The organism is uncultured Rikenella sp. (genome assembly GCF_948810725.1).
Taxonomy (GTDB): domain Bacteria; phylum Bacteroidota; class Bacteroidia; order Bacteroidales; family Rikenellaceae; genus Rikenella.
In genome coordinates, this window is the sequence record NZ_CAQIVA010000013.1 from 1 (window position 1) to 40,459 (window position 40,459).

The window sequence follows — 40,459 nt, forward strand, 5'->3', positions numbered from 1 at the left end:
GGAAATGGCTGTTCGCGCTCGATCTCTCGGCGCATCAGCACTGGGTGGAGAGTGCGGACAAAAATATCGTCACGCAGGAGGGGGAGCGGGCGACGGTGGGGTACGACCGGGCAAGGATCGAGCTGGCGGGGGTGGCGGCGGTCAAGTGGCGGCCGACGAAGCGGTTCGGGATGGGGGCGACGCTGAGGGGGGAGATGTGCGGAACGGAGTGGGCGCCGCCGATTCCGGCGTTGTTCGTGGAGGGGGTGGTGTCGGAACGGGGGGAGGTGACGGCGAAGGCGTCGGTGTCGAGGAATTTCAGGTTCCCGACGCTCAACGACCTCTATTTCATGCCGGGGGGAAATCCGGAGCTGCGCAAGGAGAAGGGGTGGACGTATGATGCGGGGCTGAGGTTCGGGGTGGGACGGGAGGAGGGATGGAGGTTCGCGGGGTCGGCGACGTGGTTCGATTCGAGGATCGAGGACTGGATCATCTGGCTGCCGACGGTCAAGGGGTTCTTCTCGCCGAGGAACATCCGCCGGGTGCATGCCTACGGGGTGGAGGCGGAGGGGGAGCTCAGGGGATGGCTGGCGAGGGGTTGGAAACTGGAGCTCAGGGGGTCGTTCGCGTGGACGCCGTCGATCAACCAAGGGGAGCCGATGGGGCCGGGAGATCGGTCGGTGGGAAAACAGCTCCCATACGTGCCGGAGTTCGCGGCGAATGCGACGGGGGAAATATCCTGGCGGGGGTGGTCGATGGCGTACCAGTGGTGCTGGTACAGCGAACGGTTCACGATGTCGAGCAATGAGTTGACGCTCACGGGGAGGCTCCCGGCGTACTACATGAACAATGTGACGCTGGGAAAGGGGATCTCGCTCCGGTGGGCGGAGCTGGAGCTGAAGGGGACGATACGGAATCTCTTCGACGAGGAGTATCTATCGGTGCTGGCAAGGCCGATGCCGGGGATCAATTTCGAAATCTTCATCGGCATCAAACCCAAATGGGGAGCAAAAAATTAATTTCTCGTATGCTATTCTTTGTGCCTTCTTTGATCCGCATGGAACTGCCGCTTTCTTGTAAGAAAGCGGCGCAAAGAACTTTCGTGATAGCTACGCTACTCCTTAGGCTCCGCAGTCCTCAGTCTTCGTGAATCTGTCGGGCTGGGTTTTCTCGGCGGGGCGCATATAATGCGAGTATTACCCTAATGCGCCCGCGCCGGAAAACCACAGCCCAACGAACAAACCGAGATTTGGGCGACCGGCAGCTTGAGGATGCGTCAGCATCCGTCTAAAGTTTTTTTGGTTCTTTTTGTTCACAACCGACGCTGCCAGCGAGAGCAATGCAAACGCAATTTGCAAATTGCCGAGCGGCGAGGAGGAAAACGAGCGCAGCGAAGTGAAAAAGAACAGTACCCTCCTGTAGCCAAAAACGGGGTACAAGAAATCGATTTTTTAACAAGTATGAAACGGATATTGTTTTTCATCCTGTTGCTGCTCGGAGGAGCGGTCGCAGGAGCCGAATTGGAGAAAACGCTGAGAAACGTGACGGCAGACAAGCGGGCACGGGTCGGCATTGCGGTGGTGATCAACGGGCGGGACACGGTGACGGTCGGAAACGAGGCGCGATATCCGATGATGAGCGTCGTCAAATTCCATCAGGCGCTGGCGGTGGCTCATTACCTCGACAGACAGGGATTGTCGCTCGCGAGGCGGATTCCGATCGGGCGCGAGGCGCTGCTGCCCGATACGTACAGCCCGTTGAGAGATCGCTTCCCGGAGGGGGAAATCGAGCTGTCGGTGGGCGAGCTGCTGGTCTATACGCTGCAACTGAGCGACAACAATGCGTGCGACATTCTGTTCGACCGGGCGGGAGGGCCGACGGAGACGGAGCGGTTTGTCCGGTCGCTGGGCATCGGGGATTGCGCCATCGGGGCGACGGAGGCGGAAATGCATGCCGACCCGACGGCGTGCTACCGGAATTGGACGACGCCGCTGGCGGCGGTGGAGCTGATGGAGCGGTTCCTGACGCGGCAGATCGTCTCGGACAGCTGCCGCGCTTTTATCCGACGGACGATGATCGAATGTCGCACGGGAGGGAATCGGCTGGCGAAACCGTTGGCGGGGACGGGGGCGGTGATCGGTCACAAAACGGGGACGAGCGACCGGAATCCGAAAGGAGAATGGATCGGAATAAACGATGTGGGGTTCGTGGAGTTGCCGGACGGGCAGCGCTATTCGATCGCGGTGTTTGTACGGGATTCGAAGGTGTCGGCGGAGGAGACAGAGCGGATCATCGCAGAGGTGTCGGAGGCGGTATACCGCTACGTGGCACGGAACGAGCGATAAGAGGCCGGCTGAAAAGAAACGACCCGGGCGCTTTTCCCATCAGGGAAAAGCGCCCGGGTCGTCAAAACGCGGAGCCGATGGAGGGATTCGAACCCCCGACCAGCTGATTACAAATCAGCTGCTCTGGCCAACTGAGCTACATCGGCATTGTCCTATCGCGGGCAAAGATAGGGAACTTTTCCGGTTCGGACAAGAGCTGCGGGGGACGAATCGTGGGGAATCGGCGAAAAAGTGTATTTTTGTCTCGGGCGGCGGCACGGGGTTTGCCGCTCTCTTCAAAAAAATACCGATTATCTTATGGCTTCTTCCAATTTCGTCGATTATGTCAAGATTTACGCGCGCTCGGGTAACGGGGGGCCGGGTTCGAGCCACTTCCGACGCGAAAAGTTCGTCGAGTTCGGGGGGCCGGACGGAGGGGACGGGGGACGGGGCGGACATGTGATTCTGCGCGGGAACAGCCAGTACTGGACGTTGATCCACCTCAAATACCAGCGTCACCAGATGGCGGAGAACGGAGAGGGGGGGCACGGGGCGAAGAGTCACGGGCGGAACGGGCGGGATATCGTGCTCGAGGTGCCGCTGGGGACGGTGGCGAAGGATGCGGAGACGGGCGAGGTGGTGGCGGAGGTGACGGAGGAGGGGCAGGAGGTGATTCTGGTGCGGGGGGGACGCGGGGGGCTGGGAAACTGGCACTTCCGGACGGCGACGAATCAGGCGCCACGGTATGCCCAGCCGGGGGAGCCGATGCAGGAGGGGTGGTTCGTGCTGGAGCTGAAGGTGTTGGCGGATGTGGGGCTGGTAGGGTTTCCGAATGCGGGGAAGTCGACGCTGCTGTCGGTGGTGTCGGCGGCGAAACCGAAAATCGCGGATTATGCGTTCACGACGCTGGAGCCGAATCTGGGGATTGTGGAGGTGAGGGACGGACATTCGTTCGTGATGGCGGATATCCCGGGGATCATCGAGGGGGCGCACGAGGGAAGGGGGATTGGGACGCGGTTCCTGCGCCATATCGAACGCAATTCGGTGCTGTTGTTCATGGTGCCGGCGGATGCGAAGGATATTGTGAAGGAGTACGGGATTTTGCTGGAGGAGCTGAGGTTGTACAATCCGGAGATGCTGGACAAACGGCGGCTGCTGGCGGTCACGAAGTGCGATATGCTGGACGAGGAGCTGACGGAGGGGCTCCGGGCGGAAATAGAGGGGGCGGAGGCGTTGCGGGGGGTGCCGTATCTCTTTATCTCGTCGGTGGCGGGGCTGCATATCCGGGAGCTGAAGGATCTGCTCTGGGAGACGTTAGTGCGGGAGTAGGCGTTCGATGATCTTCCGGTCGGGGTCGAAGGGGCGACCGAAGGGGCGGAGGCTGTCGAGGCCCAGACGTTCCGTGTCGACGTCGGCCACGACCCATTCGGGCAGCAGGCCGATCACTTCGGTGCCGACCACTCGGGCGCGGTGGCGGAGGGCGGCGGCGGAGACGGCATCATAGGCGGCGCCCAATCCGGTGGCGTGCAGGTCGGTCAGGTTGGTGGAGACTTGGGCCATTCCGTACTCTTCGATCCACCACCCGATGGCTTTCACGCCGGGCAGCGACCAGGGGCCGCGGGTGGCTGCCCGGATCTCGCGGGCGATGGCTTTGGCGGCGGCTATATCTTTCACTGGGTCGCCGGAGGGAGCGAGGTTGAAGTTGACGGCGCCCAGAAAATCCCGGGCGCCGATGACGCTGGCGCCGGTGCGGGCGACGGTGTCGCTCCACTCCTGTGGGCCGTAGTCGGGTTTCCACCGGGGGTCGGACATCTTCTCGCGCAATCCTTCGTACTGGCCGCGGCGGCAGGCTTCGAGGCTTTTGCGTTCGGGCGAGGCGGCGGCGGATTCATAACAATAGACGGGTATACGGAGCTCCTGCCCTACCCGCTCGGCGAGCTGCCGGGCGAGACGGGCGGCGGTCTCCAGGTCGATCCCGCGAACGGGGACCAGGGGCAGCACGTCGGTGGCGCCGATACGAGGGTGTTCGCCATGCTGGTGCCGCATATCGATCTGCTCGGCGGCGGTGCGCACGGCGCGGAAGGCGGCTTCGACGACTGCTTCGGGGGCGCCGGCGAAGGTCACGACGGTGCGGTTGGCGGCGATGCCGCTGTCGACGTGCAATACATAGGCGCCGGGCACGCTCCCGGCGGACTGGACGATGGCTTGGATGGTCTTTTCGTCGCGCCCTTCGCTGAAGTTGGGCACGCATTCGAGCACGGGGGTCATGGTTTCTTACTCTCTACGGGGTGAATAACTGTGACTTTTTCTGACTGTCTCGGCCCGCCCCGGGCTTCCGCGACGGGGGGGACTTTGGGGGTTTGGGCGATCTGATGTACGTTGGCCGCGACGGTTACAGCTGGTCTGCGACGGTCAGCAATGCCGATGGCATGAATTTGAATTTCCACATACCGTGGCTCGTTCCCAACCATGCGAGCAACCGTGCCTACGGTTTTCAGTTGCGTTGCCTCTCGGAATAAACGGGGGAGTGTTGCGTTTTAATTATTTTGGAAATGCCTCCTTCGGCTCGCAGAGCCGCGCGAGCCGAAGCCTCCCGCAGCGGAGGGACGCACAGCGTCTTTTGCTGACAGCCTCTACCCAAAGCAACACAGGCTTCGCCCGCTGCAAGCCCAGCGACCCTGCAAAAGTTCAACCCAACCTATCGGGTTCGTCCTTGGCGTGCCCCCGGCACCCGCCTATGGCATCCTCGTTCTCAGTTCAAACGGTCGAAGCCTGCGGGGCCCACTACAACGTCAGTTGCGGGCCTCCGCGGCCGGAGGCTTCGGCCCGCGCGACCCTTTAGGGTCGCAAAAGTTGGGTCAACCGTTCGCTCCGATTCTATCGGGCTGGGCCTGTCGCCCCCCCGAGCGGCAAAGCCGCTGGGCGACGAGGCCGGCGACCTAAAGGTCTCACAAATACCGTCCAAAAGTTTAGCCCAACCCTCCGCCCATTCGTCCTCGGGCGCACCCCCCGGCGCCCGCCTTCGGCGTTCGCTGCGCTCCGAGGACGGCGATTCCGTCCGGAATCGCGCTATTCGCTCTTAGCCTATAGCAATTCGCCGCCAGCGGGGAGTGCAACGAGCCCCGACGAGTTGCAGTCCGCCGCGTGGGGTGGCGGCGGACTGCGCGGCTCTACGAGCCGCAGAAGCTCAGCCAACAGTTCAGCCCAAAGCTCGACCCAATTCTCGGCCCCGTATCCGCCTCACTGCGGCTCCGCTTTCGCTCCGCCGCTTTTTCGCGCGCCTTGCGCGATTCATCTATATTCGGCTATCGCCGAAATAGTTGAATCGCTTCTTTAGGCGGCGGCGCGCGTTTTAGTTTGAGGGTACTGCGCTCGGGCCGCGCGGGCCCCACGTCCCGTGGACGGGCAAAACTTCGTTTTGCTGCGGCAGTCTCAGACCAACTCTTTGTTCCGTTCTCTCTTCGCGCACTTTGAAAATCTTGCCAAAACGCGCAAGCGCATTTTGACAATTTCCCTCCTAAGGCAGGGCGCGCGTTTGTCCTACTGGGGGACTATCCTTACGCCAGGCGGGCGCACCCTTCGGGTGTTTTAATGGCAGCCTCTACCCCCGTTCTCTGTTCGCGCGGCTTTAGACGGATGATGCGCATCCTCAAACTGTTGGCGGAACCAAACTAATATGCGGCCTCTTATCCAAGTTGCGAGAGAACCCGAATCAGTATTTCCGACGGGTGTGGTCGCGACGCTTGGAGTAGTCCTGAGAACCGCCGCGACGCTGATAGGAGTCGCGAGGCCCGCGACGATAGTTCCGACCGTTGTCCCGAACGCCGTTCGGGTTGCGGTCGCTCTGCTTCTCGGACTCTTTGGCTAACTTGGCCAGCGGACGGTCGTCTTGGGCGAGCTCCCGAAGCGAGTTGAGCTTCTTCATCGCGGCTTCGGCGTCCTGGAACGGAATCGTCGCGAACGAAAAGTCGTCCATACATTTCACGTCGTCGATCTTCTGCTGGGGGATGCCGCACTCGCGGGCCAGCAGCTCGACGATCAGCTTGGGCCGATAACCGGAGCTCTTACCCAGGCCGATAAAGAGCCGCGAGGTGCCGCGACGGTTCACGTCGATCCGACGGATCTCGGGATAGTTGCTCTCGTCCAGCTCGTTCTTGAAGGCCAGGCGCATCAGGGCGGCGAGGGCGACTTCCGGATCGAGCTCGGCCAGGAGCTCCCGGGCGATCTCGTCGTAGTCGGCGTAGGTCTCGTTTTCGACGATCTCGGCCAGTTCGTCCTTGATTTTCAGCTTCTTCATCTCGACGATATCATGCCCGGTGGGCAAGGTCTCTTTCCGGATTTCGGCTTTGACCTGGCGTTGCAGGAACATGAATTGCCGGTTCTCGGCGGGAGAGATGAAGGTGATGGCGGTTCCTTCGTTCCCGGCACGGCCGGTGCGACCGATCCGGTGGACGTAGGATTCGGGATCCTGAGGCAGGGAGTAGTTGATGACGTGGGTCAGGTTCGAGACGTCGATCCCGCGGGCGGCGACGTCGGTGGCGACCAGTATGTTGGAGTGGCGTTTCTTGAATTTACGGAGGATCTTTTCGCGCTGGGACTGGGAGACGTCGCCGTGAAGCCCTTCGGCGGCATAGCCGCGTTCCAGGAGATTGTTGACGAGTTGGTCGACGGCGACTTTCGTGCGGCAAAAAACGATGCCGTAGAAGTCGTTCTCGACGTCGATGATCCGGGTCAGGGCGTCGAATTTGTCGCTCTCGCGGACTTCGAAGTAGATCTGGTCGGTGAGGTCGGCGGTGACTTGTTTGTTCTCGACGCGGAGCACTTCGATGTCGCGCATGTATTTCCGCGACAGTCCGGCGATCCGGTCGGGCATGGTGGCGGAGAAGAGGAAGATGCGACGCTCGTCGGGGGCGTAGCTCAGGATTTCGTCGACGTCGTCGATAAAGCCCATGTTGAGCATTTCGTCGGCTTCGTCGAGCACGAGCCACCGAAGGGAGGAGAGGTCGAGGGTCCCGCGGCGAAGGTGGTCGAGGATGCGGCCGGGGGTCCCAACGACGATGTCGACGCCGGCACGAAGTCGGCGCAGTTGTTCGTTCATGGCGGCGCCGCCGTAGATGGGGGTGACGCGCAGGTCGCCTTTGCGGAAGGATTGGATTTCGTCGTTCACCTGGATGGCGAGTTCGCGGGTGGGGGCGAGAATCAAGGCTTGCACTTGTTTGGCCCGGGGTTCGAGCAGCTCGACGATGGGTAGGCCGAAGGCGGCGGTTTTGCCGGTTCCGGTCTGGGCTTGGGCGATGATGTCGTTGCGGTTTTGCAGCATCACGGGAATGGTGAGCCGCTGGATGGGCGACGGGGTTTCGAACCCTTTGGCCGCCAAGGCGTCGAGCGTACGGTCGGAGAGACCGAGCTCTTTGAATGCTTCTAAGCTCATAGACTGTTTCGATGTTTAGTGGGCTGCACAAATGGGGTGCGGCTCGTTCCGAAGGCCGGGCGTCCGTAGCTCCACTGGGGTTCAGTGCGCGGGAATACCGAAGGGCCGACACGCTGAAACCATCCTGACTTTTCCAGCCATCGAATTATCCGAACAGTCTCAAAAAAAACAGGGCAAAGATAGGGAGTTTTCTCGGGATTCCGCGCGGGAGGGGCGTTTTTCCTGCGGGAGGGGAGGCGCGGCGCTCGCCCCGGGCTACCGCAATCACTATACGGGAGAAGGGGATGGCGCGGGAAGTCACGGCTTCGGTTATTCGTCGTCGGTGAGCGGGGGAGATGGACTCTATCTGAGTTTCAGCGGGGCGCACTTGAATCCTTGTTATGCGAATAATCGTGCGCTCGGTTTCCAGTTGCGCTGCCTCTCGGAATAAACAGGTCGTGTGTTTACGGGGAGTAATTTAGCGTAACGGGGCCCGGTTCGAGTGCCGAGCGGCCCGCCCCGGGCTGCCGCAACGCACACTCGGGCTTACCGGTGGACGGCGGTGACGGAGGGTTCAGCTGGTCTTCCGTCACGAGCAGCATCTACGGCTTGGACTTGAATTCCTATTCGCAGTACCTCAACGCCAGCTTCTCGGACTATCGCGCCCACGGTTTTCAGTTGCGGTGCCTCTCGGAATAAACGGTGCCGCTCGGCACTCGAATACTGGCCGCCTCGGCCCAAATAACCGCCAGCCTCTACCCTACTTTTTTGATCTCGGTATTTTTTTGACCTCGGTGGGTCGGACGCCCGGGAGGCACAGCAACTCTCGACGCGGAGCGGCGTGTTGCGGGCCTCCCGAGGGGAGGCGTCCGGCCCGCGCGACCCTTTGGGTCGCAGAAGCCTCATTCGTGCTGGGCGCAACAACAGTTTGCCGCCAGCGGTGAATGCAACGAGCTCCGACGAGTTGCAGTACGCCGCTGGCGGCGAACTGCGCGACCCTGCGGGTCGCAAAAGCACAGCCACACCACCGCCCCATTCTCGGAAGTTCGTCCTCGGCGCGCCCCCCACGCGCCGCTAAAGCGTCGCTCTCGCCGAGGACGGCGATTCCTCACGGAATCACGCTATTCGCTCTGCCCCAAATCCAGCCCAAAGCTCGGCCCATTTCTCCGCCCGGTGTCAGCCTCACTGCGGCTCCGCTGACGCTCCGCCGCATTTCCGTCGCCCGCTAGGATTTTTCGTGGGTGGGGTAAAGTTTTTTCGCGCGCCTTGGGAAATCTTGTCAAAACGTGCCAGCACATTTTGACGATTTCCCTTTTAAGGCGTGGCGCGCGTCTTTGGCTACGGGAGGGTACTGCCCTTACGCCGGGCGGGCGGTGCCTCCCGGCACTCGGAATGGGCAGCCTCTACCCCACTTTGTTCGCGCGCGCCTGCGCGATTCATCTATATTCGGCTCGCCGCCGAAATAGTTGAATCGCTTCTTTAGGCGGCGGCGCGCGAGCAACGGGAAAGTAATAACGGCCGCGCGCCATGACGCGAACGCGTCGGCCAAGCGGGCCACACGTCCCGTGGGACCGGAAATGCTTACGCATTTCCACTAACAGCCTCTACTCCGTTCTTTGTCCGCGCGCTGGCGGAAGTCTTATTCAAACGCGAGCCACGCGTTTGAATGATTTCCTACTTCAACGATCGCGCGCGGTCGAGCTTTGTCACGCCTAAAACTGCCCTGCGCGGGCGGCGGCCGGTTAATAAGGCAAAGAGAACCCTAGCAAAACGCCCAACGGGCGCCCCGGCGGGACGGAGCGATACTGCGTATCGCTTAACCATCTCAGCCCAACTCTTTGTCCGCGCGAGGGCGAAAAAGGGTATCTTTGCAAAATGGGCGGCAGCGTGGAATGCGAGCCCTCCCTTTAACTTTTCAAAAACAATGACAAAAATGTGGCTCAAATGGCCGGTGGTCGGACTCTCGCTCCTCTGTCTGGGGGGCTGTTTTTCGTTCGGAAACAAAAAGGCGCAGCCGACGGTCGAAAACAAAAAAACGATCGAACCGGAAAAGACGGAGGGGTGGGAGGTCGCGTTCACGATCGAATACAAGGGTGACAAAGAAGAGGTGACCCGAATTGAGCTGGCGGGGGTCGGCGAGGCGCAGATCGACTGGGGAGATAGTACGGTGCGGGATACACTGTCGCTGGATCCGAGGCAGACGAGGACGATGGAGGAGGATCGGGAAATCAAAGACCGAAAAGTGGTCGAACATGTATACGAAGCGCCGGGAAGATATCGGGTGAGTATGGTGGGAAAGACGGGGGGAAGTCTAATCTGGCTCAAATGCGCGCAGGATTGGATAAAGGAAAACATATATCTGACGACGCTCGACGTATCGCGTTGTCCGGAGCTGGAGTTCCTCAATTGCTCGAACAACCGGATAGCACGGCTGAAGTTCGGCGGACTGACGGAGCTGAAAGAACTGGATTGCGGGAACAATGAGCTGACGGAGCTGGACGTCACGCAAAACAAGGAGCTGGAGGGGCTGGAGTGTTTCGGAAATCGGTTGGAGGAGCTGAATATCAGCCAAAACAGCAAACTGAAAAAGCTGGAGTGCCAAGAGAACCGACTGTCTCGATTGGAGGTGGACAACAATACGGAGTTGACCCTTCTGTGGTGCCACTCGAACCGGATCGAGAGACTGGAACTTGGATCGTGCACGCTGCTGGAGGAGCTGGATTGTTCGAACAATCGGCTGACGGAGTTGGACGTAAGCCGGAATACGGAGTTGTGGTATCTGAAATGTAACAAAAACAGGCTGACGGAGGTGAATGTCGAGATGTGTCCGAACTTATCTTCGTTGGAGTGCGCGAAAAACCAGCTGACGACGCTGAATTGCAACGAAAATACAAGGCTGAGCTCCCTGACTTGCTCGGACAATCGGCTGACGAGGTTGGAAGTCGATTTCTGCAGAGGGCTGAGATGGCTGTATTGCAACGGAAACCGGCTGACGGAGTTGAATTTGAAAAGGTGTTGGGAGATTTACGGACTGGAGTGCCAGGATAACTTGCTGACAGAGCTGAAGTTCGAGAATTTCAACGACCTGCGCACATTACTTTGCCAGCGGAACCGGCTGACGAAATTAGAGGTCAGGGGAAGCAACCGTTTGGAGGAGCTGGATTGCTCGGACAATGAACTGACGGAGCTGGATGCGACGGGGTGCAACGGGCTGACTCAGGTATACTGTATGGGGAACCGCTTTTCGACGGAGGCGGTCAACTGTTTGTACGGCACGCTGCCGGAGCGGAGCAAGGAGGAGCCGGGAGGAATCCGGCTCGACGAGAATGACGAGCCGGTCGGAAATACGGCGATACTGGCAGAGAAAAACTGGAAGCTGGGGGTTGTCCTGGTCAAAGCGGAAGAGGAGGAGGAATAAGGCCTATGCCTGCTCCGCGCCGGGACGAAGGGCGTAGGCGCGCTGGCGGATGAGCTCGGCCCACTCGCGGGCGGAGTGTTCCTGGGTCATTTCGATCGGTTCGCCGATATAGATGTCGAGGTGTTTGCCGTGTTGGTCGAACATCTCTTTGGGCAGCAGAACGGTGCCCAGATTCAACCGGATGCGGAGCCATTTGCGAAGCCGTTCGAAGCGATAAAAGAACATGGAGTTCCGGCCGTCGATGTAGACGGGGATCACGAGCCGGCCGCTCTCCCAGGCTTTCTGGGCGAAGTTCCGTTTCCAGGGGGGATCGGTGATCTGGCCGTGGATCAGGCGCGAACAGAGGCCGGCGGGAAAGGTCACGACGGCGGCGTCGCTTTCGTACATCTCGACGAGGCGGCGGGCGTAGGAGGCGCTCTGGGCGCCGTACTTGTTGACGGGAACGAAGATCGGGGCCAGAGGTTCGAGGTGCATCAGGAGGTCGTTCACGATCACGCGGACGCCGGGAACGTAGGGGTTCACGGCTTCGGCGAGCATCAGGCCGTCGAGGCCGCCGAGGGGGTGGTTCGAGGCGAAAAGCACGCGGCTCTCTTTCGGAATCCGGTCGGCGCCGTGGACGGTGTAGGTCACGCCGATGTACTCCAGGGTGGAGCGGATGAACTCCATCGGGGACTGGGCGCCGTAGTGCGAGAGGACGTGGTTGATGCGACGAAGGCGGACGAGGCGCTCGAGGCCGCGGATGACGAAGCGGGGGATCCATCGCGCCAACCGCGGATTTTTGGCGCGCAGTAATCGACCTATGTCTATGGTTTCCATGGGGTGCAAAAATAAAAAACGCGGGGGATTTTTTCAATACGCTCTCACGGGCGCCGCCCCGGGCTGCCGCCGGCGCGATTCGGGGGCGCTGTGGAACATCGGCAGCAACGGTTATATGTGGCAGTCAGCTGTCAGGGCGTTCAACGGCACGAATCTGGGTTTCAGTCCTTCCTGGCTGTTCTCCAACGGATCGGATTATCGCGCCTACGGTTTTCAGTTGCGTTGCCTCTCGGAATAAACGGGCCGGAAAGCTTTCGACGGAACCGATCGGGGACTTAGAACCCGGGCTTGGGCCCACTTTTCTATTCAGATTTTGCGGATCACGCGGCCCGCCCCGGGCTTCCGCGACGCGGGAGAAAACGGGAGGCTGGGCGCGCTGATGGGGGTCGGAAATGATGGAAACAGCTGGTCTGTATCTGCCACTAAAGGCAGCAGTTTGACGATGTACTTCTACTTACACGGGCTCTACTCCGGCTACGCGAATCTCCGTGCCTACGCTTTTCCGTTGCGCTGCCTCTCGGAATAAACGGGGGTAGAGGCGGCCAATAAAACGCCCAATGTGCGCCCCGGGCTACCGCTATCATGCGGATGGCGCGCTGAACGGCGTAGGCAACGGCGGTTACAGCTGGGCTTCCATGATCAGCAGTACCAATGGCATGCTCTTGGGTTTCGGCGTGACGTGGCTCTATCCCATCGGCGCGAACAACCGCGCCCACGGTTTTCCGTTGCGCTGCCTCTCGGAATAGACAGGAGGGGCAGAGCGTTTTGGGCAGCCTCTACCCTACTTCAATTTGATTTTGCGGGCGGACGCCCGGGAGGTACAGCAACTCTCGACGCGGGAGCGGCGGGTTGCGGGCCGCGCGATCCGCAAAAGCTCCGCCCCCCGCACCGCTCTCCATTTTATTGGGTTCGGGCTGCGCGCTCCGGGGGTGGGCCAAAGGCCCAGCGCGCAGGCCCGGCGGTTCTACGAACCGCAAAAGCACAGCATTTTTCTGTCGGATTCGTCCTCGGCGCCCCCTCGCGCCGCTATGACGTCGCCCTCGCCGAGGACGGCGATTCTGCGAATCGCGCTATTCGCTCTCGGTTAAAGCGGATCGCCACCAGCAGGAACGCAACCGAGCTTGCGAAAATGCAATTGCCTTAGCGGGTTGAAGCCTGCGGGGCCTAAAACGAGCTTCGCGAGTTGCGGGCCTCCGCGGCGGGAGGCTTCGGCCCGCGCGGCTCGTAGAGCCGCAAGAGCACAGCTCAAAGCAAAGCCCAATTCTCCGCTCCGTGTCGGACTCACTGCGGCTCCGCTTACGCTCCGCCGCGTTTGCCGTCGCCCGCTGGGATTTCATCTCGATTTTGCTCATCGCAAAACGAGCGAAATCCCTCTTTAGGCGGGCGGGCGACGGGGTTTTGCACGGGTTGACCTTTTTTCGCGCGCAGTTTTTTTTTCGCGCGCCTTACGCGATTCATTCTATTTCGGCTCACCGCCAAAATGATTGAATCGCTTCTTTAGACGTGGCGCGCGTCTTCGCCAACAGGAGGGTACTGCGCTCGGGCCGCGCGGGCCCCACGTCCCGTGGACAGGAAATGCTTGCGCATTTCAACTGGCAGCCTCTACCCCCGTCCTTCATCCGCGCGCTGGCGGAAATCTTATTCAAACGCGAATCACGCGTTTGAATGATTTCCTTCTCCAGCTGTCGCGCGCGATCGAGCTTTGGCCCGCCTAAAACTGCGAGGCCCCACGTACCCGCGATGGGCAAATACTATATCTGCTCCGTTTATTCCGAGAGGCAACGCAACTGAATGCCGTGGGCACGGCTGCTCGAGTAGCCGGGGTGAGCCGCAGTCATCACGAAGCGCAAATAGACGCCGTTCGCCCCGTTAGTTGAAGCCGACCAGACGGAACCCTCGTTGCCGACGCCGTACAGCGCGCCCGTCTCCCGAGCGCGATAGCCCGGGGCGGGAAAATACCATCGATCCAGGCCACACGAAAAAGTTTAGAAGGAAAAAATCCATCTCCGAACTGTGAAATGAATAACAATAGAAAAATATTCGTATCTTTGTCCTGCCGAGGTTCGCTCCGCCCGGAGCGCGCTCGGTGTACCTGAATACACAGAAGAAACATAAACCATTAAAAACCAATACTGTTATGTCAATCGACCTGAGCAAGTACGGCATCAAAGACGTGAAGGAGATCATCCACAACCCGTCTTACGAAGAACTCTACAAGGCTGAGACCTGCAACTGCCTGACCGGTTACGAAAAAGGCGTAGACACCGAACTCGGAGCGGTGAACGTGATGACCGGCGTCTTTACCGGCCGTTCGCCCAAAGATAAATACATCGTCAAGGACGCTACCACCGAAAACACCGTATGGTGGACGTCGGATTTCGCCAAAAACGACAACAAGCCTATCACGCAGGCGGTGTGGAACGACCTGAAAAAGATCGCTACAGACGAACTCAGCGGCAAGAAATTGTATGTGATGGACACTTTCTGCGGCGCCAATCCGGACACCAGACTCAAGGTGCGGTTTATCGTCGAGGTGGCTTGGCAGGCGCATTTCGTGAAGAACATGTTCATCCGGCCGACCGAAGAGGAACTCAAAAACTACGGGGAACCGGACTTCGTGGTGCTCAACGCTTCGAAGACCACCAACCCGAATTGGAAGGAGATGGGCTTGAACTCGGAAAACTTCGTGGCTTTCAACCTCACCGAAAAGATGCAGCTCATCGGCGGTACCTGGTACGGCGGCGAGATGAAGAAGGGGATCTTCTCGATGATGAACTACCTCCTGCCGCTGCGCGGGATCGCTGCGATGCACTGCTCGGCGAATAAGGGGAAAGACGGTGACGTGGCTATCTTCTTCGGACTCTCGGGGACGGGGAAAACCACGCTGTCGACCGATCCGAAGCGCGAACTCATCGGGGACGACGAACACGGTTGGGACGACAACGGCGTCTTCAACTTCGAGGGCGGCTGCTATGCCAAGGTGATCAACCTGGACAAGGATTCGGAACCGGATATCTACAAGGCGATCAAACGGGATGCACTGCTCGAAAACGTTACGGTGGATGCCAACGGGAAGATCGACTTCAACGATAAGTCGGTGACGGAAAATACCCGTGTGTCGTATCCGATCTACCACATCGAAAACATCGTGAAACCGGTGTCGAAGGCGGGGCCGGCGCAGAAGGTGATCTTCCTGACCGCAGACGCTTTCGGGGTGATGCCGCCGGTGTCGATCCTTACGCCGGAACAGACCAAGTACTACTTCCTCTCGGGCTTTACCGCTAAACTGGCGGGGACGGAACGGGGGATTACCGAACCGACGCCGACTTTCTCGGCTTGCTTCGGGGCGGCTTTCCTGACCTTGCACCCGACCAAATACGCCGAAGAGCTCGTGAAGCGGATGAAGGCTTCGGGGGCGACCGCCTATATGGTCAACACGGGTTGGAACGGAACCGGCAAGCGGATTTCGATCAAAGATACGCGCGGGATTATCGACGCCATCCTCGACGGCTCGATCGATAAGGCAGAGACCAAGATGATTCCGATCTTCAACTTCAAGGTGCCGACGGCTTTGCCGGGGGTAGATTCGAAGATTCTGGATCCGCGGGACACTTATACCGATCCGGCGGAATGGACCCGGAAGGCAGAAGACCTCGCAGGGCGGTTCGTGAAGAACTTCGAAAAATACACCGACAATGCGGAAGGCAAGGCGCTGGTAGCTGCCGGCCCGCAGCCGACCAAATAGGGAATTTTAATTCTTGAAAAAACTCAAGGGGTGCTTTCGTGTTATACGAAAGCACCCCTTGATAATTTGAAACATATGATTTGGTTTTATCTGTAAATGATGTTAAGTTTGTGAGATCATGAACCTTTAATGTAAATTCGTTATGAAAAAATTGTTCGCCATCATTGTGCTTTCATGTGGATTGTTCGGCTTTGTTCAGGCACAGACCGCCTTGCCGTATGAAAAAATGCTTTCTCTGACCCAGGAGCAACTTAAGGAAGGGAAATTCAAATATGATAAATATCGGAATCAATACGTGCTTCGCAAAAGCAACGGATTGAATGCCACGGCAAACGTATTGAATGCATTGAACGGACACGCAGCCGACGTGCGTCCTCATCCCGACGATTATCAAATAACGATTCAGCAAAGCGAAAATGAAACCGTAGCATGGGTCGACGTTCTTTTTTATAAAGATGAGACCTATCATCAACTACTGACTTGGGCACGCGACAATGGTTGCGATTTGATCGAGACTTCTTCGGGAAAATTGACTAAACAACAATTTAATTACGAAGATTATAATTTGGAATTAACTCTCTATGTCAACGGCGTGCAGACAACCACGAGCAGTACAGCAGCTATAGCCAAGACAAAAGATGAATCTTACAATACCTATCATTTTACGATTTATACCAAAAATCCGGCCGTCTCGGATTTTTTGACCAAGCAGGCAGCTAAAGAAGCGAAACGGGATGCGAAAGGAAAGAAAAAACAAAGTGTTGAAGATTTGATGTAGTCTTTTGATACCTTGAATTGAAGTCCGTTTCTGCTTTGGGGAACGGACTTGTTTTTCAGTTCCATATTTATTGGACAGTATTTCACTTGCAAATTATACTTTTTTCATGAAAAAGACCCTCCTTCTCCTTTTTCTGCTCGTCGGCACCTTCGTCAGCCGCGCCGGCGACCGGCCCAAGTACATCTTCTACTTTATCGGCGACGGCATGGGCCACAACGCTCTCGCGCTGACCGAGGCGTGTCTCGCTTCCCGACAGGGGGACGACGTGGCTTTCGGCGCACTCGGCTTCACCCGGTTCCCCGCGGTCGGATTCGCCACTACCTGGTGCGCCAACCGGCGGATGACCGACTCTGCGGCTGCGGGCACTGCCCTCGCCTCCGGACAAAAGACGTCGGTCGGGACGATCGGCATGAACGCCGACCACACGGGGCCGGTGCAGAGTCTGGCCGTGGAGGCCAAAGAGCAGGGCTTGCGGAGCGGGGTCGCCACCTCGGTCAGCATCGACCACGCCACCCCCGCCAGCTTCTTCGGCCATCAGCCCGATCGCGGCATGTACCACGAGATCGGGATGGACGCTCCGGCGACGGGGCTCGATCTCTATGCCGGGGCCGGTTTTCTGAAGCCTGCCGCACCGGCAGATGCGGCTGACCAGCGCTCTGTCTACGAGGCCCTGGCCGACGCCGGTTACAGCATCGCCCGGGGAGAGGGCAAACTCAAAGGCAAACGCGCCGTGCTGGTACAGGACACTGCTGCCGACCCGTCGAAACTCCCTCTCGCCATCGACCGGCGGCCGGGAGACCTCACGCTGCCTGCCATCACGCGTCGTTCCATCGACTTCCTGATGCGCGACGGAGGGGCGCGGGAGGGTTTCTTCCTGATGGTCGAGGGAGGTCAGATCGACTGGGCGGCCCATGACAACGATGCCGCTGCGCTGGTGAGGGAGGTGGAAGACTTCGACGAGGCGATCCGCGTCGCGGTGGATTTCTACCTCCGTCATCCCGAGGAGACGCTCATCGTCGTCACCGCCGACCACGAGACGGGCGGACTCGCGCTGGGGCGGCGCAACTTGGGGTACGATACCTATTTCGGCCTTCTGAACGCCCAGCAATGCTCGAAAGGGGCTTTGAAACAGGCTCTCGGCCGGACGGAAGACTGGGCTGCCGCCAAAGCGCTGCTGGGCGAGAAGATGGGATTCGGCGGGGCGGTTGCTCTGAACGAAACGGAATGGGCCGATCTCGAAAAAACTTACGGCGAAGGGCCCGGACGGTGTGCCGAACGGGCTGTCGAGCTGCTGGCCGGTCGTTCCGGAACCGGTTGGACGACCGGAAGCCACTCGGCTACGTATGTGCCCGTCTTCGCCCTCGGCATCGGTTCCGAACGCTTCCGGGGCCGGATGGATAACACGCAGGTGGCCGGTACGCTGCGCCGATTGATTCAGAACCGATAAGACTCGGTGTTTCGCCTGTTTTTTCGCTCGGCGACGCAATTTTCCGCCTTTCGATTTTGAAATCACCGGAAAATTGCGTTACTTTATAGAGAATTTAAAACCTCACGCCTATGAATACGATCACTTTCAACGAGCTGCGGCGGATCAAAGACGGCCTGCCCAGCGGGAGTATGCAGCGGATAGCGGACGAACTGGGGATTGACGTGGACACGGTTCGCAACTATTTCGGCGGTACGCACTACAAATCGGGCGAAGGGAATCCTTCGGGATTGCATATCGAACAGGGGCCGGACGGGGGAATCGTGATGCTCGACGACCGGACGATTCTGGACAAGGCGCTGGAGATTCTCAAGGAGGCTTGACGGGTCTCTTCTTTTCGTCGGTGGGCGCGTTTTTGACGTCCGGGGGCGAAATTTCGAACCGACGGGGTTATTTGCACGAAGTTTGCAAATAACCCCGTTGAATTTTTATCCCATCATTAAAATATAATAAGCTATGAAAAAGTTATTTTTCACCCTGCTGTTCGGCGCTGCCCTCGGCACGACTGTTTTTGCGGGCCCGAAGTCGGTCGCGACCAGCGACAAAAACGCTGCGGCGATCGAAAAAACGGTCTACACGACCGATCCGACCACGCTGCCCACTCAGGCGCAGGCCTTTCTGCGCAAACACTTTTCGACGCTGACCGTTCATCAGATCAAGGTCGAAAACGAGGCGGAGGGCCGGGAATACGATGTGAAACTGGCCGGCGGTTGCGAGATCGATTTCGACCACCGGGGCGAATGGACGCAGGTGGATTGCGGGCGAACCGCAGTTCCGACCTCTGTGCTTCCGGAACGGATCGCCCGTTATGTCGCTGACCATTATCCCCGTCAGTTCGTCGTCTCGATCGAGCGCGATGCGGACAAATACGAGGTCGAGCTGTCGGACAAGACGGATCTGGAATTCGACCTTCGGGGCGATTTCCTGCGGATCGATTAAGGTGATCCCGGGTTCGGGGGTTCGGGCGGCGCATGTATGTGCCGCCCGAACTTTTTTGTCGCCTGCGGGCGCGAGGGCCGAAAACCGGACGGAAGAGGCCGGTTTTTCGGTCAGAAGTTCTAACTTTGTCTCGGAGGCGGAGCCACGGGCTGCATTCCAAAAACAGATTTTCAACTCTTCTATTTTCTATCACGCATGAAAACGACTGCTTTTACCGAAAAACATATCCAGGCGGGAGCCCGAATGGCTGAATTCGCAGGGTACAACATGCCGATCGAGTTCTCGGGTATCAACGACGAACACGCGACGGTGCGAGAGGGGGTCGGGGTGTTCGATGTTTCGCACATGGGCGAAATCTGGGTCAAGGGGCCGAAGGCGCTGCCGTTCCTGCAATATGTCACTTCGAACGACGTGGCGGCGTTGTATGACGGGAAGGTGCAGTATTCCTGTTTTCCGAACGGACGGGGGGGGATTGTGGACGATCTGCTGGTCTACCGGATCGATGCGGAGACTTATCTGCTGGTGGTGAATGCGGCGAATACGGCGAAGGACTGGGAGTTCCTGTGCGGCCATGCGCCGAAATTCGGACTGACGCCGGGCAAGGAGCTCTATAACGCTTCGGACGAGATCGCGCAGCTGGCGGTGCAGGGGCCGAGGGCGATGGAGCTGATGCAGGAGTTGTGTCCGGATCGGGAGGTGGAGTCGATGGAGTACTATACGTTCTGCAAAACGACGGTGGCGGGGATTCCGAATGCGATCCTTTCGATCACGGGATACACGGGGGCGGGAGGATGCGAAATCTATGTGGCGAACGAGGATGCGCCGAAGTTATGGGAGGCGCTGTGGAAGGCGGGGGAGAAGTTCGGGCTCAAAAATATCGGACTGGGGGCGCGGGATACGCTGCGGCTGGAGATGGGGTTCTGTCTCTACGGCAACGACTTGGACGACACGACGTCGCCGATCGAGGCGGGGCTGGGATGGATCACCAAATTCGCGGACTCGAAGGGGGATTTTATCGACCGGACGCTGTTGGCGGCGCAGAAAGAGCATGGGGTGGCGCGTAAGCTGGTGGGGTTCGAAATGGTGGAACGGGGGATTCCGAGGCACGGGTACGAGGTGGTGGCGCCGACGGGAGAACCGATCGGGGTGGTGACGTCAGGCACGCAGTCGCCGAGCCTGAAGAAGGGGGTCGGGCTGGCGTATGTCAAACCGGATTTCGCCAAGGCGGGAACGGAGATCGCGATTGTCGTGCGGGGCAAACGGATCAAGGCGCAGGTGGTGAGGCCGCCGTTCTATAAAAAATAGGGGCAAGGATGGCTACGACGACGACAAAATACCTGCAAGGACTCAGGCAGGCTTTCGCCGACCACGACGGGGCGGAGTTGTGGGAGCGGTTCGAACGGGTCCGGCGCGGGGCGACGCCCGAAGAGATCGAGCGGCTGAAAAAGGCGTATCCGAAGGTGCCGGAGGGGTTGGTGGAGTTGCTCGAATTCGTGAACGGAACGTACTATCAGACTTTTGCGGGGGTGGCGAATTGCTGTTTCACGCTGCTGGGGGCGGAGGAGGAGGGGGCGGAGTATGATTTGTACTCGGTGGAGCAGATGATCGAGGGCGGCAGGGAGGGGTTCGGGTACATCACGGATCGGTTGGAAGGCAAGGCGAGGGGGGAGATAGAGGTGGATCCGAAGATTACGAACCGGCGGAAGGAGGTCTGCTGGCTCGGGTTCGCGGCGGGGGGCGGGAGCGAGCAATTGTTCGTCGATTTCTCGCCGGCGAGGGGAGGGAGGTGCGGACAGATCGTCTCGTTCCTGCACGATCCGGACGAGCTGGTGGTGCTGGCGGAGAGTTTCGATGAGTATCTCGAAATGCTTATGGAGCGGGGATACGATTTTATCGATGAGGAGGTGGTGGATGCGCTGGATCGGTTCTGAGGGCCGCCCCGGGCTGCCGCAGCCGTCTTTCGGGCGCGGTGGTCAGCGTCGGACAGCACGGTTACAGCTATTCTTCGTCAACGACCGGAATGCAGGGAATATGTCTGAATTTCAATATGTCGTGGGCTTATTACGAGCTCCCGGACAGCCGTGCTCACGGTCTTCAGTTGCGTTGCCTCTCGGAATAAACGGGCAGGAGAGCTTTCGACGAAACCGATTGGGAACTTAGAACCCGGGCTTGCTTCTTTTTCTTATGCTTGCGGTTCTTCGAGCCGCGCGGGTCGAAGCCACCCCTGGCGTAGGCCTGCAACTTCGCGGGGCTCGTTGCGCCCCCGCTGGCTCCGACCCGCACCAAATTCAGCCCAATTCTTTATTCCGTGTCTTTTTCCTCGCGCCTGCGCGATTCATCTATATTCGGCTCGCCGCCGAAATAGCTGAATCGCTCCTTTAGGCGGGGCGCGCGTCTGTCCGACAGGAGGGTACTGCGCTCGGGCCGCGCGGGCCCCACGTCCCGTGGACGGGAAATGCTTGCGCATTTCCACTGGCCGCCTCTACCCCCGTTCTTTGTCCGCGCGCAGGCGAGCTTTATTCGCGCGCCTTGGGAAATCTTGTCAAAACGTGCCAGCACATTTTGACGATTTCCCTCTTTAGGCGGCGGCGCGCGGTCGAGCTTTGCCTCGCCTGAAACTGCCCTGCGCGGGCGGCGGACGGCTAATAAGGCAAAGACAACCCTAACAAAACGCCCGATGGGCGCCCCGGCGGGACGGAGCGATACTGCGTATCGCTTAACCAGTTCGGCCCATTCTCTGTCCGCGCACGGGCGAAAGCTCGCTCGCCAAATCCAGAACGGCTGCTCCTGCCGACTTTTTCCCGGAAATTCCATACCTTTGTCAATCGCTGAAATCACAGATCCATGAGCAAAAAATTCACCGAGTATAAAGGACTCGATCTCGCCGCGATCGGCACGGAGGTGCGGACGCTGTGGGACAAGGAGGAGACTTTCAGAAAAAGTATCGAAACCAGAGAAGGACACCCGACGTTCGTATTCTACGAGGGGCCGCCGTCGGCGAACGGGGTACCGGGGATTCACCACGTCATGGCACGGACGATCAAGGATGTATTCTGTCGCTACAAAACGCAGAAGGGATTCCTGGTGCACCGGAAGGCGGGATGGGATACGCATGGGCTGCCGGTGGAGCTGGGGGTCGAAAAGAAGCTCGGGATTACGAAGGAGGATATCGGGAAGACGATTTCCATCGAGGACTACAATCGTCAGTGCCGCGAGGCGGTGATGGAGTACACGGGGTTGTGGAACAAGCTCACCCGGCAGATGGGATATTGGGTCGATATGGAGAATCCGTATATCACCTACGACAACAAGTACATCGAAACGCTGTGGTGGATGCTCAAGCAGCTCTACGAGAAGGGGCTCTTATACAAGGGGTATACGATTCAGCCTTACTCGCCGGCGGCGGGGACGGGCTTGAGCAACCATGAGCTCAACCAGCCGGGGTGTTATCGGGATGTGAAGGACACGACCTGTACGGCGCAGTTCAGGATTATCCGCGACGAGCGCAGCGAGTTCCTGTTCGCGGCGACGGAGGGCGGGGAGGCTGCTGTGCGAGGGGATTTGTATTTCCTGGCGTGGACGACGACGCCGTGGACGCTGCCGAGCAATATGGCGCTGGCGGTGGGGCCGAATATCCGGTATGTGCAGGTGATCTGCGCCAATCCGTACACGGGAACGGAGCAGACGGTGATACTGGCCGGGGACTTGCTGGAGAAGACGATGGCGGGGGCCAAAATAACGGAGTATACTGTCGTTCGTGAATATACGGGCTCTCAGTTGGAGGGGGTGCGGTATGAGCAGCTGATTCCGTGGATCAAGCCCGCTCTGACGGAGCTGGGCGGGGATGCGTTCCGGGTGATTGCGGCGGATTATGTGACGGTGGAGGACGGGACGGGGATCGTGCACATCGCGGCGACGTTCGGGGCGGACGACGACCGGGTGTCGAAGCAGAACGGCATTGCGCCGATGCTCTTGTTGGACAAGGCGGGCAAGTGGCAGCCGATGGTGGATCGGACGGGGAAATTCTTCCTGACGGATGACCTCGATCCGGAGTTTGTGGCCAAGTATGTGGACGCTTCTTATAACGAGTTCGCGGGCAAGTTCGTCAAGAATGCCTACGATCCGGCCAAGACGGAGAAGGACGAGACGCTGGATGTCGAAATCTGTATGATGCTGAAGGCCAACAATCAGGCGTTCAAGATCGAGAAGCATACGCACAACTATCCGCACTGTTGGCGGACGGACAAACCGGTGCTGTACTATCCGCTGGATTCGTGGTTCATCCGGACGACTGCGGTGAAGGATCGGTTGATCGACCTCAACAGGACGATCAACTGGAAACCGGCGTCGACGGGCGAGGGGAGGTTCGGGAAGTGGCTCGAAAACCTGGTGGACTGGAACCTGAGCCGGTCGAGGTATTGGGGGACGCCGCTGCCGATCTGGGCGACGGAGGATCACAGTGAATTGAAGTGTATCGGGTCGGTGGCGGAGCTCAAACAGGAGATCGAGCGGTCGATTGCGGCGGGGTTGATGACGGAAAATCCGCTGGCCTCGTATAAAGAGGGGGATTTTTCGAAGGCGAATTATGACGGTTTCGATTTGCACAGGCCGTATGTGGACAATATCGTACTCGTTTCATCCAAGGGGGAACCGATGCGGAGGGAGCCGGACTTGATCGACGTCTGGTTCGACAGCGGGGCGATGCCGTATGCGCAGGTGCACTACCCGTTTGAGGTGGCGGCGGCTGATTTTCAGGGAAAAATCTACCCGGCGGACTTCATCGCGGAGGGGGTGGATCAGACCAGGGGGTGGTTCTTCACGCTCCATGCGCTGGCGACGATGCTGTTCGACGGGGTGGCGTTCCGGAATATCATCTCCAACGGTTTGGTGCTGGACAAAAACGGAAACAAGATGTCGAAGCGGTTGGGGAATGCGGTGGATCCGTTCGAGGTGATGGATCGGTTCGGGGCGGATGCGGTGCGGTGGTACATGATCTCGAACTCGCAGCCGTGGGACAACCTGAAGTTCGACACGGACGGGGTGGACGAGGTGCGGAGAAAGTTCTTCGGGACGCTCTATAATACGTACAGTTTCTTTGCGCTGTATGCCAATGTGGACGGGTTCACGGCTGATTCTTTGGCGGCGGATTTCGTTCCGGTGGCGGAGCGGCCGGAGATCGACCGGTGGATCATCTCTTTGCTGAATACGTTGGTCAAAGATGTGACGACTGCGTTGGAGGCGTATGACCCGACGCCGGCGGCGAGGGCGATCGCGATGTTCGTGGACGAGAATTTGTCGAACTGGTATGTGCGCCTGAATCGGAAGCGGTTCTGGGGAGGGGAGATGACGCGGGACAAACGGGCGGCGTTCCAGACGCTGTACACTTGCCTGAAGACGGTCGCGCTGCTGGCGGCGCCGTTCGCGCCGTTCATCTCGGACAGAATCTATCGGGATTTGACGCACAACGAGGAGGGATCGGTGCACTTGGCGGAGTTCCCGGCGTACGATGCGGCGTTGGTGGATGAGGAGTTGGAGCGGAGGATGGAGCTGGCGCAGCGGGCGTCGTCGATGGTGCTGGCGTTGCGGCGGAAGGTCAATATCAAGGTGCGGCAGCCGTTGCAGAAGATGATGATTCCGGTGCTCGACCCTGCGGTGCAGCGGCGGCTGGAGGCGGTCGAGTCACTTATCCTGAACGAGGTGAATGTCAAGGAGGTGGAGTACCTGCACGATACGACAGGGGTGATCACCAAGCGGATCAAACCGAACTTCAAGACGCTGGGGCCGAAGTACGGCAAGCAGATGAAGGCGATCGCGGCGGAGGTGGCGGAGTTCTCGCAGGAGGATATCGCGGCGATCGAGGCGTTGGGTTCGACAGGGGGTGCGGCGACTTATGACCTGGCGATTGCGGGAGGCGAGGTGCTACCGGTGGAACGGGCGGATTTCGAAATCACGTCGGAGGATATGCCGGGCTGGCTGGTGGCGACGGAGGGGACGCTGACCATTGCGCTGGACATCGAGGTGACGCCGGAGCTCAGGGCGGAGGGGATGGCGCGCGAGCTGGTGAACCGGATCCAGAACCTGCGCAAGGAGCAGGGGTTCGAGGTGACGGACAAAATTCGGGTCGTGGTCGAGGCGAATCCGGAGACGGATGAGGCGGTGAGCCGGTTTGCGGATTATATCGCGGCGCAGACATTGGCGCAGGGAGGGGTCTCGGTAGCGCAGGGGCGGCAGCGGTCGGAGATCGAGATCGACGAACTGCCGCTGACGGTGACGGTCGAACGGATCGGATAGCGCTCGCTTTGTTTTTCGATTGGGATATGGCAGCGGTTCTGCTCTTTCGGGACAGAACCGCTGTTTCTTTGTATCTGTATACTTTTTGTATCCGAATGTAAACGCCCCCCCTTTGATGTAAACGCTGCGGGCTACCGCGACGGGGTCGTTTCGACCGGTTCGGGGCTCTGCTGGACGTGGGGCTGTTGGGCTATAGCTGGTCTGCGACGGCTTGCGAAACAAATGGCGGAAGTTTGGATTTCAAAACGACACACGCTGATCCGGAACGTGCCAACAATCGGGCGCACGCTTTTCAGTTGCGTTGCCTCTCGGAATAACACGGGGCGGGCCTGCTGGAGTAGGAAATCATTCAAAGCGTCTTGCGCTTTGAAGAAGATTTCCGCCAGCGCGCGGACAAAGAACGGGGCGAGAAATTGGGCCGAGGCTGCCAGTTGAAATGCGCAGCATTTCCCGTCCACGGGACGTGGGGCCCGCGCGGCCCGAGCGCAGTACCCTCCCCGTAGGATAGCCGCGCGCCCCGCCTAAAGAAGCGATTCAACTATTTCGGCGGTGAGCCGAAATAGAATGAATCGCGCAGGCGCGCGAAAATGCGGCGGAGCGCAAGCGGAGCCGCAGTGAGGCTGATACGGGGCAGAGAACTGGGCCGTGCTTTTGGGCGTGCTGTTCTTCGGGCGGGAAAACCGTAGCCGGTTTTCCCGCCGTGCCGGGCCGAGCATGAGGTGTGGATTTGGGCGGTGGCTTGGGCCGGGCTTCTGCGGCTCTTTGAGCCGCGCAGTCCGCCGCCCCGGCAGGCGGAGGGCTGCAACTCGTCGGAGCTCGTTGCTGCTCTCCGCTGGCGGCGAACTGCTGTAGGTCAAGAGCGAATAGCGCGATTCCTTGAGGAATCGCCGTTCTCGGCGAGAGCGACGCTTTAGCGGCGCGTGGGGGGCGCGCCGAGGACGAACTTCCGAGAATGGGGCGGTGAATGGGTGCGGTGCTTCCGCGACTCGCAGAGGCGCTAGCCTTGTCGCCCAAACCGCGTAGCGGCTTCGGGGGATGGGCGACAGGCCGAACCCAAGAGATTTGGTTTGTGGAGTGGGCGGTGCTTTGGGCTCTGCTGTTGGCCGGGCATTTGGCCGAGCTTCTGCGGCTCGTAGAGCCGCGCGGGCCGAAGCCTCCCCCAGCGGAGGCCCGCAACTCGCCAAACTCGTTTTAGGCTCCGCAGGCTTCAACCCGCTAAGGCAATTGCACTTTTGCAGACTTAGTTACATCTCTGCTGGTGCCGAACGGCTTAGACTAAGAACAAAATAGCACGCAAGGACGAGCTCCGAGAGATTTGGGTTGTAGTTTGGGATGAGTTTTTACGATCCCTTAGGGTTGCATGGGCCGGAGCCACCCCAGGCGTAGGCCTGCAACGTCGCGATGCTCGTTGCTGCTACCGCTGGCGGCGACCCGCACCAATTCAACAGTTCCAAACTCTACCCCCGCAAAAACCCGCAACACGCCGCTCACGCGTCGAAATTTGCGACCAACTTCCGGATGCCGACCCCGTCCCCAAGCAAATCGCCTGTACCGCAATGCGGTACAGGCGATTTCTATTTCCCCTCTCACCGTTCGGCAAGAGGCTACTGGACGGTCACTTCGACGGAGGCGGGGAAGAGACGTTCCGGATCGAAAAAGGCGGCACAACTGTTCACCAAATTAGCCGCGTCCAAAGAGACCGGCCCGTTGAACTTCTCGACGCCATTCACGCGAACGGTCACCGGACGGGTCAGGTCGACCAGTTTGTCATTCAGGTAGATCACAACGCGGCCTTTGGTCGCCGGAGTATAGGTCTTGGCGTATTTCAACGGGATATTGTATGGGCCGTCTTCCGCCACGGCATAAGTCACGGTGTTCACCGTCAGATCGACGGTGTTGCCGGTGATGGTCATCTCGTAGCACGAACGAGACGAGGCGTCGTCGTTCGAACGCTCTTTCACGTACAGGTTGTAGAAGCCGTCCCGATAACGCCGAGAGGCTTCGCCATCGTATCCTTCGTCGAGCGGGAAGTCTTCCCAATAGACGTACTTGGGCCAAGGATTCCGAGCCGGTTGCCGTTCCAGCCACTCGGTGGTCTGGGCTTCATTATAGTAAAACCCATGCTCCTTGCCGGGCATCAGTTCGACCCGGTGGTTGTAATAACCGGGATGAGCGGCCTGCAACCGGTCGAGCTCTTCACCGACGGCGAGGGTCAGCTGGTCGCGCGAATAGGAGAAGTCTTTTTCGCCGGTGTGCATGGTGAACGCGATGTTGGCATAGTTCTCCGGCGGGGCGAATTTCAGGTTCTCGCCACCGGCCAAAGGCCCGGCGCCGGCCAGATAGTCGGCATAAAAGGCTGCCAAACTCTGGCTGCCGTAGGCGCCTTCCGAAATCCCGAAGAAATAGATGCGGTTCGGGTCGGTTTCGCCTTGCAGGTAGGACTGGCCCAGCAACTGTTCCCAGGTGAGCTGACGCGATTTCAATTTCCAGCGTGTCCCTTCGGCTCCTTTCGGACTCCGGGGAATGAAATAGAGACTCGGGCTGTCCTGAAAATAGCCGGCCCAGCTGTAAACGGCGTGCCATTCGTCCAGCGAGCTGTTACCCGAACCGTGCAGGAAAAGGAACAACGGATAACCTGCGGCCGGCTTGCTGCCTTTCGAGAAGTAGTAGAACGGCATCGTGCCGGTATAGAAGGGGTTGGCGTCTTGGAGTTCCCAACTTCCGCTTTGGGGCGGAAAATTGTTCTTGTCATAGGTCGGCATCGGGGTCGGTGGGGGCAGTTGCTCTTTTACTGTCCGGCTGTAGGCGGATCCCCACGAGTCCCAGACGACGGCCTGGGTTTCGGCGACCTGGTCGGCTGTCAGTGACACGGAGGTCGCATAGGCGCCGGTATTGCCTTTGAGGTAGCCGGTGAAATAATCGACGTAGGTCTGGTCGGCCAACTCGAAAGCGGGCCAGCCCGAATCCGGTGTCGTTTTCTCGGATTTACAGCCGACGAGGGCGGCGGCCAAACCGAGCAGGGGAAGGTATTTTTTCATAATCTTCTGATTTTGGGTGTTTAAATCTTCGTTGTTGATGGGGGAGGGATACAAAGACGAGACGCTGCTACGAAACGGGATGTTTCCCGATTCCGCAGGCAGGTCTCGCGTCATAATTGGGGCTCGAAAATTCGGAACCGGGGGAAGGCCGCTCTCCGTTCGAAAAGCTACTCTTCCCAACTGTCGACGACGGCGCAAAGCCGGTCGAAGATCTCGTCGATGGTACCCACGCCGTCCACGGCCCGGTATTTGTCCTGTTGTTTATAGTATTCGGCGACCACGGCGGTCTGGGCGTCGTAAACGGCGATCCGGTTCCGGATGGTGTCGATGCTCTGGTCGTCGGCGCGGCCGCTGGTCTTCCCGCGGGCGAGAATCCGTTCGATCACGACGTCGTCGGGCACTTCCAGAGCCACCATCCCGGTCACTCCGGTGCCGATGCGTTTCAGTATCCGGTCGAAGGCTTCGGCCTGAGGCAGGGTGCGCGGAAATCCGTCGAAGATCACGCCGCGGGCCGAGCGGTGTTCTTCGACGTATTTTTCGATAATGCCGAGCACCAATTCGTCGGAGGCCAGTTTGCCGCCTTCCATCTGGGCGGCGGCGAGCCGACCGAGTTCGCTCCCGCGGCTCATCTCGTCGCGGATGGCCTGGCCGGTGGAGAGGTGCAAGAGTCCGTAACGTTCCTGGAGTTTCTCGGCCTGGGTGCCTTTGCCGGCCCCCGGAGGGCCGAATAACACGATATTCAACATGATGCGATAAATCTCTACACTTGGGCGCGGAGCCGGACGATGATCACGGCTGCGTTTACGAGGGGGTAAAGTTATTTTTTTAATCTTAATTTTGCAAAAACATGACACAAGCTGAGAAAATGAATCGGACGGAAATATCGGAATTGGGCAAGGTCGCTTTCGTGGAGCGGCTGACGGAACCTTTCACGACGAATGAAAATACGCGTATCCGGCAGGGGATCGGAGACGATGCGGCGGTGATCGACCGCGGGGGATGGCTGGAGGTGGTGGGCGAGGCGACGCTGCTGGAGGGGATCGATTTCGACCTGACGTACACGCCGTTGGAGCACTTGGGGTACAAGTTGGTGGCGGCGGCGGTGTCGAATATCTGTGCGATGAACGGGCGGGCGGAGTATCTGACGGTGAGTGTGGGGCTGTCGGCGAGGTTCTCGGTGGAGGATGCGACGGCGCTGTACGACGGGATCAAGCGGGCGACGGAGGCGTATGGGGTGGCGTTGATCGGGGGGAATACGTCGGCGTCGCTGACGGGGCTGAACCTGATGGCGACGGCGATCGGAACGGTGGCGGAGGAGGAGCTGACGTTGCGCAGCGGGGCGAAAACGACGGATCTGCTCTGTGTGACGGGCAATCTGGGGGCGGCGTACATGGGGTTGCAGCTGCTGGAGCGCGAGAAACGGGTGCTGAAGGGCAATGGGGTGAGCCGACCGGAGCTGACGAAGGAGCATGCTTACCTGCTGGGGCGGCAGCTGAAGCCGGAGGCGAGGGTGGATATCGTTCAGGAGCTGCGGGAGGCGAAGATTCGGCCAACGGCGATGATCGACGTGACGCGGGGGCTGGCGTCGGCGGCGCTGCATTTGTGTCGGAGATCGGAGGTGGGGGTGCGGATCTATCTGAACCGGATTCCGATCGCGTCGGATACGTTCCGGCTGGCGGAGGAGATGCACATCGACCCGGTGGTGGCGGCGCTGAACGGGGGGGACGATTTCGAGCTGCTCTTCACGGCGCCGCTGGACAAGCATCAGGAGTTGCTGGCGATGCCGGGGGTGGATGTGATCGGCCACGTGGTGGCTGCGGAGGAGGGGGCGGCGCTGGTGACGCCGGACGGGGGCGAAATCCGCATCCAGGCGCCGGACTGGACGGCGCATCGGGCTGCGGAGGGGGCGGCCTCGGAGGAATAGTCCTTCGGCCTCGGGCTATCGTTCAAAGGGATAGTCTTGGGCTTCGGGCTACCGCTCAGAGGGACAGTCCTGGCCCCGGGCTACCGCGATGCGGGGAACAACAAGCGGTTCGGCGGGCTGGGGAGCGTCGGCCTCGAGGGTTCGGTCTGGTCGACGGGGACGAGCGGGGGGTACGGCATTTATCTGTTTTTCCAAATAGGGGCGCTCAGTTCCTATTCTCATGCTCGCGCTCACGGTTTTCAGTTGCGGTGCCTCTCGGAATAAACGGAGCAAGAGAGCTCTTGACGGAACCGATTGGGGACTTAGAACCCGGGCTTGGGCCTGTTTTCCTTTTCAAATTTTGCGGGTCGCTGAACCGCGTGGCACGCCCCGGGCTTCCGCCGCCACACTTCGGGTTCGTTGGGCGGCGTCTGTGATGAAGGATCCGGTTGGTCGGCTTCGGCAGGCGAAACAAACGGGAACGGGTTACGTTCCTTAACGACAGGGTTTCAATCTACATGGGAGCACAATCGCGCTTTCGGCTTTCAGTTGCGTTGCCTCTCGAAATAAACGGAGGTGTACACCCGCGGTGGGCAATGGCTGGAGTTACCCTATATAGTTAGGTGCCGCAACATGTGATCCCATTGGGGTGGTCGGAGCCAGCGGGGGCCGAACGAGCATCGCGAGTTGCGGCCCTACGCCGGGGGTGGCTCCGGCTCGCGCGACTCTGCGAGTCGCAAAAGCAAGGCCCATTCGTTCTTGGGATTCGGGCTGCGCGCTCCGGGGGTGGGCCAAAGGCCCAGCGCGCAAGCCCGGCGGTTCTACGAACCGCCAAAGCATAGTCTATTCGTCCTCGGCGCGTCCCCCTCGCGCCGCTAAAGCGTCGCCCTCGCCGAGGACGGCGATTCCTCGCGGAATCGCGCTATTCGCTTTCGGCCCAGATTCCAGCCCAAAGCCCGGCCAAAAGCAAAGCCCAAAGCACAGCCCAGTTCTCCGTCCCGTGTCAGCCTCATTGCGGCTCCGCTTGCGCTCCGCCGCTCTTTCGCGCGCCGGGGGAAATCTTGTTGAAACGTGCCTGCACATTTTGACGATTTCCCTACTTAAGCGGCGGCGCGCGTTTGTCCTACAGGAGGGTACTGCCCTCGGGCCGGGCAGGCCCCGCGTGCCCGCGGCGGGCAAATGACAGCCTCTACCCCGTTCCCTGTCCGCGCGCTGGCGGAAATCATTCAAACGCGAAACACGCGTTTGAATGATTTCCTACTCCAGCTGTCGCGCGCGGTCTGATCACTGCCCCGGATAGAACTGTTCTTTCTGTGAACAGAAAGAACAAAAAAAAACTTTAGAGCGCATCCCTAAAGGGATGCTATGGCAGGTTCTACCCTAACAACCTCGCCCCAACTTCAACCCCATCTCTGCTGCGGGCGCGGGGATCGCCTTTTCGAAAGGAAAACATAACTTTGTTCCTACAACTAATCCAACTTCAACAAACTCATGAACAAAACTCTCTTTTGCGCGGTGCTCGCCGTGCTGACGGCGGCTGGAAATGCAGGAGCTGCTCCGAAAACCAAAGTGCTGCCGAGGATGAACTACTTCACCGAACGGGATTCGGTGGCGACGATCATCGTCACGGGACAGCAAACGCCCGAACGGGCGGCGCTCGATGACAGCGAAGCGGCGGTGACGCTGACCAAACAAGGGAAAAATACCTATACCCTACCCCTCGACGCGCTTAAAACGGGGGACAATACGCTGCGGGTGCGGGTCGGAGACAGTACGTACGCGGTGAGGCTCACCCGGCTGCCGTACAAGGACAACGGCGTGCAGATCGACTACCTCACGGGGGTGGTGAGGGCCGAAGGGCTGCCGGTGATTCCGAGCGGGTTCTACTGCTACTCGCCAGTGCAGCCGACGCTGGCCGAAGAGGAGGCGGTACGGGGGATGAATCTTATTTCACCGTACCAGAACATCGGCAAACAGCCGCGCAAGGAGCGGATCGCTTACCTCGACCGAGCGGCGCAATTGGGGATGCGGGTGAACTACAACCTGCTGAGCATCGCGGGCGGAGGCGGGGGCGCCAAGGCCGCATCCACCGACAAGGCCAAGAAAATGGAGCTGTTGCGGGAGGAGATCCGCGCGCTCAAGGATCATCCGGCGATTCTGTCGTGGTACGTGGCAGACGAACCGGAGGGACAGGGCATATCGGCGGAAACCTTAGAGGAGATTTACGACATCATCCGAGCCGAAGACCCGTACCATCCGATCACGCTGGTCATTATGTCGGCGGGACCGGGACGACACTATGCCAATTCGTGCGATATCATCATGGCGGACACCTACCCGGTGCCGAACTCGGCGGCGGCGGATGTGATCGGTACGATCCGCGGGCTGCGCGAGGAGTTGCAGTTCGAAAAATCGATCTGGTACGTGCCCCAGACGTTCGGAGGAGCGGAGTTCTGGACGCGCGAGCCGACGCCGGCCGAAATTCGTATGATGACGTGGGGGGCGGCATTAGAGGGGGCGCGGGGGTTCCAGTCGTTTATCCGACATGGGCTCAACGGGTTCCCGAAAAATCAGTTCATGTGGGAGACCTATGCCAAGACGTGTCGCGAGATTCAGGAGCTAACGCCGTTCTTCGAACGGGGGACGGAGCGGACGCCGCGGGTGGCTTCGGCGGCGAAGTTGGAGGCGCGGACGTATACGTTGGGCAAACAAACGGTGGCGGTGCTCCTCAACCCGGGAGCGGAGGCGGCGAACTATAAGCTGGTGCTGCCGGATACCTTCAACAGGAAGACGTACGACCTGTCGGACAACAGTGTGCGGGAGGTGGTGAACGGGACGATCGACGGGGTGCTGGCGCCGTTCGGGGTGCAGATTTTCAAGCTGTTCGCCGACCCGGCGGAGGAACGGGCTTTTGCGGGTGACAACCGGCCGGTGAACGGAAGCAATCTGCTGATCGACCCGAGTTTCGAATGGCAGTACAGCGTCTCGGGCAATGTGCCGGCGGCGGTCTACGGCAATGCCGGGAAAGACCGGGGGGCGACGTATGCGATCGATTCGCGGGTGGCGTTTCACGGGGGGCATTCGCTGCGGATGATCACGCCGAAATCGGGACAGGGGGCGTCGGTCAGTTTCTACCCGCTGCCGCTCCAGCTGGGCAAAAGCTATATCATGACAGTGTGGGCGCGGGCGTCGGAGGCGGCGATCAACCGGCTGAAAAAGGGGGAAAAGATGCGGTTCCGGCTCAATTTGGGAAATATCGCGTCGCAGGAGTTCGAGTTGACAGACAAATGGACGAAGTACGAGCTGAGCGCGACTTATACGAAGGCGGCACGCGAGGCGAGGTATCTGAATTCGTCAATCACGCTGCTGACGGAGGGAACGGCGTGGTTCGATCTGCTGGAGGTGGTGCCGGACATGGATTTCTCGGTGGCGCAGGACGCAGATGACCCGCGGAGTTTCCGGGTGACGATGAACAACCACATTCCGGAGGGGGTGATCCGCTACACGCTGGACGGCTCGGAGCCGACGGTGGAGTCGACGCTTTACACGGAGCCGGTGAAAATCAGCGACGTGCGGGTGGTGAAGGCGCGGGTTTTCGGTCCGGACGGGCGCAGCTACGGGGTGACGGAACAGCAGGTGGCGGCACACAAGGCGCTGGGCGCGGGGGTGACTTACCTGAAGCCGTACACGAAATATTCGGGCGGGGGCGACGGGGCGCTGACGGACGGCCGTGTGGGAGCGTTGCGGTTCGCGGATCCGGCGTGGCAGGGCTTTATCGGCAACGATCTGGAGGCGGTGATCGACCTGGGGGCGGCGGTGCCGGTGGAGCGGATCACGGCGCAGTTCCTGCACTCGAAAGGGGACTGGATCGTGCCGCCGACGTCGGTGGAGTATCTGCTCTCGACGGACGGGATGGCGTTCGAGTCGCTGGGGGTAATCGAGCTAGGCGAGGCAAAGAACGAGCCGACACACAAGGTGCCTGTCTCCGAGGACAAGATCGGCAAAACGGCGCGTTATATCAAGGTGATTGCGCGGGGGCACGGCAAGATGCCGGCTTGGCACAGCAAGGATGACGCGTGGCTGTTCTGCGACGAGGTGATTGTGGAATAGCGCGGCCTGATCTTTTGGCACGAAAGAGAGTCGGATCAATCCAGCGCAAAAACGGAGAGCAGGGCGGCATGATCAGCGAGATTCAAGGTGACTTGGGCCGAGGCGATGACGGGCAAAAGCAGAAAAAGAGCCAAAATCTTTTTCATCCTACATAGTTTTGATTTTCAACTTTTTGAATCGCTTACCTACTTAAACGGGCGGATGTTTTTCGCCCTTCTTGGGCGGCGGCGCGCGGTTCAGTTTGAGGGGACGGCGGGCGATACCTCCCGGCACTCGGAATGGGCAGCCTCTACCCTATTCTCAGTTCCGCTCTCTATTCTCTGTTTCGCGCGCCTTGGGGAAATCTTGTCAAAACACGCAAGCGAGTTTTGACGATTTCCCTCCTTAGGCGGGGCGCGCGGATCGAGTTTTTTTCGCGCGCCTGCACGATTCATCTATATTCGGCTACCGCCGAAATAGTTGAATCGCTTCTTTTGGCGGCGGCGCGCGGGTCGAGCTTTGACTCGGATGAAACTGCCCTGCGCGGACGGCGGCCGGCTAATAAGGCAACGATAACCCTAATAAAACGCCCGATGGGCGCACCGGCGGGACGGAGCGATACTGCGTATCGCTTAATCAGCTTGGCCCAGTTCTTGGTGCGCGCCTGGGGAAATCTTGTCAAAACACGCGAGCGAGTTTTGATGATTTCCCTCCTAAGGCGGGGCGCGCGTCGTCCTACGGGAGGGTACTGCCCTCGGGCCGGGCAGGCCCCACGTCCCGTGGACGGAAATGCTTGCGCATTTCAACTGGCCGCCTCTACCCCTGTTCTCTATCCGCACACCGACCTCACGCGAAAGCGGCGGTCACCTCCTCGCGGTCGTCGAAGTGGTGGCGTACGCCGGAGATCTCCTGATAGGGCTCGTGCCCTTTCCCGGCTACCAACACTACGTCGCCCGGACGGGACAGGGCGATCGCCGTCCGGATCGCCTCCCGACGATCGACGATGGTCAGCGTCCGGGACAACTGTGCAGCGTCCAACCCGCCGCGCATCTCGTCCAAAATAGCCTGCGGCTCCTCGAACCGCGGATTGTCGGAGGTCAGAATCACGCGCGAGGAGCCGTCCGCAGCCACGCGGGCCATCACGGGACGCTTCGTCGCATCGCGGTTCCCGCCGCAACCCACTACGGTAATCAGCTGGGCATCAGGACGCCGCAGCTCGTTGATCGTGTCGATCACGTTCTGCAAGGCGTCAGGCGTGTGGGCATAGTCCACGATCGCCAAACGTCCGTCGGCGCTGCGAATCTGTTCGAACCGGCCGCTCACCGGACGCAGGGTGCTCAGGATACGAAGCACTTCGGCCGGGTCCTGTCCCAACTCCACGGCGGCGCCGTAAATCGCGGTCAGGTTGTAGGCATTGAACCGCCCGATGAACTGCACCCACACGTCGCGACCGGCCAACGACAGCTGCATCCCGTCGGGAAGCTCTTCGACGATCCGGCACTGGTAATCGGCCGCGTTACGCAACGAATAGGTCGCCCGCCGACCGACCGAGGCGTTCTGGAGCATCACTTCGCCGTTCCGGTCGTCGATATTGGTCAGCGCGAAGGCCTCCCCGGGCAGCCGGGTGAAAAAGGCCTGTTTCGCGCGGATGTACTCCGCAAAGGTCTTGTGGTAGTCGAGGTGGTCGTGGGTGATGTTGGTGAAAATCCCTCCCGCAAACTGCAAACCGCCGATCCGCTGCTGCACCACGCTGTGGGAGCTGACCTCCATAAAACAGTAGTCGCACCCGGCCTCGACCATCTCGGCCAGCAACCGATTGAGGGTCAGCGGATCGGGCGTCGTATGGGTGGAGTCGATCCGACGGTCGCCCACGCGGTAGACGACGGTCGAAATCAGCCCGCAGCGGTGCCCCAAGGCCGTAAAAAGGTCGTACAGCAAGGTGGCGACGGTGGTCTTTCCGTTGGTGCCGGTCACGCCGACGAGGCGGAGTTGCCGGCTGGGGTGTCCATAAAAGGCTCCGGCCAGTTCGGCCAAAGCCCGGGCGCTGTCCTCCACAAGAACATAGCAGACAGACGGGTTCAGTTCTCCCTGCGGCAAGGTCTCGCAGACGACGGCCGAGGCGCCGCGCTCGACGGCGGCGGCGATATAGTCATGGCCGTCGCTCACGGTACCTCGCACGGCGACGAACAGGTCGCCGGGCGCGACGGCGCGCGAATCGAAACGGACGGCGCAGATCTCCGACGGCTCGGGCCCGACGATCCGGGAGGTCGGCAGTTGTTGGAAGTTCGGTTTCATTTCAACGGAAAATCGGTTACAAGGCGGCGCCGCGCTTCACGTCCATCAGGATCGAAAAGGCGCGGTGGATGTCGTCGTCGTGCACGACGACGGTGAATTCGTTGGTGGTGCTGATGAGTTCGACCATGTTGATGTTGTCCCAGGCCAACTCTTTGAAAATGTAGTAGTAAACGCCGGGATAGAGGCTGTTCTCGGCGGGCAGTTTGAGGGTGATCGACGAGAGGGAGTCGGATTTGGCGACTTGTCGTTCGTCGCGGAAAATCTCTTCGGCGGCGGCGACGAGCGAGTGGCTCAGGACGATGGCGGTCTCGCCGACGCCCTGGGAGAAGGTGCAGAAGGCCTCTTTCGACTCGTGCACGTGTTCGAGCAGGCGGGCCTGGCACCGAAACAGCGAGGGGGAGTTGCGATAGGTGAGGTCGGCGAGGTTCGACCGCACGACGACGTCGCCGAGGTGGCCGATCACGCGCCGGAAGCGCATGTTCGAAAGCAGTTCGAGCCGCGAGCCCATCCGCTTGAGGGCCATCATGATGGCTCCTTCGTTGACGGGCCGGCCGGCCTGTCGCTCGACTTCGGGACGCAGCCACCGGGCGAGGGCCGACAGGTTGACGATCCCTTCGAGCAGGGCGTATTCCAAAAAGGGCTGCTTCCGGACGATGGTCTCGACGACGACGGGGATACTTGTCATATTTTCAACAAATTTCGGCGTTATCGTTCAATTTCTTACATCGGCGCGCGTTTCGGCGGCAATTCCGCTAAATTTGCAGCCGACTACGACGACCGCGGAATCTTTCCGATGGTCGCGATACAAAATTAACGATTCGTTCGTCATTTAACACTACTCATGATAAAAACACTGAAATTCGGCGGCACGTCGGTCGGTTCGGCCGCCAACATGCGCCGCGTGGCGGAAATCATCACTTCGGAGGGGGCACGGCTGACGGTGCTGTCGGCGATGTCGGGCACGACGGACGCGCTGGTGCGGATAGCGGCGGCTGCGGCGCAGGGGGAGCGGGAGACGGTGCGCGAGACGCTCGAAATGCTCCGCACGAAATATTCGACCTGTATCGACGAGTTGCTGACGGATCACCGCGATGCGGCACGAGAGCGGATGGAGCGGGTGCTGGCGCGGATTGCGGACGAGACGTTCGTCTACCGGGGCGAGGTGTCGGACAAGCTGATTCTGGCGCAGGGCGAATTGCTGACGAGCGCGATCTTCTGTCACCACATGCAGGAGCTGGGGCATCGGGCGGAGCTGCTGACGTCGCCTGAGTTCATGCACACGGACGGGGAGGGGAAGCCGGATATGGCGCGTCTGCGGCGCGAGCTGACGACGCGGGTGACGGAGACGGACAAGGATATCTATTACATTGCGCAGGGTTTTATCTGTACGGATGCGGCGGGGAACCTCTCGAATCTGGGACGGGGCGGGAGCGACTACAGCGCGGCGCTGATGGGGGTGGCGATCGGCTCGGACGAGGTGCAGATATGGACGGATATCGACGGGATGCACAACAATGACCCGCGGGTGGTGGACCGGACGTTCCCGATCCGTCGCATGAGTTTCGACGAGGCGGCGGAGCTGGCCTATTTCGGGGCCAAAATCCTGCACCCGGCGACGATCCAGCCGTGCAAGGAGGCGGGGATCAATGTGCGGCTCAAGAACAGCATGGAGCCGCAGGCGGAGGGGACGCTGATCTCGGATGCGGAGGACAATGCGATGGATTTCCACGCGATTGCGGCGAAGGACGGGATTACGGTGGTGCGGATCGCGTCGGCGAGGATGCTAATGGCGTATGGTTTCCTGCGCAAGGTGTTCGAGGTGTTCGAGAAGTACCGCACGCCGGTCGATATGATCACGACGTCGGAGGTGGAGGTGTCGCTGACGATCGACAGCACGTGCCACCTGGAGGATATCATCCGGGAGCTCCGGCCGTTCGGCTCGGTGGAGGTGAACCGGGACAATACGATCGTCTGCATCGTGGGGTGCATCGACGACCGGCATGCGGGGCTGGCGGCGCGTATCTTCCACAGCCTGCGCGAGGTGCCAATCCGGATGATCTCGTACGGGGCGAACCACCGCAGTATGGCGGTGCTGGTCGCTACGGAGCACAAGCGGCAGACGCTCCAGGCGCTGAACGACCATTTGTTCGATTGTTTTAACCGATAGACTGTATCACTGTTATGTCGAAATATGCCATTAAGCCGGGGGCGACGGTACCTCCGACGCCTTTCTATTACTACGATCTCGACTTGCTGCGGCGGACGCTCGGCGTCGCCACGGAGGAGGCGAACCGTTACGGTTACCACATCCACTATGCAATGAAGGCCAATGTGGAGCGGCCGATTCTGGAGGAGATCCGGAGGGCGGGGCTGGGAGCGGATTGCGTGAGCGGATACGAGGTGCGGTGCGCGGTGGAGAATGGTTTTGCGCCGGAAAAAATCGTCTTTGCGGGGGTGGGAAAGAGCGACGGGGAGATCGAATATGCGATCGAGCAGGGGATTTTTGCGTTCAACTGCGAGTCGTTGCAGGAGCTGGAGGTGATCGACGGGCTGGCGAAGGCGCAGGGACGGAGGGTGAATGTCGCGCTGCGGATCAATCCGGATGTGCGGCCGGAGACGCACCGGTACATCTCGACGGGGCAGGCGGAGAGCAAGTTCGGTATCTCGTACACGGAGGTGGACGAGGCGCTGGCCCGGCTGAACGAGTTGCCGAATATCCGTATCGTGGGGCTGCATTTCCACATCGGGTCGCAAATCCGCAATCTGGAGTCGTTCGCGGAGCTGGCGGAGCGGGTCAATGAGATTGCGCGGTGGTTCGAGGAGCGCGGGGTGACGCTCCGACATCTCAACATGGGCGGGGGTTTGGGAATCGATTACGAGGGGCCGGACGAGGAGCCGATTCCGGATTTCGCGGGCTATTTCCGCACGTTCCACGACCACCTGAAGGTGCGGGAGGATCAAACGGTGCATTTCGAACTGGGGCGGTCGATCGTGGCGCAGTGCGGGGAGCTGATCACGCGGGTGCTCTTCACCAAAACGACGGCGGGAGGGGCGCGTTTTGCGATCGTGGATGCGGGGATGACGGAGTTGATCCGGCCGGCGTTGTACCATGCGCATCACCGGATCGAGAACCTGACGGCGGAGGCGGAAAAAGAAAAACGGGCGATGGGGGTCTATTCGATCGCGGGGCCGATCTGCGAGTCGTCGGATGTCTTCGCGCGGGAGATCGAGTTTCCGGAGTCGCGGCGGGGCGATGTGCTCGCGCTGCGCTCGACGGGGGCGTACGGGAGCATCATGGCGTCGAACTACAACATGCGGCCGATCGCTCCGAGCTTTTTCGGGGGCGAAGAATAGCTTCTGTTAGAATGGGGGCTTTATGGGGGAGAGATGCTGGCGGTAACTGTCTTGTGCCCCGCCCCGGGCTTCCGCCATGTCAGTGTAGGGGATGTACGTATTATCGGCAATGAGGGGTCTTTCTGGTCGGCTTCAGGGGATGATGGAAGTACGAGTGCTTGGCGTGTCTTGTTCAGTATGACTGATTTAAACCCGGCCCGCGGAGGAAATCGCGCCTACGGTTTTCAGTTGTGTTGCCTCTCGGAATAAACGGGCCGCGTGCCCGCGGAGGGCAATGGGCTGGAACTACCCCTATTCTAACTTGATAGCAGCTCGGACGCCCGGGAGGAACGGCAACTCTCGACGCGCGAGCGGCGTGTTGCGGGCCGCCCGGCGGGAGGCGTCCGGCCCGCGCGACCCTAAAGGGTCGCAAAAGCTCGGTCAACAGTTCGCCCCGATTCTGTCGGGTTCGGCCTGTCGCCCACTCCCCCGAGGCGCTCCGCGCCTGGGCGACAAGGCCGGCGGTTCGAAGAACCGCGCTATTCGCTCTCGGCCTATAGCAGTTCGCCACCAGCGGAGAGCAGCAACGAGCTCCGACGAGTTGCAGCCCGCCGC

Annotated in this window: 32 protein-coding genes and 1 tRNA gene; 23 read left to right on the plus strand and 10 right to left on the minus strand. The window is 60.0% G+C overall.

Going from position 1 to position 40,459, the window contains the following annotated elements; all coding sequences use genetic code 11:
• The coding region (locus tag Q9S52_RS05720) for a TonB-dependent receptor (RefSeq protein ID WP_304708455.1) at nucleotides 1–998 on the plus strand (998 nt) is incomplete at its 5' end.
• Nucleotides 999–1,175: 177 nt separating this feature from the next.
• Here the strand turns inward: Q9S52_RS05720 and Q9S52_RS05725 are convergent.
• Nucleotides 1,176–1,418 (minus strand): hypothetical protein, encoded by a 243-nt coding sequence (locus tag Q9S52_RS05725; RefSeq protein ID WP_304708456.1) that lies wholly within the window; start codon nucleotides 1,416–1,418, stop codon nucleotides 1,176–1,178.
• A gap of 21 nt (nucleotides 1,419–1,439) precedes the next feature.
• On the opposite strand from Q9S52_RS05725, the gene bla reads away from it, so the two are divergent.
• A complete protein-coding gene (gene bla / locus Q9S52_RS05730) occupies nucleotides 1,440–2,324 on the plus strand; it encodes a class A beta-lactamase, subclass A2 (RefSeq protein ID WP_294594683.1) in 885 nt (294 codons plus the stop codon).
• A 72-nt stretch (nucleotides 2,325–2,396) separates the two neighbouring features.
• Here the strand turns inward: bla and Q9S52_RS05735 are convergent.
• Nucleotides 2,397–2,470: transfer RNA gene (locus Q9S52_RS05735), tRNA-Thr, on the minus strand.
• Between the two features lie 151 nt (nucleotides 2,471–2,621).
• On the opposite strand from Q9S52_RS05735, the gene obgE reads away from it, so the two are divergent.
• A complete protein-coding gene (obgE, locus tag Q9S52_RS05740; protein WP_304708457.1) occupies nucleotides 2,622–3,632 on the plus strand; it encodes a GTPase ObgE in 1,011 nt (336 codons plus the stop codon).
• Here the strand turns inward: obgE and ftcD are convergent.
• Nucleotides 3,618–4,571 carry a glutamate formimidoyltransferase gene (gene ftcD, locus Q9S52_RS05745; RefSeq protein WP_300729413.1) on the minus strand — a complete coding sequence of 318 codons (954 nt, stop codon included), beginning with the start codon at nucleotides 4,569–4,571 and terminating at the stop codon, nucleotides 3,618–3,620. The genes obgE and ftcD overlap by 15 nt on opposite strands.
• A gap of 104 nt (nucleotides 4,572–4,675) precedes the next feature.
• On the opposite strand from ftcD, the gene Q9S52_RS05750 reads away from it, so the two are divergent.
• A complete protein-coding gene (locus Q9S52_RS05750) occupies nucleotides 4,676–4,822 on the plus strand; it encodes a hypothetical protein (RefSeq protein ID WP_297831412.1) in 147 nt (48 codons plus the stop codon).
• A 1,193-nt stretch (nucleotides 4,823–6,015) separates the two neighbouring features.
• Here Q9S52_RS05750 and Q9S52_RS05755 read toward each other — a convergent pair.
• On the minus strand, nucleotides 6,016–7,734 hold the full coding sequence (locus tag Q9S52_RS05755) for a DEAD/DEAH box helicase (protein WP_304708458.1): 1,719 nt from the start codon (nucleotides 7,732–7,734) through the stop codon (nucleotides 6,016–6,018).
• A 531-nt stretch (nucleotides 7,735–8,265) separates the two neighbouring features.
• Here Q9S52_RS05755 and Q9S52_RS05760 point away from each other — a divergent pair.
• Nucleotides 8,266–8,412 (plus strand): hypothetical protein, encoded by a 147-nt coding sequence (locus Q9S52_RS05760; protein ID WP_294594880.1) that lies wholly within the window; start codon nucleotides 8,266–8,268, stop codon nucleotides 8,410–8,412.
• A gap of 1,234 nt (nucleotides 8,413–9,646) precedes the next feature.
• Nucleotides 9,647–11,131, plus strand: a complete 1,485-nt coding sequence (locus Q9S52_RS05765) for a leucine-rich repeat domain-containing protein (protein WP_304708459.1) — start codon at nucleotides 9,647–9,649, stop codon at nucleotides 11,129–11,131.
• A 3-nt stretch (nucleotides 11,132–11,134) separates the two neighbouring features.
• On the opposite strand, the gene Q9S52_RS05770 is transcribed toward Q9S52_RS05765, so the two are convergent.
• Nucleotides 11,135–11,947: a 1-acyl-sn-glycerol-3-phosphate acyltransferase gene (locus tag Q9S52_RS05770; protein WP_297623482.1), complete on the minus strand. Its 813-nt coding sequence runs from the start codon at nucleotides 11,945–11,947 to the stop codon at nucleotides 11,135–11,137.
• 115 nt (nucleotides 11,948–12,062) lie between these two features.
• On the opposite strand from Q9S52_RS05770, the gene Q9S52_RS05775 reads away from it, so the two are divergent.
• From Q9S52_RS05775 to Q9S52_RS05785, 3 genes are all read left to right on the plus strand, one after another.
• Complete coding sequence (locus tag Q9S52_RS05775) at nucleotides 12,063–12,185, plus strand: hypothetical protein (RefSeq protein WP_297624142.1); 123 nt, start codon at nucleotides 12,063–12,065, stop codon at nucleotides 12,183–12,185.
• A 75-nt stretch (nucleotides 12,186–12,260) separates the two neighbouring features.
• Nucleotides 12,261–12,473 (plus strand): hypothetical protein, encoded by a 213-nt coding sequence (locus Q9S52_RS05780; protein ID WP_304708460.1) that lies wholly within the window; start codon nucleotides 12,261–12,263, stop codon nucleotides 12,471–12,473.
• 31 nt (nucleotides 12,474–12,504) lie between these two features.
• Entirely contained in the window at nucleotides 12,505–12,693 is a 189-nt protein-coding gene (locus Q9S52_RS05785) for a hypothetical protein (RefSeq protein WP_304708461.1), read from the plus strand.
• A 550-nt stretch (nucleotides 12,694–13,243) separates the two neighbouring features.
• Here the strand turns inward: Q9S52_RS05785 and Q9S52_RS05790 are convergent.
• Nucleotides 13,244–13,405: a hypothetical protein gene (locus Q9S52_RS05790; RefSeq protein WP_304708462.1), complete on the minus strand. Its 162-nt coding sequence runs from the start codon at nucleotides 13,403–13,405 to the stop codon at nucleotides 13,244–13,246.
• Between the two features lie 679 nt (nucleotides 13,406–14,084).
• On the opposite strand from Q9S52_RS05790, the gene pckA reads away from it, so the two are divergent.
• The 9 genes from pckA (at nucleotide 14,085) to Q9S52_RS05835 (ending at nucleotide 25,503) form a co-directional block, all read left to right on the plus strand.
• Nucleotides 14,085–15,692, plus strand: a complete 1,608-nt coding sequence (pckA, locus tag Q9S52_RS05795; RefSeq protein ID WP_300728085.1) for a phosphoenolpyruvate carboxykinase (ATP) — start codon at nucleotides 14,085–14,087, stop codon at nucleotides 15,690–15,692.
• 142 nt (nucleotides 15,693–15,834) lie between these two features.
• Nucleotides 15,835–16,470 carry a hypothetical protein gene (locus Q9S52_RS05800; protein ID WP_300728088.1) on the plus strand — a complete coding sequence of 212 codons (636 nt, stop codon included), beginning with the start codon at nucleotides 15,835–15,837 and terminating at the stop codon, nucleotides 16,468–16,470.
• A gap of 106 nt (nucleotides 16,471–16,576) precedes the next feature.
• Nucleotides 16,577–17,917 (plus strand): alkaline phosphatase, encoded by a 1,341-nt coding sequence (locus Q9S52_RS05805; protein WP_304708463.1) that lies wholly within the window; start codon nucleotides 16,577–16,579, stop codon nucleotides 17,915–17,917.
• Nucleotides 17,918–18,027: 110 nt separating this feature from the next.
• Nucleotides 18,028–18,279, plus strand: coding sequence for a DNA-binding protein (locus Q9S52_RS05810; protein ID WP_294593820.1), 252 nt, complete (start codon nucleotides 18,028–18,030; stop codon nucleotides 18,277–18,279).
• A 133-nt stretch (nucleotides 18,280–18,412) separates the two neighbouring features.
• A complete protein-coding gene (locus Q9S52_RS05815; protein ID WP_297623501.1) occupies nucleotides 18,413–18,895 on the plus strand; it encodes a PepSY-like domain-containing protein in 483 nt (160 codons plus the stop codon).
• 195 nt (nucleotides 18,896–19,090) lie between these two features.
• Complete coding sequence (gene gcvT, locus Q9S52_RS05820; RefSeq protein ID WP_304708464.1) at nucleotides 19,091–20,200, plus strand: glycine cleavage system aminomethyltransferase GcvT; 1,110 nt, start codon at nucleotides 19,091–19,093, stop codon at nucleotides 20,198–20,200.
• Nucleotides 20,201–20,208: 8 nt separating this feature from the next.
• Nucleotides 20,209–20,826, plus strand: a complete 618-nt coding sequence (locus tag Q9S52_RS05825) for an SMI1/KNR4 family protein (protein ID WP_304708465.1) — start codon at nucleotides 20,209–20,211, stop codon at nucleotides 20,824–20,826.
• A 913-nt stretch (nucleotides 20,827–21,739) separates the two neighbouring features.
• Nucleotides 21,740–25,186, plus strand: coding sequence for an isoleucine--tRNA ligase (gene ileS / locus Q9S52_RS05830; protein WP_304708466.1), 3,447 nt, complete (start codon nucleotides 21,740–21,742; stop codon nucleotides 25,184–25,186).
• A 176-nt stretch (nucleotides 25,187–25,362) separates the two neighbouring features.
• Entirely contained in the window at nucleotides 25,363–25,503 is a 141-nt protein-coding gene (locus tag Q9S52_RS05835) for a hypothetical protein (RefSeq protein ID WP_300728893.1), read from the plus strand.
• Between the two features lie 1,287 nt (nucleotides 25,504–26,790).
• Here the strand turns inward: Q9S52_RS05835 and Q9S52_RS05840 are convergent.
• Nucleotides 26,791–28,224: a hypothetical protein gene (locus tag Q9S52_RS05840; protein WP_304708467.1), complete on the minus strand. Its 1,434-nt coding sequence runs from the start codon at nucleotides 28,222–28,224 to the stop codon at nucleotides 26,791–26,793.
• A 167-nt stretch (nucleotides 28,225–28,391) separates the two neighbouring features.
• The gene (locus Q9S52_RS05845; protein ID WP_297627601.1) at nucleotides 28,392–28,970 is read right to left on the minus strand and encodes an adenylate kinase; all 579 of its coding nucleotides are present in this window, start codon (nucleotides 28,968–28,970) and stop codon (nucleotides 28,392–28,394) included.
• Between the two features lie 119 nt (nucleotides 28,971–29,089).
• Between Q9S52_RS05845 and thiL the strand changes: the two genes are divergently transcribed.
• The 3 genes from thiL to Q9S52_RS05860 all read left to right on the plus strand — a co-directional run bounded on the left by thiL (nucleotide 29,090) and on the right by Q9S52_RS05860 (nucleotide 34,237).
• A complete protein-coding gene (gene thiL / locus Q9S52_RS05850) occupies nucleotides 29,090–30,148 on the plus strand; it encodes a thiamine-phosphate kinase (protein ID WP_294594566.1) in 1,059 nt (352 codons plus the stop codon).
• A 36-nt stretch (nucleotides 30,149–30,184) separates the two neighbouring features.
• The gene (locus tag Q9S52_RS05855; RefSeq protein ID WP_297832580.1) at nucleotides 30,185–30,412 is read left to right on the plus strand and encodes a hypothetical protein; all 228 of its coding nucleotides are present in this window, start codon (nucleotides 30,185–30,187) and stop codon (nucleotides 30,410–30,412) included.
• Nucleotides 30,413–31,618: 1,206 nt separating this feature from the next.
• Nucleotides 31,619–34,237, plus strand: coding sequence for a chitobiase/beta-hexosaminidase C-terminal domain-containing protein (locus Q9S52_RS05860; RefSeq protein WP_304708468.1), 2,619 nt, complete (start codon nucleotides 31,619–31,621; stop codon nucleotides 34,235–34,237).
• Between the two features lie 825 nt (nucleotides 34,238–35,062).
• On the opposite strand, the gene Q9S52_RS05865 is transcribed toward Q9S52_RS05860, so the two are convergent.
• Entirely contained in the window at nucleotides 35,063–36,511 is a 1,449-nt protein-coding gene (locus Q9S52_RS05865; RefSeq protein WP_297832213.1) for a UDP-N-acetylmuramoyl-L-alanyl-D-glutamate--2,6-diaminopimelate ligase, read from the minus strand.
• 16 nt (nucleotides 36,512–36,527) lie between these two features.
• A complete protein-coding gene (locus Q9S52_RS05870; protein WP_294594167.1) occupies nucleotides 36,528–37,196 on the minus strand; it encodes an aspartate kinase in 669 nt (222 codons plus the stop codon).
• A gap of 156 nt (nucleotides 37,197–37,352) precedes the next feature.
• On the opposite strand from Q9S52_RS05870, the gene Q9S52_RS05875 reads away from it, so the two are divergent.
• The gene (locus Q9S52_RS05875) at nucleotides 37,353–38,678 is read left to right on the plus strand and encodes an aspartate kinase (RefSeq protein ID WP_300728522.1); all 1,326 of its coding nucleotides are present in this window, start codon (nucleotides 37,353–37,355) and stop codon (nucleotides 38,676–38,678) included.
• A gap of 14 nt (nucleotides 38,679–38,692) precedes the next feature.
• A complete protein-coding gene (lysA, locus tag Q9S52_RS05880; protein WP_304708469.1) occupies nucleotides 38,693–39,865 on the plus strand; it encodes a diaminopimelate decarboxylase in 1,173 nt (390 codons plus the stop codon).
• The last annotated feature ends 594 nt before the right edge of the window (nucleotides 39,866–40,459 follow it).

Bases quoted from the DNA above. Each gene is read 5' to 3' on its own strand.
- bla (WP_294594683.1), top strand. From the start codon at position 1,440: ATGAAACGGATATTGTTTTTCATCCTGTTGCTGCTCGGAGGAGCGGTC.
- obgE (WP_304708457.1), top strand. From the start codon at position 2,622: ATGGCTTCTTCCAATTTCGTCGATTATGTCAAGATTTACGCGCGCTCG.
- ftcD (WP_300729413.1), bottom strand. From the start codon at position 4,571: ATGACCCCCGTGCTCGAATGCGTGCCCAACTTCAGCGAAGGGCGCGAC.
- Q9S52_RS05750 (WP_297831412.1), top strand. From the start codon at position 4,676: ATGTACGTTGGCCGCGACGGTTACAGCTGGTCTGCGACGGTCAGCAAT.
- Q9S52_RS05755 (WP_304708458.1), bottom strand. From the start codon at position 7,734: ATGAGCTTAGAAGCATTCAAAGAGCTCGGTCTCTCCGACCGTACGCTC.
- Q9S52_RS05765 (WP_304708459.1), top strand. From the start codon at position 9,647: ATGTGGCTCAAATGGCCGGTGGTCGGACTCTCGCTCCTCTGTCTGGGG.
- Q9S52_RS05770 (WP_297623482.1), bottom strand. From the start codon at position 11,947: ATGGAAACCATAGACATAGGTCGATTACTGCGCGCCAAAAATCCGCGG.
- Q9S52_RS05775 (WP_297624142.1), top strand. From the start codon at position 12,063: ATGTGGCAGTCAGCTGTCAGGGCGTTCAACGGCACGAATCTGGGTTTC.
- Q9S52_RS05785 (WP_304708461.1), top strand. From the start codon at position 12,505: ATGTGCGCCCCGGGCTACCGCTATCATGCGGATGGCGCGCTGAACGGC.
- Q9S52_RS05790 (WP_304708462.1), bottom strand. From the start codon at position 13,405: ATGAATCGCGTAAGGCGCGCGAAAAAAAAACTGCGCGCGAAAAAAGGT.
- pckA (WP_300728085.1), top strand. From the start codon at position 14,085: ATGTCAATCGACCTGAGCAAGTACGGCATCAAAGACGTGAAGGAGATC.
- Q9S52_RS05800 (WP_300728088.1), top strand. From the start codon at position 15,835: ATGAAAAAATTGTTCGCCATCATTGTGCTTTCATGTGGATTGTTCGGC.
- Q9S52_RS05805 (WP_304708463.1), top strand. From the start codon at position 16,577: ATGAAAAAGACCCTCCTTCTCCTTTTTCTGCTCGTCGGCACCTTCGTC.
- Q9S52_RS05810 (WP_294593820.1), top strand. From the start codon at position 18,028: ATGAATACGATCACTTTCAACGAGCTGCGGCGGATCAAAGACGGCCTG.
- Q9S52_RS05815 (WP_297623501.1), top strand. From the start codon at position 18,413: ATGAAAAAGTTATTTTTCACCCTGCTGTTCGGCGCTGCCCTCGGCACG.
- gcvT (WP_304708464.1), top strand. From the start codon at position 19,091: ATGAAAACGACTGCTTTTACCGAAAAACATATCCAGGCGGGAGCCCGA.
- Q9S52_RS05825 (WP_304708465.1), top strand. From the start codon at position 20,209: ATGGCTACGACGACGACAAAATACCTGCAAGGACTCAGGCAGGCTTTC.
- ileS (WP_304708466.1), top strand. From the start codon at position 21,740: ATGAGCAAAAAATTCACCGAGTATAAAGGACTCGATCTCGCCGCGATC.
- Q9S52_RS05840 (WP_304708467.1), bottom strand. From the start codon at position 28,224: ATGAAAAAATACCTTCCCCTGCTCGGTTTGGCCGCCGCCCTCGTCGGC.
- Q9S52_RS05845 (WP_297627601.1), bottom strand. From the start codon at position 28,970: ATGTTGAATATCGTGTTATTCGGCCCTCCGGGGGCCGGCAAAGGCACC.
- thiL (WP_294594566.1), top strand. From the start codon at position 29,090: ATGAATCGGACGGAAATATCGGAATTGGGCAAGGTCGCTTTCGTGGAG.
- Q9S52_RS05860 (WP_304708468.1), top strand. From the start codon at position 31,619: ATGAACAAAACTCTCTTTTGCGCGGTGCTCGCCGTGCTGACGGCGGCT.
- Q9S52_RS05865 (WP_297832213.1), bottom strand. From the start codon at position 36,511: ATGAAACCGAACTTCCAACAACTGCCGACCTCCCGGATCGTCGGGCCC.
- Q9S52_RS05870 (WP_294594167.1), bottom strand. From the start codon at position 37,196: ATGACAAGTATCCCCGTCGTCGTCGAGACCATCGTCCGGAAGCAGCCC.
- Q9S52_RS05875 (WP_300728522.1), top strand. From the start codon at position 37,353: ATGATAAAAACACTGAAATTCGGCGGCACGTCGGTCGGTTCGGCCGCC.
- lysA (WP_304708469.1), top strand. From the start codon at position 38,693: ATGTCGAAATATGCCATTAAGCCGGGGGCGACGGTACCTCCGACGCCT.